At 40.3% G+C, this 57671-nt stretch carries 58 protein-coding genes and 2 riboswitches (1 of these 60 running past the window's edge); of the genes, 38 read left to right on the top strand and 20 right to left on the bottom strand.

What is annotated here, in order from left to right; all coding sequences use genetic code 11:
- The 6 genes from H2672_RS14210 to H2672_RS14185 form a co-directional block, all read left to right on the top strand.
- Nucleotides 1-1063, top strand: partial view of a CamS family sex pheromone protein gene (locus H2672_RS14210; RefSeq protein ID WP_370569659.1) — the 3' portion only. 68 nt of this gene lie to the left of the window's left edge; 1063 of the gene's 1131 nt are visible here — the last part of the coding sequence; the start codon falls outside the window, past its left edge; the stop codon is at nt 1061-1063.
- A 73-nt stretch (nt 1064-1136) separates the two neighbouring features.
- The gene (gene gatC / locus H2672_RS14205; protein ID WP_186672451.1) at nt 1137-1424 is read left to right on the top strand and encodes an Asp-tRNA(Asn)/Glu-tRNA(Gln) amidotransferase subunit GatC; all 288 of its coding nucleotides are present in this window, start codon (nt 1137-1139) and stop codon (nt 1422-1424) included.
- A 25-nt stretch (nt 1425-1449) separates the two neighbouring features.
- On the top strand, nt 1450-2913 hold the full coding sequence (gatA, locus tag H2672_RS14200) for an Asp-tRNA(Asn)/Glu-tRNA(Gln) amidotransferase subunit GatA (protein WP_186672449.1): 1464 nt from the start codon (nt 1450-1452) through the stop codon (nt 2911-2913).
- A gap of 2 nt (nt 2914-2915) precedes the next feature.
- Nucleotides 2916-4346 (top strand): Asp-tRNA(Asn)/Glu-tRNA(Gln) amidotransferase subunit GatB, encoded by a 1431-nt coding sequence (gene gatB / locus H2672_RS14195; RefSeq protein WP_186672447.1) that lies wholly within the window; start codon nt 2916-2918, stop codon nt 4344-4346.
- A 357-nt stretch (nt 4347-4703) separates the two neighbouring features.
- On the top strand, nt 4704-5273 hold the full coding sequence (locus H2672_RS14190) for a thioredoxin family protein (RefSeq protein ID WP_186672445.1): 570 nt from the start codon (nt 4704-4706) through the stop codon (nt 5271-5273).
- Between the two features lie 79 nt (nt 5274-5352).
- The gene (locus tag H2672_RS14185) at nt 5353-6291 is read left to right on the top strand and encodes a diacylglycerol kinase (protein WP_186672443.1); all 939 of its coding nucleotides are present in this window, start codon (nt 5353-5355) and stop codon (nt 6289-6291) included.
- Nucleotides 6292-6376: 85 nt separating this feature from the next.
- Here the strand turns inward: H2672_RS14185 and H2672_RS14180 are convergent, their stop codons facing one another.
- Nucleotides 6377-6805: an NUDIX hydrolase gene (locus H2672_RS14180; RefSeq protein WP_186672441.1), complete on the bottom strand. Its 429-nt coding sequence runs from the start codon at nt 6803-6805 to the stop codon at nt 6377-6379.
- A 281-nt stretch (nt 6806-7086) separates the two neighbouring features.
- Here H2672_RS14180 and H2672_RS14175 point away from each other — a divergent pair, with 281 nt between their 5' ends.
- The 6 genes from H2672_RS14175 to H2672_RS14155 all read left to right on the top strand — a co-directional run bounded on the left by H2672_RS14175 (nt 7087) and on the right by H2672_RS14155 (nt 13496).
- Nucleotides 7087-8433: a cytochrome ubiquinol oxidase subunit I gene (locus tag H2672_RS14175; RefSeq protein WP_186672438.1), complete on the top strand. Its 1347-nt coding sequence runs from the start codon at nt 7087-7089 to the stop codon at nt 8431-8433.
- Nucleotides 8430-9455, top strand: coding sequence for a cytochrome d ubiquinol oxidase subunit II (locus H2672_RS14170; RefSeq protein WP_186672436.1), 1026 nt, complete (start codon nt 8430-8432; stop codon nt 9453-9455). The genes H2672_RS14175 and H2672_RS14170 overlap by 4 nt, the downstream gene beginning before the upstream one ends.
- A 13-nt stretch (nt 9456-9468) precedes the next feature.
- Nucleotides 9469-9588 carry a cytochrome bd oxidase small subunit CydS family protein gene (cydS, locus tag H2672_RS20090; RefSeq protein ID WP_483315865.1) on the top strand — a complete coding sequence of 40 codons (120 nt, stop codon included), beginning with the start codon at nt 9469-9471 and terminating at the stop codon, nt 9586-9588.
- A 238-nt stretch (nt 9589-9826) separates the two neighbouring features.
- A complete protein-coding gene (gene rlmD / locus H2672_RS14165) occupies nt 9827-11188 on the top strand; it encodes a 23S rRNA (uracil(1939)-C(5))-methyltransferase RlmD (RefSeq protein ID WP_186672434.1) in 1362 nt (453 codons plus the stop codon).
- A 229-nt stretch (nt 11189-11417) separates the two neighbouring features.
- Nucleotides 11418-11984 (top strand): DUF4256 domain-containing protein, encoded by a 567-nt coding sequence (locus tag H2672_RS14160; protein ID WP_186672433.1) that lies wholly within the window; start codon nt 11418-11420, stop codon nt 11982-11984.
- A gap of 168 nt (nt 11985-12152) precedes the next feature.
- Nucleotides 12153-13496 (top strand): cyclic 2,3-diphosphoglycerate synthase, encoded by a 1344-nt coding sequence (locus H2672_RS14155; protein WP_186672432.1) that lies wholly within the window; start codon nt 12153-12155, stop codon nt 13494-13496.
- Between the two features lie 298 nt (nt 13497-13794).
- On the opposite strand, the gene dapA is transcribed toward H2672_RS14155, so the two are convergent.
- A complete protein-coding gene (dapA, locus tag H2672_RS14150) occupies nt 13795-14679 on the bottom strand; it encodes a 4-hydroxy-tetrahydrodipicolinate synthase (RefSeq protein ID WP_186672431.1) in 885 nt (294 codons plus the stop codon).
- Nucleotides 14680-14801: 122 nt separating this feature from the next.
- Nucleotides 14802-14979, bottom strand: a riboswitch (Lysine riboswitch).
- A gap of 819 nt (nt 14980-15798) precedes the next feature.
- Between dapA and H2672_RS14145 the strand changes: the two genes are divergently transcribed.
- Nucleotides 15799-16452 carry a M48 family metallopeptidase gene (locus tag H2672_RS14145; protein WP_186672430.1) on the top strand — a complete coding sequence of 218 codons (654 nt, stop codon included), beginning with the start codon at nt 15799-15801 and terminating at the stop codon, nt 16450-16452.
- Nucleotides 16453-16620: 168 nt separating this feature from the next.
- On the opposite strand, the gene H2672_RS14140 is transcribed toward H2672_RS14145, so the two are convergent.
- The gene (locus H2672_RS14140) at nt 16621-17022 is read right to left on the bottom strand and encodes a DUF3992 domain-containing protein (RefSeq protein WP_186672429.1); all 402 of its coding nucleotides are present in this window, start codon (nt 17020-17022) and stop codon (nt 16621-16623) included.
- Nucleotides 17023-17207: 185 nt separating this feature from the next.
- Here H2672_RS14140 and H2672_RS14135 point away from each other — a divergent pair, with 185 nt between their 5' ends.
- The 8 genes from H2672_RS14135 (at nt 17208) to H2672_RS14100 (ending at nt 23932) form a co-directional block, all read left to right on the top strand.
- Nucleotides 17208-18128: a BMQ_0737 family morphogenetic spore coat protein gene (locus tag H2672_RS14135; RefSeq protein ID WP_186672428.1), complete on the top strand. Its 921-nt coding sequence runs from the start codon at nt 17208-17210 to the stop codon at nt 18126-18128.
- Between the two features lie 354 nt (nt 18129-18482).
- Nucleotides 18483-19019, top strand: a complete 537-nt coding sequence (locus H2672_RS14130; protein WP_370569658.1) for a sigma-70 family RNA polymerase sigma factor — start codon at nt 18483-18485, stop codon at nt 19017-19019.
- The gene (locus H2672_RS14125) at nt 19006-19686 is read left to right on the top strand and encodes a hypothetical protein (RefSeq protein ID WP_186672426.1); all 681 of its coding nucleotides are present in this window, start codon (nt 19006-19008) and stop codon (nt 19684-19686) included. The genes H2672_RS14130 and H2672_RS14125 overlap by 14 nt, the downstream gene beginning before the upstream one ends.
- A gap of 473 nt (nt 19687-20159) precedes the next feature.
- A complete protein-coding gene (locus H2672_RS14120) occupies nt 20160-21152 on the top strand; it encodes an ABC transporter substrate-binding protein (protein ID WP_186672423.1) in 993 nt (330 codons plus the stop codon).
- An 18-nt stretch (nt 21153-21170) separates the two neighbouring features.
- Complete coding sequence (locus H2672_RS14115; protein ID WP_186672420.1) at nt 21171-22157, top strand: FecCD family ABC transporter permease; 987 nt, start codon at nt 21171-21173, stop codon at nt 22155-22157.
- 1 nt (nt 22158) lies between these two features.
- Nucleotides 22159-22938 (top strand): ABC transporter ATP-binding protein, encoded by a 780-nt coding sequence (locus H2672_RS14110; RefSeq protein WP_186672418.1) that lies wholly within the window; start codon nt 22159-22161, stop codon nt 22936-22938.
- A gap of 23 nt (nt 22939-22961) precedes the next feature.
- Nucleotides 22962-23474 (top strand): HugZ family pyridoxamine 5'-phosphate oxidase, encoded by a 513-nt coding sequence (locus H2672_RS14105; protein ID WP_186672416.1) that lies wholly within the window; start codon nt 22962-22964, stop codon nt 23472-23474.
- 26 nt (nt 23475-23500) lie between these two features.
- Complete coding sequence (locus H2672_RS14100) at nt 23501-23932, top strand: DinB family protein (protein WP_186672413.1); 432 nt, start codon at nt 23501-23503, stop codon at nt 23930-23932.
- A gap of 173 nt (nt 23933-24105) precedes the next feature.
- Here H2672_RS14100 and H2672_RS14095 read toward each other — a convergent pair whose 3' ends face one another.
- The 4 genes from H2672_RS14095 to H2672_RS14080 all read right to left on the bottom strand — a co-directional run bounded on the left by H2672_RS14095 (nt 24106) and on the right by H2672_RS14080 (nt 27816).
- Complete coding sequence (locus H2672_RS14095; protein ID WP_370569657.1) at nt 24106-24393, bottom strand: phospholipase; 288 nt, start codon at nt 24391-24393, stop codon at nt 24106-24108.
- Between the two features lie 382 nt (nt 24394-24775).
- The gene (locus tag H2672_RS14090) at nt 24776-25588 is read right to left on the bottom strand and encodes a MurR/RpiR family transcriptional regulator (RefSeq protein WP_186672411.1); all 813 of its coding nucleotides are present in this window, start codon (nt 25586-25588) and stop codon (nt 24776-24778) included.
- A 3-nt stretch (nt 25589-25591) separates the two neighbouring features.
- Nucleotides 25592-26275, bottom strand: coding sequence for an N-acetylmannosamine-6-phosphate 2-epimerase (locus H2672_RS14085; RefSeq protein ID WP_186672409.1), 684 nt, complete (start codon nt 26273-26275; stop codon nt 25592-25594).
- A 2-nt stretch (nt 26276-26277) separates the two neighbouring features.
- The gene (locus H2672_RS14080) at nt 26278-27816 is read right to left on the bottom strand and encodes a PTS transporter subunit EIIC (RefSeq protein WP_186672408.1); all 1539 of its coding nucleotides are present in this window, start codon (nt 27814-27816) and stop codon (nt 26278-26280) included.
- 516 nt (nt 27817-28332) lie between these two features.
- Between H2672_RS14080 and H2672_RS14075 the strand changes: the two genes are divergently transcribed.
- The gene (locus H2672_RS14075) at nt 28333-29256 is read left to right on the top strand and encodes a DMT family transporter (protein WP_186672407.1); all 924 of its coding nucleotides are present in this window, start codon (nt 28333-28335) and stop codon (nt 29254-29256) included.
- 61 nt (nt 29257-29317) lie between these two features.
- Nucleotides 29318-30076 (top strand): IclR family transcriptional regulator, encoded by a 759-nt coding sequence (locus H2672_RS14070; protein ID WP_186672406.1) that lies wholly within the window; start codon nt 29318-29320, stop codon nt 30074-30076.
- Nucleotides 30077-30200: 124 nt separating this feature from the next.
- On the opposite strand, the gene H2672_RS14065 is transcribed toward H2672_RS14070, so the two are convergent.
- Both H2672_RS14065 and pxpB read right to left on the bottom strand, forming a co-directional pair.
- Complete coding sequence (locus tag H2672_RS14065; protein WP_186672405.1) at nt 30201-31193, bottom strand: 5-oxoprolinase subunit C family protein; 993 nt, start codon at nt 31191-31193, stop codon at nt 30201-30203.
- On the bottom strand, nt 31190-31936 hold the full coding sequence (gene pxpB / locus H2672_RS14060) for a 5-oxoprolinase subunit PxpB (RefSeq protein WP_186672403.1): 747 nt from the start codon (nt 31934-31936) through the stop codon (nt 31190-31192). The genes H2672_RS14065 and pxpB overlap by 4 nt, the downstream gene beginning before the upstream one ends.
- A 273-nt stretch (nt 31937-32209) precedes the next feature.
- Between pxpB and H2672_RS14055 the strand changes: the two genes are divergently transcribed.
- The 3 genes from H2672_RS14055 (at nt 32210) to H2672_RS14045 (ending at nt 35045) form a co-directional block, all read left to right on the top strand.
- Nucleotides 32210-32971, top strand: coding sequence for a LamB/YcsF family protein (locus tag H2672_RS14055; RefSeq protein ID WP_186672395.1), 762 nt, complete (start codon nt 32210-32212; stop codon nt 32969-32971).
- 78 nt (nt 32972-33049) lie between these two features.
- Nucleotides 33050-34222: an NRAMP family divalent metal transporter gene (locus H2672_RS14050; RefSeq protein WP_255485832.1), complete on the top strand. Its 1173-nt coding sequence runs from the start codon at nt 33050-33052 to the stop codon at nt 34220-34222.
- A 49-nt stretch (nt 34223-34271) separates the two neighbouring features.
- Nucleotides 34272-35045: a putative hydro-lyase gene (locus tag H2672_RS14045; protein ID WP_186672495.1), complete on the top strand. Its 774-nt coding sequence runs from the start codon at nt 34272-34274 to the stop codon at nt 35043-35045.
- 541 nt (nt 35046-35586) lie between these two features.
- On the opposite strand, the gene H2672_RS14040 is transcribed toward H2672_RS14045, so the two are convergent.
- Entirely contained in the window at nt 35587-36513 is a 927-nt protein-coding gene (locus tag H2672_RS14040; protein ID WP_186672391.1) for a S66 peptidase family protein, read from the bottom strand.
- A gap of 206 nt (nt 36514-36719) precedes the next feature.
- Between H2672_RS14040 and H2672_RS14035 the strand changes: the two genes are divergently transcribed.
- The 3 genes from H2672_RS14035 (at nt 36720) to H2672_RS14025 (ending at nt 39630) form a co-directional block, all read left to right on the top strand.
- On the top strand, nt 36720-37562 hold the full coding sequence (locus H2672_RS14035; protein ID WP_186672389.1) for a glycerophosphodiester phosphodiesterase: 843 nt from the start codon (nt 36720-36722) through the stop codon (nt 37560-37562).
- A gap of 141 nt (nt 37563-37703) precedes the next feature.
- Nucleotides 37704-38918 carry a carboxylate--amine ligase gene (locus tag H2672_RS14030; protein ID WP_186672387.1) on the top strand — a complete coding sequence of 405 codons (1215 nt, stop codon included), beginning with the start codon at nt 37704-37706 and terminating at the stop codon, nt 38916-38918.
- A 100-nt stretch (nt 38919-39018) separates the two neighbouring features.
- Nucleotides 39019-39630: a sterol desaturase family protein gene (locus tag H2672_RS14025; protein WP_186672385.1), complete on the top strand. Its 612-nt coding sequence runs from the start codon at nt 39019-39021 to the stop codon at nt 39628-39630.
- A 106-nt stretch (nt 39631-39736) separates the two neighbouring features.
- On the opposite strand, the gene H2672_RS14020 is transcribed toward H2672_RS14025, so the two are convergent.
- Entirely contained in the window at nt 39737-40795 is a 1059-nt protein-coding gene (locus H2672_RS14020; protein ID WP_186672377.1) for an SDR family oxidoreductase, read from the bottom strand.
- A 368-nt stretch (nt 40796-41163) separates the two neighbouring features.
- Here H2672_RS14020 and H2672_RS14015 point away from each other — a divergent pair, with 368 nt between their 5' ends.
- A complete protein-coding gene (locus H2672_RS14015; protein ID WP_186672375.1) occupies nt 41164-42615 on the top strand; it encodes an amidase family protein in 1452 nt (483 codons plus the stop codon).
- A 77-nt stretch (nt 42616-42692) separates the two neighbouring features.
- Entirely contained in the window at nt 42693-43835 is a 1143-nt protein-coding gene (locus H2672_RS14010) for a DEAD/DEAH box helicase (protein WP_186672492.1), read from the top strand.
- 61 nt (nt 43836-43896) lie between these two features.
- On the opposite strand, the gene map is transcribed toward H2672_RS14010, so the two are convergent.
- From map to H2672_RS14000, 3 genes are all read right to left on the bottom strand, one after another.
- Nucleotides 43897-44643, bottom strand: coding sequence for a type I methionyl aminopeptidase (map, locus tag H2672_RS14005; RefSeq protein ID WP_186672373.1), 747 nt, complete (start codon nt 44641-44643; stop codon nt 43897-43899).
- Nucleotides 44644-44748: 105 nt separating this feature from the next.
- Nucleotides 44749-44865, bottom strand: coding sequence for a hypothetical protein (locus tag H2672_RS19695; RefSeq protein ID WP_255485827.1), 117 nt, complete (start codon nt 44863-44865; stop codon nt 44749-44751).
- 63 nt (nt 44866-44928) lie between these two features.
- The gene (locus H2672_RS14000) at nt 44929-45270 is read right to left on the bottom strand and encodes a magnetosome magnetite crystal formation protein family (RefSeq protein WP_186672371.1); all 342 of its coding nucleotides are present in this window, start codon (nt 45268-45270) and stop codon (nt 44929-44931) included.
- A gap of 105 nt (nt 45271-45375) precedes the next feature.
- Nucleotides 45376-45477: riboswitch (TPP riboswitch) on the top strand.
- An 80-nt stretch (nt 45478-45557) separates the two neighbouring features.
- On the opposite strand from H2672_RS14000, the gene thiT reads away from it, so the two are divergent.
- Nucleotides 45558-46115 carry an energy-coupled thiamine transporter ThiT gene (thiT, locus tag H2672_RS13995; protein WP_186672369.1) on the top strand — a complete coding sequence of 186 codons (558 nt, stop codon included), beginning with the start codon at nt 45558-45560 and terminating at the stop codon, nt 46113-46115.
- Between the two features lie 231 nt (nt 46116-46346).
- On the opposite strand, the gene H2672_RS13990 is transcribed toward thiT, so the two are convergent.
- Nucleotides 46347-47078 (bottom strand): tryptophan-rich sensory protein, encoded by a 732-nt coding sequence (locus H2672_RS13990; protein WP_186672367.1) that lies wholly within the window; start codon nt 47076-47078, stop codon nt 46347-46349.
- A gap of 160 nt (nt 47079-47238) precedes the next feature.
- Between H2672_RS13990 and H2672_RS13985 the strand changes: the two genes are divergently transcribed.
- Complete coding sequence (locus H2672_RS13985; protein WP_370569656.1) at nt 47239-49041, top strand: M3 family oligoendopeptidase; 1803 nt, start codon at nt 47239-47241, stop codon at nt 49039-49041.
- A 7-nt stretch (nt 49042-49048) separates the two neighbouring features.
- Nucleotides 49049-49594, top strand: coding sequence for a GNAT family N-acetyltransferase (locus H2672_RS13980; RefSeq protein ID WP_186672365.1), 546 nt, complete (start codon nt 49049-49051; stop codon nt 49592-49594).
- A gap of 100 nt (nt 49595-49694) precedes the next feature.
- Here H2672_RS13980 and H2672_RS13975 read toward each other — a convergent pair whose 3' ends face one another.
- The 3 genes from H2672_RS13975 to H2672_RS13965 all read right to left on the bottom strand — a co-directional run bounded on the left by H2672_RS13975 (nt 49695) and on the right by H2672_RS13965 (nt 51833).
- Nucleotides 49695-50270 (bottom strand): beta-class carbonic anhydrase, encoded by a 576-nt coding sequence (locus H2672_RS13975; protein WP_186672364.1) that lies wholly within the window; start codon nt 50268-50270, stop codon nt 49695-49697.
- Between the two features lie 80 nt (nt 50271-50350).
- Nucleotides 50351-50491, bottom strand: coding sequence for a hypothetical protein (locus H2672_RS13970; RefSeq protein WP_186672363.1), 141 nt, complete (start codon nt 50489-50491; stop codon nt 50351-50353).
- A 109-nt stretch (nt 50492-50600) separates the two neighbouring features.
- Nucleotides 50601-51833, bottom strand: a complete 1233-nt coding sequence (locus H2672_RS13965) for an aminopeptidase (RefSeq protein WP_186672361.1) — start codon at nt 51831-51833, stop codon at nt 50601-50603.
- Nucleotides 51834-52018: 185 nt separating this feature from the next.
- On the opposite strand from H2672_RS13965, the gene motA reads away from it, so the two are divergent.
- Nucleotides 52019-52834 (top strand): flagellar motor stator protein MotA, encoded by an 816-nt coding sequence (gene motA, locus H2672_RS13960; RefSeq protein WP_186672359.1) that lies wholly within the window; start codon nt 52019-52021, stop codon nt 52832-52834.
- Nucleotides 52818-53576: a flagellar motor protein MotB gene (gene motB, locus H2672_RS13955; RefSeq protein WP_186672357.1), complete on the top strand. Its 759-nt coding sequence runs from the start codon at nt 52818-52820 to the stop codon at nt 53574-53576. Before motA ends, motB begins: the two co-directional genes overlap by 17 nt.
- 806 nt (nt 53577-54382) lie before the next feature.
- Here the strand turns inward: motB and H2672_RS13950 are convergent.
- Together H2672_RS13950 and H2672_RS13945 are read right to left on the bottom strand one after the other, a co-directional pair.
- Entirely contained in the window at nt 54383-54604 is a 222-nt protein-coding gene (locus H2672_RS13950) for a DUF1128 domain-containing protein (RefSeq protein WP_186672356.1), read from the bottom strand.
- Nucleotides 54605-54679: 75 nt separating this feature from the next.
- Complete coding sequence (locus H2672_RS13945; protein ID WP_186672354.1) at nt 54680-56044, bottom strand: alanine/glycine:cation symporter family protein; 1365 nt, start codon at nt 56042-56044, stop codon at nt 54680-54682.
- Between the two features lie 229 nt (nt 56045-56273).
- Here H2672_RS13945 and H2672_RS13940 point away from each other — a divergent pair, with 229 nt between their 5' ends.
- Together H2672_RS13940 and H2672_RS13935 are read left to right on the top strand one after the other, a co-directional pair.
- Entirely contained in the window at nt 56274-56627 is a 354-nt protein-coding gene (locus H2672_RS13940) for a YtxH domain-containing protein (protein ID WP_186672353.1), read from the top strand.
- Nucleotides 56628-56679: 52 nt separating this feature from the next.
- Nucleotides 56680-57671, top strand: a 992-nt coding sequence (locus tag H2672_RS13935) for a YihY/virulence factor BrkB family protein (protein ID WP_370569655.1), incomplete at its 3' end; no start/stop codon positions are given.

The following is a 57671-nucleotide window of genomic DNA, read 5'->3' as shown; positions in this document are numbered from 1 at the left end:
ATTCGGAACAGAGAAAGAAGAAGTCATCCAGGAGAACGAAGAAAGCGTTGAAGAGACTGTCATGATACCGGATGTCCGATTGAAAGAAGAGTTTTACAAGACGCCTATCCCTTTCAAGAAAAGTGCGAGCCGTGGTCTTATCGTTAGCAATATCTATACAAAATACGATATGCAGGAAGCCGAGGAAGGGCTGTTACGTATTTCCAATCAGCATTTCAATCCGAAAAATCATTACTTCCAGGAAGGGCAACATATTGACAAGGAGACTGCCCGTGCCTGGTTATCAAGAAGCTCTGCGAATGAGGCCGGTTTGAATCCACCCATCGATGAAGGCATGAGCGAAGATACAGCCTCGGAAGTAGCGCCGAATTATCTGGCCCATATCGTCGAACAGAACTACCTCGTTATGACGGATGAAAAGAAAGTTCGTCTTGCCGGTATTTCGGTCGGTCTAGCACTCAACTCAACCAGTTATTCGAGAAGTGGAAAAGCGACCAAAATAACGGATGAGGTACTTGAACAGCAAGGCATGAAAATGGCAGAAGAAGTCGTTCGTCGTCTCCGCACACAGGAAGGGCTATCAGATATCCCGATTGTTGTCGGATTGTTTAAACAAGAAAGTCGCAACTCCATTGTTCCAGGCACATACTTTGCGACAGCCGTCGCTGGAAAAGGGCAATCGGCACCGACAGGCTGGAAAGAAGTAAAAGAGAAGTATGTGGTGTTCCCGGCGTCTTCAGAGACTGGCGCATACCGGGATATGAATACGACATTTGATAAATTCAAACAAGATATCGATGAGTATTTCCCGAGTTTCGTCAACGTCATTGGCACAGGATTTTATAAAGACAGCAACTTAAAATCACTCGAAATAGAAGTGCCAATCCAATTCTTTGGTACAAGTGAAACGATTGGTTTCACGCAATATATGACATTACTCGTCAATAAATATTTCCCGAATGTGCATACAGAAGTAAGTATAACTTCCGTCAATGGACCGGAGGCATTAATCGTAAAAGAGGCTGGTGACGCGAAGCCATTCGTTCATATTTATGGCTATTAATCAACATAACTTTTCATCATAATAGGAAGATGATATGATTAACCGTACAATTCAAAGAGGAGGAGGAAAAACAATGACACAACTGACGATTGATGAAGTGAAACGTCACGCAGGTCTAGCAAGGATTGCTATGACAGACGCTGAGGCTGAAATGTTCGCTGAGCAACTCGAAGACATGATTGGATTTTCCAATAAGCTACAAGAAGTGGACACTGAGCAGGTTGCTACAATGACACATCCACTGCCGCTTTACAATGTATTGCGTAAGGATATTCCGACAGACGCGCTTGACAGGGAAGAGATGTTGAAGAGCGTGAAAGAACACGAAGACGGACAAATCAAAGTGCCGACTATCCTTTGATGAATGGATTTAAGGAGGAAGAAAAATGACGTTATTCAAAAAGACGGCAACAGAGCTTCAGTCGCTATTACATAATCGGGAAGTATCTGTCAAAGAACTGACGGCAGAATCACTAAACCGTATTGAAAAAATGGATGGACAGGTACAAGCTTTCTTGTCGACAAATGAAGACCAAGCACTTTCTAAAGCAGAAGAATTGGACAAGCTGCCAATGGACGGACGTGGACCACTATTCGGTTTACCAATCGGTCTAAAAGATAATATCGTTACAAAAGGCATTGTTACGACTGCTGCAAGTAAGATGCTTGAAGACTTTGTACCTGTTTACGATGCGACAGTGGTTGATAAAATCAATGAAGCAGGCATGGTAACGATCGGGAAACTAAACATGGACGAATTTGCCATGGGATCGACAACAGAACGCTCTGCATTCAAGACGACACATAATCCATGGAATCTTGAATACGTTCCAGGCGGCTCATCAGGTGGTTCTGCGGCAGCAGTAGCAGCTGGCGAAGTTGCGTTTGCACTTGGTTCAGATACAGGCGGATCTGTCCGTCAACCTGCTGCATTTTGTGGCGTTGTCGGTATGAAGCCAACATACGGTCGCGTATCACGCTCTGGTCTTGTTGCGTTCGCATCATCATTAGACCAAATTGGTCCGATTACGCGCAACGTTGAAGACAATGCATTATTGCTAAGTGCAATTGCGGGCTTAGACCCTAAAGATTCATCTACATCTCCACAGGCTGTTCCTGATTTCCGTGCCGCGCTAACTGGCGACATCAAAGGCTTGAAAATCGGTGTTCCTGCAGAGTATTTAGGTGAAGGCGTATCTGCAGAAGCGAAAGATGCAGTGATGGATGCGCTCAAAGTGCTCGAATCACTTGGTGCTGAGTGGGAAGAAGTTTCACTTCCGCATTCGAAGTATGCATCTCCTGTTTACTATGTGATTTCTTCATCTGAAGCATCATCAAATTTGGCTCGTTTTGACGGTATTCGCTATGGCTATCGTGCTGAAGGCGTCCAGAATCTTGAAGAACTATACGCACATTCACGTTCTGAAGCCTTTGGTACCGAAGTGAAAAAACGTATTTTATTCGGTATGTATGCACTAGGTGCGGCTCATCACGAAGATTTATATGTGAAATCACAAAAAGTTCGTACACTCATTGCGCAGGACTTTGCGAATCTATTTGAGAAATACGATGTAATCATCGGTCCTTCTTCTGCGACAACGGCTTATAAGATTGGTGAAAAGCTTGAAGATCCGTTGACGCTGTATGCAAACGACATTTTGACAGTTCCGATTAACCTTGCAGGTGTACCGGCAATTTCGGTTCCATGCGGCTTTTCGAATGGACTTCCACTAGGTCTTCAAATCATCGGGAAACATTACGATGAAGCGACACTCTACAAAGTAGCACATGCTTACGAACAAGCGACTGATTTCCATACACAAACTCCAGTCATATGGGAGGGGAAATAATAATGAACTTTGAAACAGTAGTAGGACTTGAAGTCCACGTAGAACTTAAAACAGATTCGAAAATTATGTCTCCATCTCATGCTCATTTCGGTGCCGAACCAAATATGAACATTCATGTTATTGACTTAGCTTATCCGGGTGTATTACCGGTGATGAACGAACTTGCAGTTGATTTCGGTATGAAAGCTGCAATGGCACTTAACTGTGAAATTGCGCCTATCACTAATTTCGACCGTAAGCATTACTTCTATCCCGATAATCCGAAAGCTTACCAAATCTCTCAAGATGACCGTCCAATCGGTGCAAACGGTTGGGTCGAAATTGAAGTTGACGGTAAAAAGAAAAAGATTCGTATTGAACGCGTTCACCTTGAAGAAGATGCAGGGAAATTGACACATACCGATGAAGGTCACTCACTTGTCGACCTAAACAGACAAGGTGTACCACTAATTGAAATTGTGACAGAAGCTGATGTACGGTCCCCGGAAGAAGCGTATGCTTTCCTTGAAAAATTGAAAGCAATCATTCAATATACAGGTGTTTCCGACGTCCGTATGGAAGAAGGATCACTCCGTTGTGACGCCAACATTTCAATCCGTCCGTTTGGACAAGAGGAATTTGGTACGAAAACGGAATTGAAAAACTTGAACTCATTCAACTTTGTACGCAGAGGAATTGCATATGAAGTGGATCGTCAAGTAGATGTCTTGTTATCTGGCGGTACAATCGAGCAACAAACACGTCGTTACGATGAAGCAACAGGTAAAACACTTCTTATGCGTGTCAAAGGCCCAGCGAATGATTATCGTTTTATCCCTGAACCTGACTTGACAGATATTCATATCGACGAAGCGTGGATTGAGCGTGTTCGTGCTGAAATACCAGAACTTCCGGATGCTCGTAAAGAACGTTATATCAACGATCTTGATTTACCTGCTTACGATGCGATGGTTTTGACATTGACAAAAGATATGTCCGATTTCTTTGAAGCAACTGTTACGGCTGGAGCGGATGCGAAACTTGCTTCTAACTGGCTGATGGGTGAAGTTTCGGCTTACCTAAATGCAGAGGCAAAAGAACTTGATGCGACGGCATTAACGCCTGAAGGTCTTGCGAGTATGATCAAACTGATTACAGATGGTACGATTTCATCCAAAATCGCGAAAAAAGTATTTAAGGAATTGATTGACAACGGCGGAGACGCAGCAGACATCGTCAAAGAAAAAGGACTCGTCCAAATTTCTGATGAAGGCACGCTTCGTACAATCGTCACCGAAATACTAGATGCAAATGAACAATCAATCGAAGACTTTAAAAACGGGAAAGAGCGCGCAGTCGGCTTCCTCGTTGGTCAAATTATGAAGGCGACGAAAGGGCAAGCAAACCCGCCACTCGTCAATAAAATCCTTCTCGAGGAAATCGCGAAAAGGTAATGAGAAAAGCGTAAGGTGCCGTTAAAAATGAACGCAGCCTAAGTGCGCCACTTCCTGTGGCGCCAGCTGCATGACCTACATCCTGTAGGCCTGCGACTGACAATCAAGGAACGTAGCCAAAGTACGCCGCGTCCTGCGGCAATGTCTACGTAGCTCACATCCTGTGAGCCTCCGAGCGTCTGGCGCCTGGAGCCTAGACACCATTTAAGGTAAAAACTTATTATTTCTTATTTTTAAAACGAGACGCTCTGTATAAGACTTTTTCAAGTCACTGTACAGAGCGTCTTTTTCTAATCTCGTAATTTGATTCGCGGGAAGGGACGACGTACAATTGAAGAAAAGGAGTGTGGATAGTTAATGAAAACTGAAAAACAATACTTTGATGAAGCCATTTCACTCGAACTGTATATGAATAAGATGGAAAAACATAAAGAAGAAAGTTTTCGCATTTATGAACAATTCGAAGTGCCTGCAGATGATGAATTCATCGAGCTGTTAAAAGTAAAGAAACCAAATATCCTAGTCATTACGGAAGATTGGTGCGGCGACGCAATGATGAATAATCCGGTTCTTCGAAGAATAGCGGAAGCCGCGGAACTTGACGTACGCACGGCTTACCGTGATGCTGATACAGACTTAATCGACAAACATCTGACAAACGGCGGCAGATCGATACCTGTCTACTTGTTGCTAGGGGAAGATGGGGAAGTCGAGGCGAAATGGGGACCGCGGGCGGCAGCTATCCAAGAATATGTTTTGGAACTGCGTAAAGACTTACCCGCGGCGGATTCACCAACGTATAAAGAAAAGCAGCAGGCGTTCATTGAGCGAATTACTGCTGAATATACATCTAAACCTGAACTTTGGTTAACTGTATACGATGACATCCGTAAAACTTTCTTACCAGTATTGCAGAAACAATCTTAAGCGCCAAAGAGCATGTCTTATAATTGGAGTACTTTTGCTGATCAATAAAAAACATATGTACGAATAGAGGGAATTCCGGATGAAACGAGCAAGAATTATTTATAATCCGACGTCGGGACGCGAAGCATTCCGCAAACACCTGGGTGAGGTACTCGAGAAGCTTGAAAAGGCCGGTTATGAAACCTCTTGTCATGCGACAACGTGTGAAGGAGATGCGACAGAAGCGGCTAAACATGCTGTTAAATCTGGTTTTGACCTTATAATTGCCTCGGGTGGGGATGGTACACTGAACGAAGTCATCGCGGGTGTAAGCCCATTCGACAAGCGTCCTAAGGTCGGTCTTATTCCTACGGGAACGACGAACGACTTTGCACGTGCGCTACGCATTCCTCGTGATATTAACGAAGCGGTAGATATTATCATTCGCGGAGAAACGATTCCTGTTGATGTCGGTTTAATGAACGACCGCCACTTTATTAACATTGCAGGTGGCGGCAGATTGACGGAATTGACATATGACGTTCCAAGCAGATTGAAGACGGTACTTGGGCAGCTTGCGTATTATTTAAAAGGTATTGAGATGTTGCCGTCAATCCACTCTACTCACGTCAAGATTGAATACGATGGAGAAGTGTTTGATGATGAAGCAATGATGTTTCTTGTTGGCTTAACGAATTCAGTCGGCGGCTTTGAAAAACTTGCCCCCGATTCGAGCATTAATGACGGGAAATTCACTTTGCTCATCCTGAAAAAGTGTAATATCGCTGAATTCATACGTGTTGTTTCACTTGCTCTCAGAGGTGAGCATCTTGATGATCCGCTTGTGATTTCAACTAAAGCAGAAAAGATTACAGTGACATCAAATGAAAAGGTTCTTCTAAACCTGGATGGGGAATACGGTGGCGTATTGCCGGCGAGGTTTGAAAATCTTTACAGACATATTGAGATGTTTGTTCCGATGGGTGAAATTCGGAAAGAGGATCGAATAGATCTATTGGACTCTTCTGTAGAGTCGTAAAGAGTAGCCAGGGTTAGGTATTTAGAGGATTGGACAAAATAAGCTGTATGGATGTCGCTAGTGGACATCCATACAGCTTATTTTTCTAAATGAATTCAATTGCCTGGTCTTGATTGGCAGCTAGTTCAGGTAGATTTTGGACGGATACCCAACGGTGGCAGAATGTCATACCGTCGTCTTTTCCGCCTCCGTCTACGCGATGTTCCCATTTAGCATGTTCTTCGCCAATATATGCAAGATGAAAGATATTTCTTTCATAGATGACATGCTTATGTTCAGGGAAATAGTTTGTTTTATTCACTTTTCCTTTTAACTCTAAATCACTACGCTGTATACCAGTTTCTTCTTCAATTTCTCGGTACAATGCATCTAACAATAACTCGTCCTTTTCGATGGTACCACCAGGGACTTGCAAGCCAGCATCAGGATTATCTTTTTGCTCGAACACAAGAATTTGACGTTCGGCACCTTCACCTTTTGTAATATAAGCTAATACTTTTCGTTTCAACCTCATTGTGTTCACCTCATCTTAGTTTATTAATGATACACAATATTCTGCCCATTAACAAGCACATACTTTGCTACTAGTCACAAATAGTTCATGTAAATCGTTTTAAACGTAACTACCGGGTGGTATAGAGGGTATACAATAGAATCAAGATGTATTTGAAAGGACGTGGTGCCGGTGTACAAAATACATGAAAAACGACTTATGTGGCTTGCGTTTATTATTGCAGGAATTATGCTGTTATCAATTGGTAGTAAAATCTTCGGAAGTTAAAGGGGGATAAGCAAATGGGAAATGAAGAAGCAGTCTTTTTTTCAAGGGTCTTAACCGAAACGACTTTATCATTCCATATTATTTATGCAACTATCGGCGTCGGAGTACCGCTGATGATTATGATTGCACAATGGGTTGGCATAAAGAAAAACGATGATCATTATATTTTACTTGCACGACGTTGGGCACGAGGTTTTATCATTACAGTTGCCGTTGGTGTCGTAACAGGAACAGCGATTGGTTTACAATTATCCTTGTTATGGCCTAATTTCATGGAACTTGCAGGGAACGTTATTGCACTGCCGTTATTTATGGAGACATTTGCGTTCTTTTTCGAAGCCATCTTCCTTGGCATTTACTTATATACATGGGATCGATTTGAGAACCAGAAGAAACATTTTCTGTTACTTATTCCGGTTGCCATCGGTGCATCCTTTTCTGCGGTATTCATCACAATCGTTAACGCATTCATGAATGCACCAAGAGGATTTGATATCGTTAACGGTGAATTCGTTAACGTCAATCCGCTTCTTGCGATGTTTAATCCGGCGATGCCTACGAAAGTGGCACACGTTGTTGCTACTTCTTATATGACAGCTGCTTTTGTGCTTGCAGCGATTGCGGCATTCCGTCTGTTGAAAGGTTCGAATCACGAATATCATAAAAAAGCACTATATCTAACGATGAAAGTCGGCCTTGTGTTTGCAATTGCATCAGCAATCATCGGTGACTTCTCAGGGAAATATTTAGCGGAGTATCAGCCTGAAAAACTGGCTGCCGCTGAATGGCATCTTGAAACGAGTGAAAATGCACCGCTGATCATGTACGGCGTTCTCAAAGATGGAGAAGTTAAATACGCCATCAAAATACCGTACGCATTATCATTCCTTGCACACGGTAGCTTTACGCAAGAGGTAGCTGGTTTGGATCAATTCCCTGAGGATGAAGTTCCACCCCTTTATATCCATTATTTATTTGACATAATGGTGTCAATTGGTATTTGGATGACCCTTCTCTCCGGCGTATTTTGGTTAGGTGTTCAACGAGGTTGGAAAATGGTTTCGACGAAATGGTTCCGCTGGCTTATCGTACTTGGCGGTCCGCTATCAATAGTAGCGATTGAAGCAGGTTGGTGGCTCGCTGAAGTGGGGAGACAACCATGGATTCTAAGAGGTATCATGCGAACGCAGGACGCCGCTACAACGAGCGGACATGTTGACTCGATGCTTATTCTGTTCTGCTTGCTCTATCTAGTCCTTGGGGTCGGTAGTGTAGTTGTACTGAGAAGAATGTTCCGCAATAATCCAGTTGAACGTGAAATTGAAGATCGTGATACGGAGAAAGGCGGCGACGTGCTATGACGCTCGAGATACTTGGCATATCCGTTCTATGGACTTTCCTTTTCGGTTATATACTGATTGGTGCTATTGATTTTGGAGCAGGTTTTTTCAATGCTTACAGCACGCTCACTGGCCGTCAGCATATTTTAACGAACATCATCCAGCGTTATTTATCGCCTGTATGGGAAGTAACAAACGTTTTCTTGGTGTTCTTCTTTGTCGGGATCATTGGGTTTTTCCCGAAAACAGCGTTTTATTATGGAACGACGTTACTAATCCCCGTAAGCATCGGAATTATCTTACTGGCCATCCGTGGTTCCTATTATGCATTTGAGACGTATGGCGCGCGTGGACACAAAGGATATTCGTTTATGTACGGTCTTGCTGGAATACTTATTCCAGCATCACTATCCATCGTACTAACCATTTCTGAAGGCGGATTTATCGACCTGGTGAACGGCAATCCGGTTCTTGATTATTGGAAACTGTTCACCAGTCCGTTGACGTGGGCAATTGTTGTGCTGAGCATCGCCGCAACGCTCTATATATCGGCGGTATTCTTGACCTGGTATGCGAATAAAGCACGTGACACGGAAGCGACAAATATGATTCGGAAATATGCGCTTATCTGGGCATTGCCAACGATTATTACCGCAGGTGGTATCATTGTTGAACTCAGAAATCATAATCCCGAACATTACAGCAATATCCAAAACTTTTGGCCGATGTTCCTCATATCGTTCCTTATGTTTATCGGAACGCTGTGGTTAATCTGGAAGCGCCGTAATTACGGACTCGCCTTCCTGTTACTTGTAGGGCAGTTCGCATTTGCCTTCTTTGGCTATGGTGCGTCCCATTATCCATACTTGTTGTACCCGTATTTGACGATTTACGACAGCTTCACGAACCCAGCCATGGCCATCTCGCTTATTGTCGTGTTCATCATGGGACTTGGGCTACTGATTCCGTCGTTGTACTTACTCATGCGCCTATTCCTTTTCGATAAAGACTACGTCCGCGGAAAAGGCGACTACCACGCATAAGGAGGAACAGAACATGAATCACTTTCTAATGTTTTATGCACCCTTCATCGTCCTCATTGGGGGACTCGCCGTTGCGTTCGTAATTGGACCGATGGATGGGGCTGTAAAGAAACAGATTGAAAACGAGAAATAAAAGAAAGCAGACGTCGATTATGGCGTCTGTTTTTTGTTGTACGATTAAAAAGAGGGATGACCGATTATATAAGTATGGCGACCAAGCATATAAGCAAGCTGAGCAATCAAATGTGAGTGCTGATCAACCATTTCCCACCGTAAAGTACACGGATTGTCTAATAGATGCCCTCGCGACATCTGTTTTTTCAGCCTTAGCATGGTAAACTAAAGACATCTGAAATTTGGAGGAAAATATAATGTCATATAGTGTGAATAGAAACGACCGTCTCAACGTCTACGTAGAAGATTTAACACACGATGGTTCGGGTGTAGCCAAAGTGGACGGCTATCCGCTTTTCATCCCTGGCGCGCTGCCAGGTGAAGAAGTTGATATACAAGTAGGTAAAACATTGAAAAGTTACGGCTTTGCCAGACTGTTAAACATTACGAAAGCATCGCCTGACCGTGTAAAACCGCCTTGTAATGTGTTCTCAAAATGCGGAGGATGCCAGATGCAACACTTGTCTTACGAAGGCCAACTGGTGCAAAAACGTAAAACGGTACGCGATGTTATGGATCGCATCGGAAAACTACCGCATGTGCCAGTGCATCCAGTAAAAGGGATGGACGACCCTTGGCGCTACCGCAATAAATCACAGATACCTTTCAGTGAGCGTGACGGGAAAGTTATTTCTGGATTTTACAAATCGCGTACACATGACATCGTTGACACAGACATCTGTCTCATCCAAAGTCACGAGGCAGATGACCTGATGGCTATGTTGAAATATGAGCTACACGCAATTGGTGTAGATGCTTATGATGAAAAAACTCACCTTGGTCTGCTTCGTCACTTAATTGTCCGTACAGGACGTGCTTCAGGTGAAGTGATGGTTATTTTAGTAACACGCAAAAAGAAATTCACACAAAAAGATGCAGCCATAGAACTAATTAAACGAGTTGTTCCAAATGTAACGTCAATTATGCAAAACTTTAACACCGAGAGAACGAACGTTATTTTAGGTGATGAAACTGTTTTACTATACGGAAAACCGGTTATTGTCGATTCAATTGGCAACATCGATTTCGAAATTTCTGCACGCTCTTTCTATCAAGTGAACCCTGAACAGACGGAAGTTCTTTATGGACAGGCACTAGAATACGCACAGCTGACGGGAGAAGAATCGGTCATCGATGCGTATTGTGGTATCGGTACAATCTCATTGTTCATCGCCCAAAAAGCGAAAGAAGTATACGGCGTCGAAATCGTTCCTGAAGCGATCGAAGACGCTAAGCGTAACGCGGAATTGAACGGCATCAGTAATGCTCATTTCGAAGCAGGTCCCGCTGAAGTCATCATTCCGAAATGGTATGCAGACGGCAAACGATTCGACGTGCTAGTTGTCGATCCGCCACGTAAAGGTTGCGACGAAGAGCTATTGAAAACGATTTTGGAATATAAACCGAAGCGTGTTGTCTACGTATCATGTAATCCTGGTACGCTTGCACGGGATTTACGTATACTTGAAGATGGCGGTTATCGCACGCAGGAAATTCAGCCGGTTGATATGTTCCCACATTCAAGTCATGTGGAGTGTGTGGCTTGGTTGGAGATTTGAAATAAAGTATTATGTGACTGGTGAAGAATCAATTTCAACTTGATTCTTCACCTTTTATATTGAATGCTTTAAGCAAATATCATAACCTATCACCGAACATTTACGATGGCACTAATTGGTGAAATTCATGAGAGAATGAGCGCAGATAAGGAATTGAAGTTCAAGTAGGGTTAAGCTAATTGATATGGTACATAATTAGTAGGGATGAAAAAATTAGGAGGAAATCAATATGACCAAGGGAATCAAGCAGTTGTCACTTGAACAACGTGACGAATTACTCACAACATTGAAAGCACGTTTTGAGCAAAACATGAAACGACATACAGGACTAGAATGGGCTAAAGTCCAAGAGAAGCTGGAAGCTAATACTGAAAAACAGTGGTCGCTTAATGAGATGGAAATAACCGGAGGAGAACCGGATGTTGTTGGTCATGACAAAAAGTCGGGCGAATATATTTTTTATGACTGTTCGGCAGAAAGCCCTAAAGGCCGCAGAAGTGTTTGTTACGACCTTGAAGCGCTGGAATCAAGGAAAAAACATAAACCAGAAAATAACGCTATTGATATGGCTGCCGACATGGGCATTGAGCTTTTAACGGAACAACAATACCGGGAGCTGCAGGAATTTGGAAATTTCGATTTGAAAACGTCGAGCTGGGTGCAAACACCAGCTGATATTAGAAAGCTAGGTGGGGCCATCTTTTGTGATTATCGCTACGATACAATCTTTGTGTATCACAATGGAGCGGATTCCTACTATGCCGCCAGGGGTTTCCGTGGCTTGCTAAGGGTCTAAATTTAAAGTTTGGGTAACTGGTACCTTTTAAGAGAAGCCAAAAGAGAGCAGATACATCGGGAATAGTGGTGTATCTTTTTTTATATTTTGCATATTAAAAAAATGTTGTATTAAAATGCACTAAAGGTTATAATTATAAAAACGTTGCAATTATAGGAGTGAATACTGATGAAAAGAAAAAATACAATTATTATAGGCGCTGCAGGAAGAGACTTCCACAATTTTAATACGGTTTATCGTGATAATGAAGCGTATAATGTTGTTGCTTTTACGGCAACGCAAATACCTGATATAGATGGACGTAAATATCCGAGTGAATTAGCCGGTGAACTATATCCAGAAGGAATTCCGATTTATTCACAAGACCAATTACCAAAGCTGATTGAAGAGTTACAAGTGGATGAATGTGTTTTTGCTTATAGCGATATAAGTTACGATGCTGTGATGGGCGTTGGTGCGATTGTGAATGCAGCGGGTGCTGACTTCACACTACTTGGACCAAAAGGCACGCAGTTAAAGAGCAATAAACCGGTTATTTCGGTTTGTGCTGTGCGAACTGGAACAGGGAAAAGCCAAACGTCACGTAAAATTATCGAAACATTATTGGAGCATGGTTTAAAAGTTGTTGCAGTGAGACATCCAATGCCTTACGGCGATTTAAATGCTCAGCGTGTTCAACGTTTTGCGACAGTGGAGGATTTGAAGAAACATAATTGTACAATCGAAGAAATGGAAGAGTATGAACCACATGTTGATCGTGGAAATATTGTTTATGCGGGTGTTGATTATGCAGATATTTTAGCGGCAGCTGAAAATGATCCGGATGGCTGTGATGTTATTTTATGGGACGGAGGAAATAATGATTTCTCTTTCTTCAAGCCTGATTTAGCGGTTACTGTCTTGGATCCACATCGTCCAGGTCATGAGTTGAAATACTACCCTGGTGAAGTTAGTTTACGAACAGCAGATGTTGCCATCATTAACAAAATTGATAGTGCAACAGCAGAAGCCATTCAAATCGTAGAAAATAATATCAAATTTGCAAGCCCTACTAGCACAATTATTAAAGCTGAGTCAAAGATTACTGTAGATAACCCAGAAAGTATTATTGGTAAACGTGTATTAGTCGTTGAAGATGGTCCTACGTTGACACATGGAGAGATGAAAATTGGTGCGGGTACAGTTGCGGCTGAGCGCTTAGGTGCGAAGGAAATGATTGACCCACGTCCATTTGCAGTAGGTTCTTTAATTGAAACGTTTAACAAATATGAACATATTCAAAACGTTCTTCCAGCGATGGGGTATGGCGAACAGCAATTGAAAGATCTTGAAGAAACCATCAATAATGCAGACTGTGATGCCGTGATCATTGGAACACCGATGGATTTATCTCGAATCATTTCTATTAATAAACCATATACGCGTGTACATTATGATTTAGATGAAGTGGGTAGCCCTAATTTAAGCGGAATATTAAAAGGTTTTATCCAAGAACATAAGCTTTCGAAGTAAATATCCGATATGAAAGCTAGCATGCAAAGGGACATTAAATAACAAATGAAGGCGCAGAGATTCTCTATTGAATCTCTGTGCCTTCATTTTTTTTTTGGCAGCCATGGTTACTGATAGATGTGAAAATTTCCCACTTAAACTAGCTGAAATGCCCATTTGTATAAGCAGAAATACAATCAGCAAGTATTAATCCAGTTGACTTTAAAATAAGGGATCCTAGACAAGGAAATAAAGTGATGGGGCCAGGTTCTTATTGATTTGTGAATTGATTTAGAACCTGGAACCTTTCACAACCTTTTTAAATAGTAACTTTTTCATGGATATTTAGTGCTTGTTGTAGTGAACTAAGTTGTTCATCGTTTAAAGGAATCATAGGTAGGCGGACACCACCGACAGGGATTCCTTTTAAAATCAAAGCTGCTTTTACAGGTGAAGGATTTGGGGCAGCAAAAAGTGCTTTCATTATTGGTAGTAGTCTGCGATGATCCCTAGCTGCCTCTTGAACGTTGCCACTTTTGAAATGTCCAATCATCGTTTGCATTTCATTCCCTAAAACATGGGATGCTACAGAAATGACACCAGCTCCGCCGATCGATAACACTGGAATCGTTAAACCATCATCACCGCTATACAATGAAAAATCTTCAGGTGTATGACTAATAATTTCGGCCATCGAATCTAAATTACCGCTTGCTTCTTTAATAGAAACGATATTTGGGATTTTTGAAAGGCGAATGACTGTTTCAACTGATATGTTGACAACACTGCGTCCGGGAACATTATAAAGTATAATCGGTAAAGATGTGACCTCCGCAATTGTCTTAAAGTGTTGATATAATCCTTCTTGGCATGGGTTGTTATAGTATGGGGCAACAAGCATAATACCATCGACACCTACATCTTCTGCAAGTATTGTTAGCTCAATTGATCCTTTCGTGTTGTTCGAGCCTGTACCAGCAATTACTGGAACTCTCCCATTCACAACTTCTACTGTAAACTTGAATAAATTCAACTTTTCATCATCCGTTAACGTCGGAGACTCTCCTGTTGTACCAGATACCACTAAGCCATCTGTTCCATTAGCAATTAAATAATTAATTAAGTTTTTTGTAGCTTGAAAATCAATTTCACCATTTTCATCAAAAGGAGTCACCATTGCAGTTAACACTTGTCCGAAATTCATTATTTCTCCACATCCTATAGTTTATTTTAAAAAAATAGAGGAAGAAGGGCAGTTAGTGAATTAACGCAAAAAAGCAACAACGAGGGCTCGTTGTTGCAGTAGAAATAATAAATTATTTCTTTGCATAAGATAGCCCTCCATATAGTTTCCTATATGACAATCCTGTGTTTATTCAACACAGAACCAGCTTCAAGAAAATGAGATTCTCTCCACTTCGGCAAATTCCCCTTTCCACAATTGTCATAGGATCTCATTATCCTCTGATTGTGTACTGATGGTCTTTGCGCCTCTATCCTTACTTCAAAAATTTTGAAATAAGTGAATTTCTAATTAGACAAACTTTACCCCTATTCTAATGCAATTGCAAGTGAAAGGTGGTGGATTCTGAAAAGGTTCTGAATTTAATGGGGAATTTGTATTCTTTTAAATGTTAAAACGTCTGTTCATTAACTATTTTTCTTACATAACATACTGGTGAGGAGGGCTTGATATCCTCCATTTTCACTGGACCATTTCCTGCTCGCTTGCGGCTAACTATTTATGACATTTTTACTGTGGGGCAGGTATGGCTAGAAGTGACTACGTCACTTCTAGCCATACTCTTTTCAGTATTACTGTTGCGAATAGTTGCCTGTCGCGTTCCTACAATGATCAAGCGAAAAATGAGGTTGTTTTGAAAAAAGGAATAGATGACTTTCTATATAGATTGTTAGTGCCCGAAGATACAATTTCGGGCACTCTAGTACTTTGTACAATGTGTTCCTTACATACTTTTAGCAAAGAGTATGCAGCTAATCATGTGATGCCTTATAGAAAGTGACATTACTTTAAAATAAAAAAGAAAAAACCATAGAGAAAGCATCAGCCGCCAAAATTGCATTTTTGGCGGCTTTTCTTCCAGTAAGAGGCATACTGTTCTTTCGTATTGCTTTGTTGAGGCGTTATCAAGTTGAGCTAAACTATCTTATTCTACGAAGCGTTTGTTGCCAGAATGGTTAATACCCACTAAGATGAATGTATCAGGGAATGAATCGATGAATTGTGGCTAAGAATAGAAAGAAAACAGTGGATAAGTTAAAAACAAGGGTTAGGAATAAATGTATAAAGGTGATGCTAGATATGAAGGTTGAAATTGAAAATAAAATGATTAAAGTTGATGTTCAGTATGGAAATAGGAAGAAGCTATCCATTCATATTGATTCATTTGGTTTTATAACTGTTAAAGCACCCAAAGACACAAGTCAAGAAGTGATTGTCAGTGCAATAGAAAGTAACGGGAAAAGAATACTAGAGAAAATCCATGAAATTGAAGTAGCTCGAGAAATCCCTAAGGCAAGAGAGTATCATGCCCAAGGGAAGTTCTTATACCTTGGGAAAGAGTGTTTTCTTCATGAATTAATAGATAGTAGTGAGTTAAATGAAGAGGTCCTTAAAAGGAATCTCAAAAAGTTCTATATCAATAGCTGTAAAACGATTGTAGAAGAACGGATAAAAGTCTATCAAAAACAACTGAAGGTAAAGCCCAAAATCATTGAAATAGTAGAATCTAAAGCTAAGTGGGGAAGTTGTAGTTCAGATAGAAAGCTGACCTTTAATTATCGTCTAGCCATGGCTCCAATTGAAGTCATCGATTATGTGGTAATCCATGAGCTATGTCATTTATTGCATATGAATCATGATCGGTCATTTTGGAGACGCGTTGGAAGTATTATGCCAGATTATAAAGAGAAGGAAGAGTATTTGGCGAGGTATGGGCATTCGATGTCATTTTAATTAAACGGTTACATTTTGAGGGAAATGTGGCCGTTTTTTTGTGTTCGGAAACTTATTTTCTTGCCTCTTGTAAAGCTATTGTAGTTGGTAAAGCAATTTCAATCTAAAAAAGCCGATTTCCTGTACCTTAAGGAATCGGCTTTTTTAGGTTGTATTTCACTAAACCGATTAACCGATTTCATAACGAGGAGTGATACAGAATTCACCAGCAGCTGGTAGGGCTGCTGTAGCATCAGTGGCGAATACACGAATTGTATCGAATCGTGAAATTGTAAAAGTAAAAGCTCCTCCAATAGGTACAACTGCTTGTCTGACGATTGTACCACCTAGACCTGTAGTGGGGTTAGCCCCCTTTACAAATTGCACGGTAATAGGGAAGTTACCAACATTTTTTACAAATCCAGATGCAAAAATAACATCGTTTGCATTTGTAGCATAAATGATTTCCGCACCTACTTCATCGATTCCCGAAACTGTGAAATCATTACATACTTTATCTTGTACAAAATTTTTAGGCTCGCAGCAACTGAAACTGCCTGCTCCCATGTTTTCACTAGAATTTTGACACATAATATAGATTCACCTCCTTCCTTGCGTAATATAAACTTGCTTTATAGTAAATGCGCGATCGCTAGAAACTGCTTGGACTTAGGTTAATTCATCGGATAGATATGAGACCACAGTAGTTACCTTCTTGTCCTTAGAAACATAAGATATAAGAGGAATATACTTTTGAAGAAGGGGCTACAAAGTACATGCAGTCAAATAAGAATCCAACCATCCATTGTGTAAAGGTACCTAGAGTATTAGATTGGGTAACTAAATCCACTGTTATAAAATTAAAGGAAATTGTTGATATAGGGAAAAATAAATTTGACGATTTAATTTGCTGTGATTTTTGTATACCATCTGGAGAATTTGAACGGACCGTTTTATGGACAACATACGGGATTAGCCAAATCGGAGGCTCAATCTGTATTAAATTTAAAAGAGGATGTGGCAGTAATTTATCTGTGTTTGTAAATGGAGAAAAACAAGCAGATGTAAACGAAGGAAGTTCATTTTCAGCTACCTTTACACATCTTGATTCAATAGAGATCCAATGCAATGAAAGAAATACGAGGGCTGATAGCTGCTATGGAGAATTAAAAATAATGTTGCATTTTCATCCAAATGATGATTGCAATCTAAATTCGATTAAAGATATTAAGAAGACAATCTGTTATTTATCAGATTGTCATGGGAACCCAGTTTCTTTGAATAGTGGTTGCCTATTAACATGTGAAGAATTGACATGTTCAGAAGGTAGAGCGAAAGTTCATGTTAATAATGAACTAGAAAAGACTATTTTGCTACAAAGGATAGATCTCTTAAAACAAGGATTCGTTTGCGTTCAATTCGTAAATCATAAAGGGGAAATCTGCTTAAAATGTATTTTTCCATTTACTGAAGTAGAAACAGTGGTTTTATGCGCTCCCCATGGGACAGAAATCAACTGTGAAATAACCGATGTTGATTGCAGGGCACATGTTATTCCTTCATTTCATAACAATAAGGATTGCATAGAGGTTGTAATAATAATTTCAATTTGTCAAAGCATAGAATCTGTTGATAAGGTGATAATTGAGCTTGAAGGAACTATCTGTAATCCACGTAAAGATTTGAATTTATGTTAATTTAATGCGTTTTTAAGTTACAATTTGGTGTGCCGATGTTTTCTTGTATTGTACTAGCGATGAGTGGTGGGTTATGTTTTGTTAATACAACCATTTACGCTGCTCAAGTTGCTAAGCCTAAAAACCACTACATCTCGTTTTATAGTTAACTACCTTGAGCAAGTTGAATAGTTGGAGTTACCCTAAAGTAAATCTTAATAACCCAGATACCTGATAATAATCCCATTCGGGTTTATTATCAGGTATTTTTCATTATGCCAAAGAAGAGCGCTATAATTGCATCTAACGATTATTGAAAAAAGTAAATAAAGTAAATAATAGTGAATCGGAAAAGGCTTGGAGTCCGTCAGTAAGGTGAAGGTAGGTGAGCTTGTGGAGGGAATTGAAGAAATTATTGCCGAGCATGGTGATTATTTATTGCGTGTCGCCTATTTGTATGTGGAAAATAGTGCAACCGCGGAGGATATCGTGCAGGATGTGTTCATCGCCTTTTATGAAAAACGGAATCAGTACAGGGGGGAGGCATCGCTGAAAACCTATTTGGTAAAAATGACGGTTAATCGGAGCCATGATTATTTACGAAGCTGGAAGAACAAGCGAATCATGCTGTTTGAGAAAATTAAAGGGAGAAGCACAAATCATACACCTGAACGTGCGATGCTCGAGAAAGTAGAGAAACAGGAATTAGTGGATGCTTTGTTTACATTATCAATCAACTATCGTGAAGTGCTCATTCTCTATTACTTTCAGGAAATAACGACGGTGGAAATAGCGAAACTATTGAAGTGTCCGGAAGCTACGGTAAGAACTAGACTACAGCGTGCAAGGAAGCAATTGGAAAAACAAATAATTGGTTATGAATGGGGGGAACTACGCCGTGAATCAATTTAAAGAGGATTTAAATCGTGAGCTACAGTCCGTGTCATTCTCCAAAGAGAAAAAGCAGCTAATTGCAACAAAGGCAAAAGCAAAATTACACAGCCAAAAGAAACGTACCAACCGGCAATATCGATTTGTGCTCACGACTTTCACAATTTTCGCAATCGGCTTCGGTTATTTGCTATGGCAACAAGCAGATTTTTTAAATAGCCCGCAAACCGAACCGTTGGATAAAAATATAGGGGCCATACAAGCTGTATTAGAACATGAGTTTAATGCCCCTAATGAAGAGGTTATTCATATAGTAAATGGCCTGAGTAGTGGGGCGGAATCTGGGCCATTAAGTAGCGAATATTACAGTTATCTAGAGGATACTTACGGACCTTATTTTACGGACAGTGGTTATGAAAAATTCGTTGCTACGGGTCTGGCTTTAATGTTTCACTTAGAGGCAGACCAAAGCAATTATCGGATAAACGTTACCAAGATTGACGTGGAGCAAAACAAGGAAACGCCAACGAATTATCATTTTACGGTTTATATTAATCATGAAAAAATAGACGGGGCCAAAATGAAGTTAGAGATTCCAGGTATAGCAATTTTACGAGAGGGGAAAATCGAGAAAATTACTTATCTTATTGACGGGGAACTGTGGAGGGAAATGAAAGAAAGCGAATGAAAACGGGAATAACGTACGTTCATTATATAGGAAATTCAAAAAAAAATTCAACATAAAAGGGGCGTTTCTACAAGTAGTGGAGACGCTTTTTTCTATCGGAAAACGATTATTTGAGAAGTGTATATGGTGAAATAGTGAGAAAGGATGTTGATCCTAATTAAAACTAAAGTCGACTACCCATTTGTTTATTATTGGAGCCCAATGTCATTTTTTTCTGAGGATAATAAGCAATACCAAATTAAAAAAATCGGGAATTAATGAAGAAAATAAACAGCGGGGATAAGTCGACCGATAGATTCACTGCATTTTTTAAATTTAATAGATCAGACGAAAAGTTAAAAGATGATTTAAAAACTAATTGACAAAGTTTAGTGATAACGGTTATCATTACGTTGAGATTGAAAATCATTATCAATTAAACTCGCGAATATTGGTAGTGACATTATAAATATACATATACGGAGGGGTACATTTTGAGGAAGTTTTACTTTGTTTTACCTATTTTAGCTCTTACTTTACTAACTGCATGCGCGTCTGATTCAACGGATGATGCTGCAAAAAACGAAGGGGTATCGAATACCGAAAATAGTGAAAATAATCAAGCCGACGATATCTATAGCTTGGAGAACGACGGTGTAGATGAAGCAGCGTTTACTGAAGCAGTCAACCAATTTCCTACGGAGGTGCCGGAGCGAGTAATAACGACGTCGGTACCATTAACTGAGATGCTGCACTTGCTAGATGTTACTCCGGTTGGTGTGCCTACCTCTACAAACCCTATTCCAGCAGACTTTGATACAATTCAGCGAATTGGCTCACCTATGCAGCCAGATCTTGAAGTCGTAACCAATCTGGAACCAGATTTAATTCTTGGAGCGGAATCACTTCGAAGCACATTGGACAAAAGTTTAGAAGGCATCGATTTACAAACAGCTTACTTACCAACGGATTCATTTGATGATCTAAAACTAAGCTTTAAAGCGCTCGGTACATATTTCGATAAAAAAGATGAAATGAACAAGGTACTTAGTGGGCTACTAGACAAGGAAAACGAATTGGTAGAACAAGCTAAAGGAAAGGAACTGCCAAGTGTCATGCTAATGATTGGAACTGCGGATTCGTTCATGGTGATGAGTGAGGGTTCTTATCTAGGAAGTTTGGTGCACAAGCTAGGTGCAGATAATATTGCGACTTCCGTATTGAAAGTGTCTGATACGTATTCCCCTATTAATATGGAGGACGTGGTAGCTGCAGACCCGGACATTATTTTTGTATTGGCATCAGGCGATCATGGTGCATCGGAAGACATGTTCGAGAAAGAAGTCCAAAGCAATACAACTTGGACTAAACTATCTGCCTATAAAAACGATAAAATTCAGATTCTGGATTACAATATCTTTGGCGTAACTTCAATCAGTAACGCAGAGCAAGCATTGACGCAAATCGCAACTTATTTTTATGAATAAAAGAGGGGCTAGCTGGTGATGAATAAACCTCAAAGTGGGGCAATTGTACTCTTAACCTTTTCACTAACAATTCTTGCTGCGGTGATTGCTATAGGATTAGGCAGTGTGACAATCGCAGTTCCAGAAATAATAAAAACGCTTTTTAGCGCATCGTCTACCGCGGTTCATGATACCATTATATGGGATATTCGCCTACCGCGTGTATTACTGGCGATGATTATCGGTGCGAACATTGCGATTTCGGGTGCGTTATTGCAAGCTGTTATGGGTAACCCACTTGCAGATCCAGGCTTAACGGGTGTGACGAGCGGGGCAGCCGTTTGTGTGCTCATCATTATGCTCGCAGCACCCGAGTATACGCAATTCATTCCACTAGCTGCTTTTGTGGGCGGACTTTTTGCGGCAACTATTGTCTACGCTTTAGCGTGGAGACGCAATGGTATATCACCGATTACCATTATTTTGTCTGGTGTCGCAGTGAATGCGTTGTGTGGCGGCGGAATTGGGTATTTGTCGATTATCTATAGCGATCGACTTCCATCTGCTGTCCAATGGCTGAACGGCAGTTTGGCTGCTAAAGGTAATAACGCCTTGTTTATGGTTTTCCCGTATGCGATAGTTGGTTGGATTTTGTCAATATTCGCTATCCGTAAGGCAAACATCATTCGAATGGGTGATCAGGTCGCATCGAATCTTGGAGAGAATGTGAACCGAATCCGAATTTCATTGTCCATATTGGCAGTTTTTTTAGCGGCTATTTCCGTTGCAGCTATTGGGATGATTGGATTTGTTGGTCTCGTAGTTCCGCATATGGCTCGATTGCTAGTAGGTTCAAACTATAAGTATTTATTGCCAATGAGTATGGCACTTGGTGCGCTTGTATTATTGCTTGCGGATACAGGTGGACGAACATTATTTTCGCCACTGGAAATACCGGCAGGCATACTGATGGCAGTCGTGGGCGGACCTTATTTTCTATATTTGATGAGAAGGGGGAAATTCTAATATGTTCACTGTGGATTCCATTTCAATTCGGTATGAACAGAAGAATGCAATTAGCAACTTCTCCTTTGCTGTCAAACAGGGTGAGGTCGTGTCTATTATTGGTCCGAACGGTTCAGGGAAATCGACATTGCTCAAAGCAGTCGCGCGGCACATTCCTTATCACGAAGGTTCGGTGGAATTTGAAGGCGTAAATTTGAAGTCAATGAACGCCAAACAAGTAGCACGTAATATGTGCATGCTTAGTCAAAAAAACCAAGCGCCGAGTGATATGACTGTTATTGATCTGGTTTCTTATGGTAGGTATCCCCATAAAAAGTGGTTTGAGAAATTAAATAATGAGGACATGGAAATCGTCCATTGGGCGCTTGAGAGAACGCATATAACAGCCTATAAGGATCGAACGGTCGCTTCTTTGTCAGGCGGTGAATCTCAGCGTGCATGGATAGCTATGGCACTTGCACAACGTCCAAAAGTTTTATTGTTAGATGAACCAACAACCTATTTGGATATCTCACATCAGCATGAGGTACTTGAGCTTGTTCGTGAACTTAACCGTGATATGGGCATGACGGTTGTAATGGTGCTACATGATCTCAATCAAGCTTCTTCTTATAGCGATAGCATCGTTGTTGTGCAGGCTGGTGAGAAGGTGATGAGTGGAACACCGAACCAGGTAATGACGCCAGATATGATTCGGCAAGTTTATCGAATGGATGCGGAAATTGATTATCTTTCTACGGAGAAGAAACCGCGCATTCATTTGTTAAGTACCGCTAGATAGTAGATTAATAAATGGAGGAATGAATGTTGAAAAAGCCTGTTGATTTGGAAATGAATAAGGCAAAGTATTTGCAGTTTGTGGCGAGTAGAAAAAACTTGATTTTGAATTTACTGGATGATGAAGGGAAGCCGTTTGCTAGTTATGCGCCTTTCGTTAAGAAAGATGGCAAGTTGTATATCTATATTAGCCAGATTGCGGAGCATTATAGTTTTATGGAGAAAAATGAATATGTGGATGCGCTTCTTATTGCTGACGAGTCCGCAACGATTAATAAATTTGCAACGCAGCGAGTACGCTGGAGTTGTACGCCGAAAAATATTGGTAATGAAGGGCATGATGAAATCTTTGAACTATTTAATGCCGATCATGGTGCTAAAATGATGGATCTCTTGCGAGGACTGGATTTCTCACTTTTCGAATTGACACCCTTAAAGGGACGTTACGTAGTCGGTTTTGGGATGGCATTCGATCTGGATATTGATGCCAATGTATTTACGCATGTTGTTGTAGACAAGAAGAAGGACGCTGAAGCGTAAAATTAAAGCGAATGAGGTATGCTCAAATGACATATTCTACTGTGTTACCAATCTGGAATGCAATTCGGGAACGATTTCATAAAACAGCAGAGGCATTGCCGGAACAAGATCTAGGTTTGCAGCTGGGAAAATCAACAATAGGGTCTTTGCTTCATCATACCGCGGAAGTGGAGTATATGTTCGCTGAATGGTTTTTCGGCAGAAGTATGCCAGAAGGTGGGGTTACGAAGCCATCCTTAACTGATTCAGAAGCGCTTGTTGACCTGTTGTCAGCTTCGAACACACATCTCATTAAAGCAATGATAGAGTTACCTGAGGAAGAGTGGAATAAGAGTATGGAGTCACCAATCGGGATATCAACACCTTTAGAAGCTGTTGGAAGATTAATGTACCATACAGGTATTCATGCAGGACAGATATCACTCATTCAAAAAAACGGCAGTAGTCAAGTAGAATAATGAATATACAAAAAAAGCGAAGATCTCATCTTCGCTTTTTTTGATGATTAACCATTTATTTTCATAAAAATGCGGTAAGTAGGACTTGGAAAAATCCATTTTCACTGTTTACTTTGGTCAATCAACAGGTGTGATCCTTTCCAAGAAAAATTCAAAGGATCCCATCTCGCCTGCTATCTATAAAAGTTGCAAGTGAATAATGTTTGTAACTTCATATAATTATAGAGCAGACGTGCGTGCCTACCTTTTTTAGTGCATGGATCTATTTTATGACGTAGACAACGAATAAATTCACGGTCACATTCACATGGACATCCGCCCCTGCGGTAACAATCGTCATGTGCTTTACAAGCTGCATCTACCTCATTAATAGGAGCGCCGGGTCCACTACAACCAGGCCCACACCAGTTATAACCTGGAAAAACACAAAAACGAAATCGTCCATTTCCTCTCTGTGGCACAATAAAAACCTCCTTATGGTGGCTTAACCACTACTTACTATAGGTTATTCATTGCCGCGATATAATGTATAAGCTGTTACCTATGGATTTTACAATTAATTTATCAAATGGAAGAGAGGGGGGAGGTCAGGACTTTCATAATCTTCCTATAGTATAATATTTACAATTTATTTCAGTTCTAACAGCATTAGGAGCTTTAAGGCTGGCCATAACTAAGCGACAAAGCGGCGTTGGAAGAACAGCCTATTCGTTAAGTGTCAACTATATAGTTACGAATAAAATTTCACTTAATCTTAATAGAAATAAGGTATCTGGTTCTAAAAACAATGCCGAATTGTTTTAGAGCCAGATACCTTATTAAGTTTAATCTAAAATTATAATCTTATTGATTACTTTCGATATATGCTTCAGAGGAAATGGCAGTTACTGTTTTTTCGTATGTTTCTTTAACTTTTTGGTCCTTTAATAAAAATAAGCTAATAAGGTCAATCAAATAAAGAACACTTAAATCCAAACCAGTAGATATATATCCGGTACGTAAAGGATGTATCGTCCATAATACGGCTTCAGATAATTTGGTTAGCGGAGTATCGCCATAAGCGGTGAACGAGACGATTTTTGCGCCATTATTTTTAGCTTCTTTAATGGAGTGTAATAAATCTCTAGTCTGTCCTGAGCGAGAGAATGCTAGAAGTAAATCACGGTCTTGGACTAGTGTACTCCTAATGATCATTAAGTGTGGGTCAGTTACAGCTTCTGATGCAAAGCCCATTCTACTTAAACGATAATTTAACTCTTGCGCAGCAAGTCCTGAACTGCCTAATCCATAAATATACAATTTATTTGCTTCTTGCATGAGTTGCATAACCTCATTTAACGAATCTTTTCCACTTAGTCCTTGAATATCATTTAGAATATCCTCATATTGCCGCTTTAATTTTGAGTCAACTTTATCATTACCTACCTGATATGCTTCTCGCGCTAATTTTATTTTCAACTCGACAAAGTTTCTACAAGCAACCTTTTTGCAAAAACGTGTAATCGTCGCAACAGAAATATCAGTCTTGACAGCAATATCTTTAATATTGCTTTGTGAAGCCTCAATTGGCGAGGAAAGAAAATAATCGGCTAGACCTCTCTCTTTTTCCGAGAAAGAAGAATATCTAGATTGAATTTCCTTCAATAGTGTAACCATTCATTACACTCCTTTGATCTCGTCTACAAACCGCCTAGTAATTTGCTGGGGTCTTGAAATAGCCCCTCCCACGACAACGGAATAAGCGCCGAGAGATATTACTATTTTTGCCATTTCAGGTGTAAGAATATTACCTTCAGCTATAACCGGAATCCGAATGTTATTTAGTACGATCTTAATGAACTCAAAATCATTTTCATAAAGTTTACATCCGCTGGTTTCTTTTGTATAGCCATAAAGAGTGGTAGAAACACAATCAAATCCTAAACGTTCCGCTTCGAGTGCATCTTCTAAAGTTGAAATATCAGCCATTAATTGGATATGTGGGTGATTCGTTTTTACATAATCAACAATATCCTTTAACTGCTCACCATTTGGACGTGGACGTAATGTAGCATCCATAGCAATCATTTCGCAGCCAGATTCAATTAATTCATCGACTTCTTTTTTTGTCGCAGTAATGAAAACATCACTATCAGGATAATCACGTTTAACAATTCCTACAACAGGCAAAGAAACTTCTTTTTTTATAGCCTGAATATCGCGCAAAGAATTTGCGCGAATACCAGCAGCTCCGCCAAGGTCGGCAGCAAGCGCTAATTTTGCCATAATAAACGAACTATGAAGAGGCTCATCCTCAAGGGCCTGGCATGAAGCAACAAGCCCATTTTTAATTTTATTCAACATAATTACTCACCAACTATTTCTGTGATTTCATTTTTAATAATGGTAACATGCGGTCCATAAACGACTTGGACACCCTTACCTTTCATAATAACACCTTTTGCTCCTGTTTCTTTCAATAGTGCTTCATCAACTTTTCCTGGATCATTGACGCTAATACGCAAGCGAGTAGCACAGCAATCAACATCTGTTAAATTATCTGCGCCGCCTAATGCCGTAATAATTGTTTGTGCTCTTTCGCTTGTGTTTTCCATTGTTGGCGTATTTTTTAGGTCTTCATCTTCACGGCCTGGGGTTTTGAAATTGAACTTCTTAATAAAGAATGTAAATAAGAAGTAATAAACAAAGAACCATGGAATGCCGATTAGAGGAACAATGATCCAATTTGTTTTCGCGTCACCTTGTAAAATTCCAAATAAGACAAAGTCGATAAATCCGCCCGAAAATGTTTGCCCGATTGTAATTTGGAAAATATCAGCCATCATAAAGGCTAATCCGTCCAAAAAGGCATGTAAAACATAAAGTAAAGGAGCAATGAACAAGAATGAGAATTCAATGGGTTCTGTAATTCCTGTTAAGAAGGATGTTAATGCAGCAGATCCCATTAATCCTGCAACTATTTTTTTGTTTTTAGGTTTTGCTGTGCGATAAATTGCATAAGCTGCCCCAAGAAGGCCAAACATCATCGTAATAAAGCGTCCGGACATGAAGCGGGATGTTCCGCTATAAAACTTTTCAACGGTAGGATCAGCAAGCTGTGCAAAGAAAATTCGCTGTGTTCCTTCAATAAGTTGTCCATCAATAACGAGTGATCCGCCTAGACTAGTCGTCCAAAAAGGCATATAGAATATGTGGTGAAGACCGAATGGACCTAATAAACGTAACACAAATCCAAAAATAAATGTTCCAATGTAACCAGTTGCCTCTACTAATCCACCCATTTTAAAAATACCAGCTTGAATAAATGGCCAAATTAGGAACATAAGCACCCCAAGAAAAATAGATGCAAATGCAGAAATGATAGGAATAAATCGTGATCCGCTAAAGAAACCTAAAAATGGAGGAAGTTGCTTCTTATTATAACGATTATGAAGAAAAGCGACTAAAATACCAACCATTACACCGCCAAAGACACCTGTTTCTAACGTGTGAATACCAAGTACTAATCCTTGTCCAACAGATGCGGGATTTTCAGTATTGAGAATTCCCATGATTGATAATAATGCTGAGATAGTTGCATTCATGACTAGGAAACCGAGCATTCCTGCAAGTCCAGCGGTTCCTTTATCACTTTTGGCTAAACCAACCGCTACACCTATCGCAAATAAAAGTGCAAGGTTTGCGAATATGACGCTTCCTGCACTTGCCATAATGGTGAAAATGGATTGCAACCAAGTTACGTCTAAAAATGGATAAGCTTTTATTGTATTGGGGTTGGATAAAGCACCGCCAATCCCTAAAAGTAAACCTGCTGCGGGCAATACAGCTATAGGCAGCATAAATGATTTACCAAATTGTTGTGCTTTCTCGAAGAAACTACTCATCATTAATGCCTCCTGGATGTAAATGATTATCATGTTTATTATAAAAAAAGTAATCTGTAAATGCAAGATTAATTTAAACCGCTTACAATTATATTATGTGTGTATTGAGAATCCAGGACTTGAAAAAGTACTTGGTTTTAAACAACTATGAATAGTTTTAGTACTAGGTAACCTAATTCAAGCAGTTGAAGACCCGCTGATAAACCAAAATGTTACGCATTGAAAAAACAATTTCAGTAGGACCACGATCCTAGAGAAATCCTGTTTCGTTTTGTTTTCCTTCTGCTATCCGTCCTTTGGGGATAGGGAGTCGATAAAAGATGTCGGATACATATTATTGGATTGGAGCTTTGATTTGTATTTCTGTTATGCTATAGACTTCCCATATTTAATATATTTTAACTATTCATAACCGATAATTATTAGTTAGTGGTATTACAATTTTAGGTGTATAGTTAGATAGATTAACACTTATTGTTGGGCGAACCGTTCAGCTTTTGAGAGGAAGATAAACAATTGGGGAAGTTATTTACAAAGTCAACGGCCGCACTTTTGTTATTAGTCTTTGTTTGGGGTGGTAGTTGGCCGATCTATAAACTGGCCGTGCCATATACACCACCATTATTGTTTGCAGGTATGCGTGCAATGATAGGAGGTCTTCTATTAGCGGCTTTGATATATAAAATGCGGAGCAAGATCAACTGGCGAGAAAATTGGTCGAAATATTGTATTTCTGCATTCTTCAATACGATTCTCTTTTTTGGGTTACAGACAGTCGGGCTGATCTATTTACCGGGAGGACTATTTTCGGTGCTTGTTTATTTTCAGCCAGTATTACTAGGATTGTTTGCTTGGATATGGCTTGGAGAACATATGTCACCGATTAAAATAATTGGTTTGATTGTCGGATTTATTGGAATTGTAATTGTCAGTGTGGATGGGTTAAGCACTCATATATCGGTCGTTGGTGTAGTTTTAGGGTTGGTTACAGCATTTAGCTGGGCACTTGGAGTGGTTTATGTGAAGAAAGTAAGCAACGAAGTAAACGCTTACTGGATGGTGTCTTTGCAGTGTATTATTGGTGGGGGTATTTTAATAGGCACTGGGTCAATCTTTGAAAATTGGTCCGCTATCGAATGGAACGGCGCATATCTTTTTGGTCTCGGATACGGTTCTACTTTTGGTATTCCACTCTCCTATATCATTTATTATAAACTTATAAATGCAGGAGAGGCGAGTAAAGTTGGTACCTTTACATTTCTAGTACCGATCATATCAGTCTTTATAGGCACAATTTTTTTAGATGAACCGGTAACGTACCCTTTAATCATGGGGCTGTTGTTCGTGGGTATAAGTATATGCTTCGTTAACTATCGCGGGAAGAATGCGATTGCTTCATTGTCCAATAGGGCACAGATAAAAGTTAATATGGAAAAATAAAAAAGGAAGTTCGAGTATAGCTAAAACTATTATAGAAATGGGCATCACATAAGGAGATCATATGAATAATAAAAATAAAACAGTTGTCCGTTCGATGGATATTGTAAACTTATTTATGGACCATACAGAGTTATCGTTCCAAGAAATCATTGATTTATCGGGTATACCAAAGACTTCCGTCTATCGAATGTTAATGTCTTTAGAAGAAATGGGGTTTCTCGAGAAGGGGATTGATTTGAAATATCGGTTAGGGCTCCTATTTCTCAAATTCGGCCATCTTGTTTCTTCAAGACTTGATATTCGGCAAATTGCATACCCCGTTATGGAGAACTTACATAATGATGTAAAAGAAGCAATTAATTTAATCATTAAACAGGGCGATGAAGCGATTTATATTGAAAAAATTGATAGAAACCAAAAAGTTCGCTTATATACCGCAATCGGTAGAAGAAGTCCCTTATACGCTGGGGCTTGTTCTCGAATTATTTTATCTTATTTACCGCAACCAGAAATTACTGCTTATATGGAATCGATTGAACTAAAACCATTTGCGTCGGGGACAATCACCGATAAAGAGCGTCTCCATGATACGATTCGGCAAGCTAAAAAAGACGGTTATACGATTAGTAATTCTGAATTAGAGAATCATACCTCGGCCATCGCCGCGCCAATTTTCGATTATAAAGGAAACGTAGTTGCCGGACTAAGTGTTGCAGGGATTGAAGCGAATTATCAAGATGAAAACATTCCTATATTTGCAGCGAGAGTAAAAGAAGCTGCTGAAGAAATATCGCAACGGTTAGGCTATATGAAAAGATAAAAAACATCTTCTGCTTAGCTGTTAATCAGGCATAAGTAGAAGATGTTTTTATTCAAATAAATTTGCATTAAAGTGGCCGATTTTCAGTCAATCACCTTTATTTTAATATGATCATTTCCCCATGTTAGTATGTTCTTTTAAAGTGAATGGCCATTTTTATTTCATCTATAATGTGTTCTTTTTTTAATAACTCCATAAATGCTTCTTCATGTGTTACTTCCTTGAATTGAATTATTGAAGTTGGTTGTAACTGGGCTAAACTTGGTAAATCGGCGGAAATAATTTGACCGATTTTTGGATAACCGCCTGTTGTTTGACGGTCTGCCATTAAAATAATGGGCTGTCCATTTGGCGGAACTTGAATAGTTCCGTATGTGACACTTTCGGACAGTAATTCAAATGGCTCAGCTAATGAAAGAGCAGGACCTTCCAATCGATACCCCATACGGTCGGCTTGTGTTGTTATTGAATATGCTCCATTAAAAAGCGTTAGCTGACTTTTACTTTCGAATCGATTGAATTCAGTACCCTTTAGAACGCGTATCGTTTGAGATGATTTTAAATTGATGAGAGCACTGTAGTTGACAGCCCATGTAAAATGTCCATTCAACTTTTCTAATTGTTGGACGAGGGAATGATTGAGTTCATTCAATTCTCCACATTCGAATGTATCCTCTTTTTGCAAGGCCCTACCTTTGAAGCCGCCAATTCCTGCACGAAGATATGTACTTTTACTATCCATAACCTTTGGAATAGCAATACCTCCCGCAAAAGCTAAGTAGGCTCTACATCCTTTTATTGCGGATTTAAATTTTAATACAGAGCCCTTTCGCATGAGTATGGGACGCCACATCGGTGCATTTTCACCATCGATGGTAGTAAGTAGGTCCCCACCAGTGATGGCGATTAACGAATCCTTTTCAAAATATAGGGTTGTTCCGAATAACGTGATTTCGAGGGCTCCTTCGCCTTCATCATTACCTACTAGCAGATTAGCGACTCTCAGTGAAAAGCTATCCATCGCACCGCTAACAATTACACCATATTTTTGAGAACCATATCTTCCTAAGTCTTGTATCGTGGTCAAAAGACCTGGATGAAGTACTTTGACGGTCATAGTTTCATCTCCTTATAGTGGTCATATTCTTTAGGGCAAATTGGTGCAAAACGAATTTTATCTCCAGCTTGTAATAATGTTGGTGGAGAGATAGCGGGAAGAAATAAATCGAGTGGGGTACGGCCAATAATTTGCCATCCTCCGGGTGTTTCCAATGGGTAAACGCCCGTCTGCTTTCCAGCAATCCCAACGGATCCAGAGGGAATGACTAAACGAGGCGTTTCTTTTCGTGGCGTTGCGATTTGTTCACTTAGTCCTCCCATAAATGGAAATCCAGGAGCAAATCCAATCATATAAACTAAATAATCACCTTCGGAATGTATTTGAATAACTTCATCAACGGATAGGGAATGGCACTGCGCTACATACTCTAAGTCGGGACCATACTCCCCCCCATATAAGACTGGAATTGTAACAACCCTTTTATCATGAAATTTATTTTTTCTAGTTTGTTGAACCAATTCTTCCATGAAAGCGCTAACCTTTTGGAAAGGAGTTAATCGTGCATGGTGTACTTCCTTATTTATTTGTGAATGGTGTACGGCGACGGGGTTGTAATAGATAGTTAGATTATTGTAGGCAGGTACCGACTCAATAAATCCTTCAAAAGGATGATTATTTAATAACACTGACAGATTGTTTACCAATTCATGAATAGATGGACTAATACCTTCCCCAAGTTGGACAATTAGTGCTGAATCACCTAAAGGCTTCATGCTGGCTCCTAAGTTACGATTGCTCATTCCAACAGCTCCTATTGTTTCGATTTACGGTACTCCAGTTCTTAAAAATGGATTATAGAACAATTATAGTTGTCGAAATACAAAAAACAAGCCCAGAAAACTAAAAAGACGTATTATTTTTTATTATTGCAACATTTGAAGATAACATCTATTCAGTTAAATTAATTTGTGATAGAATTAATTTAGTTTCAAAACTTAAGTTCCTTAATTCGGAACCAAGTCAATGTGTAAGCGCTTACGCGTGCTGATTTTTACCACTTGGAGGGGAAGACAATGTTTAGAGTCGATTTGAATTGTGATCTAGGGGAAAGTTTTGGACGATATAAGCTTGGTGAACAGCAAGAAATATTGAAATATGTAACATCAGCAAATATCGCGTGCGGTTTTCATGCGGGTGATCCAAGCGTGATGAGGGAAACGGTTAAGCTTGCAATTGAAAATGGAGTAAAAATTGGTGCACATCCTGGCTTACCTGATTTGAATGGATTTGGACGACGCGAAATGAAGATTACTCCACAGGAAGGGTACGATATGGTTGTTTATCAAATCGGTGCTCTGCAAGGATTTTTAGCGACATTCAACGAGACCATGCAACACGTAAAACCGCATGGCGCTTTATACAATATGTCCGCTAAAGACACGAAGCTCGCGGAAGCAATTGCCCAAGCTGTGTATGATGTTTCACCTTCGTTAGTATTATTTGGACTTGCTGGTAGTGAATTGACGAAAGCAGGAGAGAAGATTGGCTTGCGTACAGCACATGAAGTGTTTGCTGACCGAACCTATCAATCGGATGGGACGTTAACTTCGCGTTCACAATCTGACGCTTTACTAACAAATCAAGAACAGGCAGTTGCCCAAATAGTTAAAATGGTGACGGAAGGAAAAGTCATTTCTCAGCAAAATACGGAAGTTTCTTTAAAGGCAGATACGATTTGCATCCATGGAGATGGAGAACACGCCCTTGATTTTGCAAAATATAGTAAAGAATCGTTAGAAAAAAACAACATCATAGTTTCAGCAGTTTGTAAGTAGGGGGCAATTTAAATGAGCGAGAAAAAAATAGAGAACTTAGAAATAGCGGGAACAGCAAAAACTAAAAAGAAAGTTAGTATGAGTATTTTATTAGGTGCAGCATTCCTAATGGCAACATCATCAATTGGTCCTGGATTTTTAACACAAACGACCGTATTTACGCAGCAACTGGCGGCAAGCTTTGGTTTTGTTATATTAATTTCGTTAATATTAGATATATTTACTCAAATGAACGTTTGGAGAATAATTGCTGTATCAGGGTTACGTGGGCAAGAAATTGCAAACAAAGTATTACCAGGACTCGGTGTAGTTTTAGCCATCCTCATTGTAATGGGAGGCCTTGCATTTAATATCGGTAACGTTGCCGGAGCAGGTCTTGGATTAAATGCGATGCTTGGGCTTGATCCGATAATGGGTGCTGTTATAAGTGCCACATTCGCGATCTTTATATTCCTTGTAAAAGAAGCAGGAAAAGCAATGGATAAAGTTGCCCAAGTTGCTGGTATTGTGATGATTCTTCTCATGTTGTATGTAGCCTTCACTACATCACCGCCTGTTGGTGAAGCGATTATTCGTACATTTAATCCGGAACAAATCAGTATATTTGCCATCGTGACATTGGTTGGAGGAACAGTTGGGGGATACATAACTTTTGCTGGTGGGCATCGTCTGTTAGATGCAGGGGTAAAAGGGATAGAATCATTACCCGAAGTTACGAAAAGCTCTGTAATCGGTATTGTAGTTACGGGTGTTATGCGTGTGGCATTATTCTTAGCGGTACTTGGGGTAGTTTCCAAAGGACTTGCAATTGACCCATCAAATCCTCCAGCATCCGTATTCCAACTTGCTGCAGGGAATATAGGGTATAGAATGTTTGGTGTTATTATGTGGGCGGCGGCCATTACCTCAGTAGTCGGTGCGGCTTATACTTCAGTTTCTTTCATTCGATCATTCCACCCGGCAATAGAAAAGTATCATAACTGGGTTATTATTCTATTCATTTTAGTCTCAACAATTACATTTACATTGATCGGACGTCCTGTTAATGTGCTCTTACTTGTTGGAGCTCTAAATGCACTTATTTTACCACTTGCTTTAGGAACGCTATTAGTAGCTGCTTACAAGAAAGATATAGTCGGAAATTATAAACATCCACTGTGGTTAACAATAGGAGGCGGATTTGTCGTAATCAGCATGGGTGTTTTAGGGATTGTGACACTTATTGAACAAATTCCATTGCTTTTTAAGTAAGTAGAGTTTATATGTGAAGGAGTGATATGGGGTGAGAAATTATGAAACGATGGCATCAAATGAAATAAGGGAACTCATCCGTAAACAAGAAATAACAGGTCCAACAGCCGGTATGTCTAAAGGTTTCACACAAGCAAATTTAGTTATTTTAAAGAAAGAACATGCCTTTGATTTTTTGCTATTTTGCCAACGAAATCCGAAGTCATGTCCTTTATTAGATGTGACTGAACCTGGCTCTTTCATTCCAAGCAAAATTGCAAAAGAAGCCGATATTCGTAAGGATGTCCCAAGCTATCGTATTTACAGGGATGGTGTGAATACGGAAGAAGTTCTGGATGTAACAGAGTATTGGGAAGATGATATGGTTGGCTTTCTTTTAGGTTGCAGCTTTACATTTGAAACGCCGCTACTCGAAAGTGGAATTCCGATTCGTCATATCGAAGAAAAATGTAATGTTCCAATGTACAAGACGAATATTCAATGTGAAAAAGCAGGTGTATTTGAAGGTCCAACCGTTGTCAGTATGCGTCCGATGTCGCATGAAGATGCCATTCGCGCGATTCAAATAACAACTCGCTTTCCTGCTGTACATGGGTCGCCCATCCATATCGGGGATCCAAGTCAAATTGGTATTGCTGATATTTCAAAGCCGGATTTCGGCGATCCGGTAACAATCAAAGAAGGTGAAATTCCGGTTTTTTGGGCTTGTGGTGTGACACCTCAAGCGGTAGCTATGCAAAGTAAACCTTCGATAATGATTACGCACGCTCCGGGCTGTATGTTCATTAGTGATATAAGGGACGAAAAGTATAGTATTTTATAACAAACACAAACTCCAAACGAAGAACCTTGGAGCTTTTAGGAGAATAGATAACTATCAACAAAATGATAACGACCCCCTCCTATACAGAGATTATAGGAGGGGGTCGTTGAATTCTAATCCAATTTCAGATGGAGTGGCAGGCATCTATTTTTAACATAGTAAGTCATTAAGCTTTTGTGACACAAGATGTTCAACGAATACATCAATAATTTGAAGGGAATGTTACTTTCTATATGGCATTACGCTGTTACTTGTATGGTCTTTGTTAAAGTTGCAAGGAAGGCTTTATTAAAAGCGATAGAGTGTCCGGAATTTCATCTTCGGACACTTGCAACATCTATAAAAAGGTAGTTGTTCTTTCATTATCCAAAGTCATTTCCAGCCACCTTTAACCCGCGGTAAAGGTGTTGTGATCATTTCGTCTAAAGCGAGCAGGAAATGAAAAAGTGCAAATAGTTATTCTCCAGCAATTATTATAAGTTTCCCATGTAATAAAATGGTTAATAAACAAACATATTATGTTCAAGAATTCAGACATATGTTATTGCTGGCGGACAGCCGGCTCCATCACAGTCAATGTACGGTTAAAAGTGTTCATATTCAAGGTAGCACCGATAGGTATCGCTGCTTTATATAGGCCATGTCCAGTTGCCAGATTGGACATAAGTGGTTTACCTAAAGGAACTAGAAATTCGTTAATAAGTTCTTGATAGGACTTTCCGTATGCATCCTGACAATTCGTACATTCCCCCATTATTATCCCTACACAATCATCGAACTTCTTGGCTAAGAATAGATGATTCAAATACCTGTAAACTTTGTTAATTGGTTCATGCGTTTCTTCAAGTACGATAATTTTACCTTCCGTATTGATTTCATAAGAAGTTCCTAATGTGCCTATGAAAGAAGTAAGATTGCCTCCGATTACGGGGCCAGTTACATTTCCTGGAACTAGGCTTTCGAGTAACATACCAGGCGGATTTATGATTCCCCAAGGTGCGGTTAATGTTGTGGTTGCTGAGAAGAACTGATTAAAATTATATGCTGGAGTATTTGAATTGAAGTCTAGCAGGAGAAGGCTATGAAATGAAATTAAGTTCGCATATTCGTACAGTACATTCAGGAGTACTGTGATGTCACTGTAGCCTGAGACGATTTTGGGATTTTGAGAAATGATAGAAAAGTCGAGGAAGGGGAGAATACTTGCTACACCAACGCCGCCCCTCGAAGGCAATATCCATTTCACTTCTTTATTCTGAAACATCTTCATCAAATCTGACGCCATTTGTTGGGGTGTGGCTGCAATGAATCCATTCGCTGAATAGACATGCTCGCCTACAAGTACTTTAAATCCCATATTTCGCAAAGTCGATATCCCTTCATCTATTCTACTTGCTGCCAATGGACTACCTAACGTAACAATCCCAACAGTATCTCCCGGCTGCAATCGAGGTGGTTTTGTAGCCATATTTCACAGCTCCTTTTCCTTTTTAAATAAAATAGGATTATACAAATGGGTGTATTTATATAAAAAGACGTTTATTTCTATTGGAACTTTTTGTATCTTTAAGCCTAGTAGGAATTAACAGTTACAGGACCTTGCACATATGCTATAATAAATAAAAAGAATGATTAGAATAGTTTGTATTCATCATTTGGTGTGAGGTTTTAATTATGGGGGAGATACGGAAAAAGAAGCTATTATTCGTCTTTGTAAGTATATGTATGTTACTTCTAGTTGGTTACGAGGCACGACCTTTTAATCATATTGAAATGAACGGAATGATTAGCGTTGCGCACCGTGGGGCTTCCAATTTTGCTCCAGAAAATACGCAGTCCGCTTTTCGAAAAGCGCTAGAACTTGGGGCAGACTTTTTAGAATGTGATGTGCATTTGTCGAAAGATGGGGAGCTAATTATTATCCATGATGACAAAGTGGACAGGACAACAAACGGTTCTGGCTATGTGAAAAATTTCTCGCTTGCCGAATTAAAAGAGCTAGATGCAGGAGGGAAATTTCATACTGCATTTGCCGGTGAAAAAATCATTACGTTAAATGAGTTGCTCGATGAATTTTACGGGGAAGTTGGTTTATTAATAGAGATTAAGAAACCATCCAAGTATCCGGGCATCGAAGAGAAGGTAGTAGATTTGTTAAGTGAATATAAGGATTTGAACGGCATTATAGTTCAATCTTTCGATATCGAATCGATGAGGAAAATGAACACGTTGCTTCCTGAATTAGAAGTGGCACTACTCATGAGACCATCCATTCAATCTCTGTCATCCCAAAAGATAAGTGATCTGACATCCTTTGCGACGTACATTAACTTTAACGTATCATATGTCAATAAACGTGTGGTCAATCAAATACATAATCAAGGTGGAAAAGTATTAGTTTGGTCTACGAAAAATCAGGGATGGGTGGACAAAGCTTATCAATACGATGTTGACGGCATCATTACTGATTATTCAATATGGCCGGTCGAGGCACCCATTCAACTGGTACTGGAGTAATCCATAGTGTGAATAGCAGTCCAGTACTAGCCTTTCGGGGAAGTACTGGACTTTGTTATGGTCCAACCCATAATGCGCTTTCTTGACAATGAAAAACAGGAGCCATACACTTATGAGTAGAAAAGATAGTTGGAGGACAAAATGACAAATAATAAATTCATACCAATCATTATCGGAACAGACATGAATGCTTACAACATGGCGATTTCATTCCATGAAGAGTATGGGATCAACCCAATTCTAGTAGGAAAAGAACCTTTATCATTCACCAGTTTAAGCTCAATTATAAAGACGATAGAACTCAATCCGAAACTGCCTGAAAAACAAGTATTCGTGAGCTTCTTGCAAGAGGTTGCGGAGAAGTATGCGGAACCAGGGAAAAAAATGTTACTCATTGGAACGAATGATCTTTACGTCCGAATGATTATTGAAAATGCGGACGAGCTGAAAAGTCATTTTGTATTTAATTATATCTCGGAACCACTTATGAACGATGTGCTTGTTAAATCGAATTTCTATAAGTTATGCGCCGAACATGGTATCGAAGCACCAGCAACATATTACTATTCTTGCCGGGATGAAAAGCCATTTACAGAAAAGGTCATGTTCCCAATCATTATCAAACCAAGCAACGGTGTCGAGTACTATAAGAATCCGTTTGCGGGCATGGAAAAAGTGTATAAGGTCGATTCATATGATGAAATCCACAACGTTATCAAAACGATTAAAGCGGGCGGCTATAGAGAGGATCTCATTATCCAGGACTATATCCCAGGGGACGATACATACATGTGGGATTCTGTATTCTATATGAACAGTCATGGAAAGGCTGAGCTGATCACTTTCGCACAAGTCGTGTTGCAAGAGCATACCGTTACTGCAATAGGGAATTATACAGCCCTTATCACCCGCTATAATGAAGAGATGATGATGAAACTAAAAGGCTTCCTTGAGGCATTGAATTACGTCGGTTACGCGAACTTTGATTTGAAGTATGACGAGCGGGACGGTAAGTTCAAAGTGTTCGAGGTGAATATACGACAAGGACGATCAAGCTACTATATTACGGCTTGCGGACATAATATGGCGAAGTATCTAGTCGATGACGTCATTCATGGCCAACAAAAAGAGCTAACGCTACTGAATGAGAAATTCCTGTTTACTGTCGTACCTAAAATCGTGCTGAAGAAATTTGTGTCAAACCAAGAAGTACTCAAAGATGTGAAAGCATTGCTTAGAGCAGGGAAATACGGCAATCCTTTGTTTTATAAAAAAGACCGCCATTTCAAGCGTAAGCTGTATTTATTCGCTAGACAAATTAATTATTATCGAAAATATAAAAATAGTACTTGGTAATAAAACAATCCCCTATACGAAATGTATAAGGGATTGTTTTATGGTGTCAAATTGTCTGAATTATTTATATATAATTATAAGAAAAGGGGGATGATTGTAAATGAGAAAATACTTAAAGGAATTTGGAACCTTCCCTGACGTCACTGTTATGTTGCTTATTTTGTTAATTTGTGTTTCTTTAACCATGCCACATGTACTCGATATTTGGACGTGGGTTGCTTTAGGCGTGGGAATTATGACGTATGCAACAAGTGAATATATTATTCATCGGTTTTTATTTCATATTAAAACCCCGGAAAATCCGTTCATGCTGAAGATGATCAAGCGATTACATTATGATCATCATGTAGATCCGGATGATTTGAAATTATTATTTTTGCCGTTATGGTTCAGCATTCCAGGTTTTATCATTTATGGACTTATTGTATTCCTTGTAACGGGGAGTGCGAGCTTAGCGGTGGCATTCGCGACGGGTTTGGTGGCTTACTTCCTCTATTATGAATGGAAACATTATGTCGCCCATAAGCCAATACAACCGCGTACTAATATGGGGAAAAATATTAAGAAGCACCATCTTCTGCATCACTTTAAAAACGAAAATTACTGGTTTGGCGTCACCCATACTTCATTCGATAAAACGTTAGGAACCTTTAAAGAAAACAAGGATGTTGAAAAGAGTACGACTGCTCGTAATTTAGAAAATAGGATCTAAGTGACATAGTATATAGGTTGAAGTATTGAAATTGAGTAACTGGTTGCACAATAAAAAATGGACTAAACCTGTTACGGTTTTAGTCCATTTTTGTTTTCATGAAATCTCACTCTGAAACGGCGAAATAAGCTTCAATGATTAATCGCGTTGTTTGTTCATCCATATCCAAATGCCTGATATTAGTACCTTCGATAAGCCGCTGTGTGTTGCTGTCATCGAAATCGAATGAACGAGATAAGTAGGCATTGAATACGCTAATCATGCCGTTCAGCCTCTCTTCGTCAGCTGTCAGCATTCCTGGTTCTGCGTTCTCGATGATTTCTAATTGCTGAAAATCGAGTGCGTTTTTGATGAGTGATAGAAGATTGTAATTTGTCGCAGGCGAGGGATTTGTGATGTTGTAAATCTTGCCGGCTTCCGCTTTACTTGCAGCCAATGCTAAAATATCAGCGACGTAATTGACTGGAACAAAGTTCGATGTTGCATTTTTACTACCGACGACACGGTAAATAACGTCAGCCTTGTCAACAGATCTAGCAATACGACGCTTGAACACATCAAGTGCCCGCATAAAACCGTAAAGGGTGAACTCGGAATCGGCTTCGCCTGTTTCTGAATCACCAACAATAATTGAAGGACGGAATATGGATACATCCATACAATCCGAATAGGAAAGGGCAAGGTGTTCGGATTTTACTTTGCTCTCCTCATAAGGATTATGAACGTTCGCATCGATTGGGTAAAGTGATTCCACACCATGCGCACGTTTCCCCACTGTGTAAGCAGTGCTGATATAAATGAATTGTTTCACTCTGAATAACTTAGCTAATTCCAGTGCGTTTTCTGTGCCACCGTAATTGACCGCAAAGAGCTCTTCACGTAATTCCTCATCGAATTTTACAAGAGCAGCGATGTGATAAAAAAGGTCGACTTTGCCTTTCAAATCTTGAATGACATCGTCAGAAAGTCCGAATAGTGGTTGTGTAATATCGCCATTAAAAAGCTTGATTCTGTTAGCGGCATTCCCAGAAAGATCCGCCACAAGTCGTTCAGCCTTTTCCATATCCCGAACAAGTACGAATAATGTATGATCAGTTGTTTCGAGTAAGTTATTTAGTAATTTACCACCAAGAAAACCAGTAGAACCTGTTAAGAAAATCGTCAACCTAAATCCCTCCATGAATAGGACAGAAATTATCTCCATCCAATTGCTATTCTAATTATCGCATATATGGTTGCTGATGTGAAAAATTAACGGTTATTATGTTTGAAATGGGACGATTGAAGGAATACAAATAATGGTTTAAACGCCACTACATAATACCGTGTCGGCTTAAACAACTCCATCTAGCCGGCGTATTTGCATGTCACTGTTTTATGTATATCCCGCATTAACGGGCAGTGAGGTCCCCGCTTCAAGTCTTCGAGGATACAAGAAGAACCAGTGGGGGATAAAGCTCCCCTGATCGAAGGTTAACTTTACCCAATTGAGGTAAACTAGTACCATAAGATTCAGATTGGTGGGGGAATCCGATGCTAGATGACAAATTGAAAAAACTTCAAAGCGAGTGGCTAGATGAAGCAACAATTTCTGCAATGCAGGAGAAAATGAGTAGCGGAGAGTTAACGGCTGAAGAGCTTACGTTTATGTATATTGACACAATCTCACATAGGAATAAAAATATAAATGCAGTGCTTGAGTTGAACCCACAAGCTGTGCAGATTGCCAGAGCACTTGACGTGGAACGACGCGAAAAAGGGATACGTTCACTTCTTCATGGTATTCCTATTCTATTGAAAGATAATATGGGGACTCGTGACATGATGCATACGAGCTGCGGGTCACTTGCGCTTAAGGATTTCTATGCGGTTGAAGATTCTTTTCTCGTTAAGAAATTACGTGATGCGGGAGCCATAATTCTCGGCAAGACGAATATGACAGAGTGGGCAAATTTTATGTCAGATCGGATGACCAATGGCTGGAGTTCACGTGGAGGCCAAGTGAATAATCCATATGGTTTATTTGAAGTTGGAGGATCGAGTTCGGGAGCTGGTGCAGGTATTGCCGCAAATATGGCAGCTGTGGCAATCGGTACGGAGACGACGGGGTCTATCCTTAATCCGTCAGCGCAGAATTCGCTTGTCGGTATTAAGCCGACTGTGGGAACAATCAGTCGTACAGGAGTGATTCCTCTTTCGAGCACACAGGACACTCCGGGACCTATGGCAAGGACTGTACACGATGCAGCAATTACATTCAGTCTACTGATTGGCAAGGATCCAGAAGACCCTGTAACAGCAGGGGCATCCTGTTTAGAAGGAATTGACTGGACGTCTGTTCTTGATACAAGAGCGCTCGAAGGTGTCCGTCTCGGCGTTGCACGAACTATTTTTGAACGAGAAGCATCTACGGAACGTTTGAACCTTTTTGATGCCGCGCTGAAAGAACTTGAAGCGGCGGGTGCCGTAATTATAGATGATTTAGACTTAAGAACAATGGAAAATGACCTTGGCTATAACGTGCTTCTCTACGAATTCAAAGCGTGCTTGAATGCGTATTTGGGGAAGACACCGGTAACAAATCCGATTCGAACATTATACGATATTATCGATTTCAACAATAAACATGCAGAAGAAACATTAAAATTCGGTCAAGTAATGCTGGAAAAAGTGGAGCGAACAAGCGGAACATTGACGGAACGTGCTTATATTGAGGCGCTTCTTCGTAATCGTCATTTGGCTGGAGATATTGCACTTGGCAAAGCATTTGATGAGCATACTATTCAAGCACTAGTATTTCCACAAGATCATGGATGCAGTTTCGGAGCGGCAGCCGGTTATCCATCTGTTACCGTTCCAGCAGCCTATTCCAAGGCAGGTGAACCGTTTGGTATTACATTTTCAGGGAAAGCATTTACTGAACCTAAATTAATTGGTTATGCATACGCGTTCGAACAGCGTGTCAACGCACGGAGAAAACCTTAATCAGTTTTGTCAGAAATAGAGTGTAGCAGAGCCTATTATGATAAACTGAAAGGAATAGAGTGAAAGTGGGGATAATGATGTCCTTCTTAGAAAATATGGACGAAATGTTTAAAGAAAAATGGAAGTTTGAGTACGAGATGCCAATCCAGGAGAAAATGATCCCTGAAATGCTGGCGGGTAAAGATATCGTTGCAGAGTCGCCGACGGGATCAGGTAAGACTCTTGCATTTGTCTTACCACTTATGCAGTTGGTTGATGGCGATAAAAAACAGACGCAGGCGCTGATTATTACGCCGTCACAGGAGCTGTCGATGCAAATCGTCAACGTTATCAGAGAATGGGTAACAGGAACGGGTATCACGGTTACACAATTAATTGGCGGTGCCAATATGCAACGTCAAATTGAGCAATTGAAGAAAAAACCAACGATTGTTGTAGGGACACCTGGTCGCTTAGCTGAACTTATCAAGGTTAGAAAGTTGAAAATGCACGATATTCGTCACATCGTTCTTGATGAAGGCGATCAACTTTTAGCGCGCGATCATCGCGTCACTGTAAAAAATATGATTGAAGCCGCAAATCCGGAAAGACAAGTTGTTGCCGTATCTGCAACAATTACGGATGAAATTGAAATTGTCGCTAGCAAATTTATGAATGACCCAATTCGTATCCAAGTTGGCGCTGAAGAAATGCCGAAATCGGGTAAGGTTGTCCATTCGTTTGTGAAGACAGATGCAAGGGATAAAACGGATGTACTGCGCGGGATTTCTTATTTGAAGGGAATTCGTGCTCTTGCATTTATTAATAATGTGGATCAGCTTCGCATGAAAGAAATGAAGCTCAAATATAACGAAGCACCGATTGCGGTTCTTCATTCAGAAATGACGAAATTTGAGAGACAGCAAACACTGGATAGTTTCCGTAAAGGCGAGTTGAAAATTTTGATAGCAACAGATCTTGCGGCACGGGGGCTAGACATTGATGGGTTAACGCATGTGATTCACATCGACGTGCCACATACGGTTGAACAATATTTACACCGTTCAGGCAGAACAGGACGGGCAGGCGGAGACGGGGAAGTATTGACATTGTTGTCATACCCAGAAGAGCGGGATTACCGTAAGTTGACTAAGGGAATTAAAACGGTTCAAAAAGTGTGGTATAAAGGACACTTAGCAGAAGGAAATTCAAAAACAATTGCTGCTCCTAAAAAGAAATAAGAAAAGGTCTGTTTGGAAATCCGAGTACTTTGGATTTCTAGAAACAGACCTTTTCTAATTATTATAGTTGTGTCAAAATGATTGGTTCGCCTTTTGTGACGATAATTGTATGCTCGATTTGAGCTACAAGTGATTTGTCAGGTGTGATGAACGTCCAGCCATCTCCTGATTCGATAATATGATCTGCTTTTTCAGATATAAACGGTTCAACTGCAAGAACCATACCTTCTTGAAGAAGTGTCTTATCCCAAGCGTCATAATAATTGAGTACATGCGAAGGTTCTTCGTGCAACGCTTTGCCGATGCCGTGGCCAGTTAAGTTTTTGATCACTTTTAAGCCATGGTCTTTTGCTTCACGTTCAACTGCTTTACCGATTTGATTTAAGCTAGAACCTGCTTTAACTTTCGTCATTGCACGTTCAAATGCACTTTTAGCCACATCACATAATTGTTGTTTCTTTTCATCGGGTGTACCAACAACAAATGAAATGCCAGTGTCAGCAAAATAACCATTGCAAGAACCTGAGACATCGATGTTAACAAGATCCCCATCTTCTATGACACGGGAACCAGGCATGCCGTGTGCAACTTCACTGTTAACGCTGATGCAAGTAAAACCGGGGAAATCATATTCTGCGATAGGACCTGAAATGGCACCTTTTTCTTCGAACAGGCGGCCACCGATTTCATCAATTTCTTTCGTCGTTTTACCAGGGACAGTTGCTTCTTTCATCGCTTCCCTAATTTCAGCAACAATCTTACCGATTTTTTTTAACGCTTCAATTTCCTGTTCAGTTTTTGCAATCATTAAGTTCAAATCCTTTCTTCCGTTCATCTTTTCTATATCATACTATATCATAATGAGCTGAACAAAAAAGCCTGCAAACTTAAAAAACGTTTGCAGGCCGTCGAATTATTTTCTTGGAATTGTGTTGCTGGTTGCTTTTTTTTCTTTCATTACTTTTCGGACAATCGGATAAACGATAGGTGCCAACTTAATGGCGGTTTTTACTAACTTTCCAATATTCATTACTGCTCACCCCTAAACAAAGCATATTTTACTTTCTTCCCGAAGGAACGACTTTGTAAACATTCACTTCAATACTTTAACACCTTGAAACACATTCCAAATTAGAATAGCTATGAGCAGTAGGCCGTAAACTAGCATGAATAAGACAGGTGTTAATTGCCAAAAGCCAAAGTTTCCACTCGGCATTCCATCCATGCTATAGGTAAAGGAAAACATTGAAAAAGAAAAAATGATAAATCCTGCAATTAGAAGTACCACAGGGACAAGGTGTGAAACGAGGGAGCGTTTGGCATGGTGTTTTACTTCACGGTCATCGGAAACAAAATAAACAATGACAGGTACAAGTAAAGGGGTGAAGAAGACACTGAAATAGCATAGGGCAGCTAATAGTTTATTGTTCGACACAGGAATCCCTCCATTTACTTTAACTATATAGGATAGTAGCATCCCTATTAATCATCTTGCTTAAAGGATCCCCATCTTATACAATGAACTAGACAACTAAATTACTGGAACCACAGGGGGAGCCTATTTGGCTGAGATTGGACAAGACGTCCTGACCCTTAGAACCTGTAAGATTATTCTTGCGTAGGAATGTGGATGGAAAATGACATATTCGATGTCCCATCTATTTCGGGGTGTCTTTTTTTATGCCCACATCTTTCGCTGAGCTAGGAAAGGGAGGAATTAATTTGGATCGGAAAAGACTTCAACTTTTACTTGAAATAGCTATTTTAGGTGCAATTTCATTTGTTCTCGATAAAATCGGATTTTCAATGCCGCAAGGTGGCTCCGTTACGCTGTCGATGTTGCCAATTGTTGTCATGGCATTTAGATGGGGGATTGTAGGCGGCATGCTGACAGGCCTTGTCAGCGGTCTACTGCAACTGATGATGGGTGGATATGTTCTAAACGTGATACAAGCAGCGCTCGATTACTTCGTGGCTTACGCGCTCGTAGGGGTGGCAGGCGTTACACTCGCGTGGCTGTTAAGTGGTAGAGCAAAAGGCGACAAAGGATCAATGGTAGTAGCTATCGTAATAGGTACTGTGATTGGTGGACTCTTACGCTTTCTGATTCACTTTATTGGTGGAATTGTATTCTTTGCATCATACGCGCCTGTTGGGCAACCAGTATGGCTTTATTCACTCGTTTACAATGCTAGTTACATGATTCCTGCAATAATCTTATCAGCAATTGTTGCGTCAATATTATTCACTACAGCACCGCGTCTATTAGAGCGGAAATAGAAAATCGCCGTTCTGCCCAATGTGGGAGGACGGCGATTTTTTTAGTGTCTAGACTCCAGTGCCTAGCCCCTAGGCCCACACGATGTGGGTCATGCAGCTATTGCGACAGGATGTCGCGATCCTAAGCTGCCTTCCTCTGTCGCTTCTGTCCTGTAAGTAAAGGCAAAAGGAGCGCCTTTATTTACAGGCCTTTCAGCGCTTGTCGGGGCTGAACAGGCCCTTGCGCTTTTGTTAGTTAAATGTGAGTGCTTTTCTTCTGAAGAACATGAATCCTACTATTGTAGCAGCAAGAAATAGGGCTGCGGCGGAAACGAATAGTTCATCTGCACCGTTTTTCACAGTGATACCTATAAATGCCCATATAAAGACTGTGCTAAATGCAACATCCGCATAATGGTATAAAAAATGAAGTGCGATAGCTGTAGCGATCGTTAAATAGATAACGGTCCATAGCGGGTTACTTAGTCCCCAACCAGACCACTCGTGTAACGTAAGGACATAACTGATATTCGCAATGGTCGCGACAAAAGACCATCCTAGATAGAAAGCAATCGGAACTCTACCCTGAAAATGATTATCCTTTATAGAATAAGTAAAATAAATGGTTAACAGTGTTAGAAGAAGCGCTAGGTTGGTAACAATTGACCATCCGAAAAAGCCGAAATGCCAGAGAAAAACCCAAGTGATATTTAATAGACTGCTGAGCACAAACAAAACGACCCGCCGATTGAATAAAGCATGGTCAACATTTACTTTGTTGCGCATGAAGCCGTATAGCCAGATAGCGAGAAGCAGGTAAATAACTGCCCAAATTGAAAAGGTATACCCGGCAGGTGTAAATAACACCGGTAAACTAGTTGAGATTTCCCCGGTCGTTTTTCCATTGATAGGCATTATATTTGCAGCTGCATTGACTAAAACGACTGCAATGAGCGAAAAGGTCATAATTATAATTCTAAACATATTAAAATCCTCCTACTGAATAGTATACATAGGAAACGTGGAACCTGCGAAAGAAAGTATGAACCTTCCGTCACAATTGCATAATTTCGTACACCGAAGATTCATGTTATAATCAAGGAGTGTTTTTAGAAAATTTAGAATGGACCAAGGGGGAATAATAGTGAAGCAAAAAACGTATTCTGAAGTATGGGATCTTGATGTGTTCTTTAAAGGTGGAAGTGGATCAATGGAACTACGGACACATTTGGATAGCGTAAAAGAAAAGCTTGGATCATTAGAAGAAACGGCTTCTGCATTTGAAGTTCCTCGTTCGGCTGGTGCGTCAAAAGAGGTTGTGGACCTTATTGAATCATTAAAAGAGGTTGCACTAAACCTTTCGCAGGCGGGTGCCGTTATCGGGTGTTTCCTTGCGGCAGATACAACTGATAAAAAAGCATTGCAACTGCAGGGCGAAACAGGCTCTCTTGGGGCACGCTTCTCTACAATCGGGCTTAAAATCCGACAAACACTTGCAAAAGCAGATGAAGATACATGGAATGGGTTAATGGAATCGGATGAACTAAAGGTATTTGCATTCGTACTGAATGAATGGCGTGAAGAGGTCAACTTAAAACTATCTGAAGAAGAAGAGAGCTTGATCACGTCACTTAGCGTTGATGGCTATCATGGCTGGGGGCAGCTATACGATTTGCTCGTAGGTGAGATTAAAATTAAAATCGAATTGGATGGGGAAGAAAAAGAGCTTTCCGTTGGGCAGGCAAATAACCTAAGTTCTCATGAGAATGCAGATGTGCGAAAACGCTCATTTGAAGCATTGGAAGAAGCATGGGCAGGAAAAGAAGACTTCTTCGCATCCGCATTAAATCATATTGCCGGCTTTAGGCTTGAAGTATACAAAAAACGGGGCTGGGATTCAGTATTGAAAGAGCCGCTTCTCCGAAATAGAATGAGTGAAGATACACTCGATGCAATGTGGGGAGCAATTGGTGTAAATAAAGCACCGTTTGTAGAATACTTGAACGTCAAAGCGAGAATGCTAGGTACTGACAAGATGAATTGGTATGACATGGATGCACCGGTTACAGCATCAACAAAAAAGATGACGTATCAAGAAGGTGCAGAATTCATCCTAAAACATTTCAGAGAATTTGGTCCGGAATTGGAAGGGTTTTCTCGTCAGGCGTTTGAAGATAGCTGGATTGAGGCGGAAGATCGCCCGAACAAACGTCCAGGTGGTTTTTGTACGGGTATGCCAGCATCCGAGCAATCCCGTATATTTATGACTTACAGCGGAACGATGTCGAACGTTGCAACACTTGCTCATGAACTCGGTCACGCATTCCATTCATATGCACTGCGTCCAGTCCATTGGATGAATCGCCAATATGCGATGGGAGTGGCTGAAACGGCATCGACATTTGCAGAGATGATTGTCGCGGATGCTGCCGTTAAAGCTGCGGAAACGAAGGATGAAAAGATTGCACTACTGGAAGACAAAATTCAACGCAGTGTTGCATTCTTTATGAATATTCATGCGAGATTCCTTTTTGAGACGAGATTTTATGATGAACGCAAAAATGGCATCGTATCAGCTGAAAGATTGAACGAGTTAATGGCGGAAGCGCAGCAAGAGGCTTACGGGGACGCTCTTAATACGGTCCATCCACACTTTTGGGCGTCGAAACTTCATTTCTACATTACGGGTGTGCAATTCTATAACTTCCCGTACACGTTCGGCTATTTGTTCTCCCTAAGTATCTATGCAAAAGCATTGGAAAATGGCGAAGGATTTGAGCAGAAATATATGGCGCTTTTACGAGACACTGCGGTTATGAGTGTCGAAGACCTTGCGATGAAGCATCTAGGTGAGGATATTACGAAACAAGAGTTTTGGGCAAAAGGTGTAGCGCTATGCGTTAAAGATGTTGAGGAGTTCTTGGAACTTACTTCGGTAAAAGGGTGAATATGAATTGATTTTGCTTGAAGGTCGAACTTGTTACTTACGAATATTGACAGAGGAAGACGCTTTTATCTTCACGGAATTGATTAGTGCTAATAAAGAATACTGGTCTATTTTCGAACCACGGCACGAAAGTAGTTATTTTACTGTAGCAGTCCAAAGAGAGAAAATCAGGGAGTCGATTTATCAGATGAGGGACCGAAGGGAGTACAACTTCGGTATCTTCGAAATGGCTACAAATAGGCTAATCGGACATATCTCGCTATACAGTATTAAAAGACTTCCGTTTTCCAGCGGTTTCGTCGGCTATTCAATCGATGAGCGTGAAACGGGTAGGGGAATCGGCACGGAAGCGGTCCGTCTTGTGACTAAGTTTTCTTTCGACAAAGTTGCTTTACACCGGGTTGAGGCATATGTTTCACCTCGTAATAGTGGTTCGTTAAAAGTGTTGGAGAAGTCCGGGTACTTCCAAGAGGGACTGATGCGCAAACTTCTTTACATTAACGGTGTCTGGGAAGACCATTACATCTACGCTATAGTGGAGAACGATTTTTGAAAGGGTAAGACCGCTTTGCGGAGATTAGTAGCTAATATAAAAAGCCGATTCCTGTAAAATGGAATCGGCTTTTGTTTATTTCCCGGGAAATGAATCGAAATCACACCCGGGAGTTATATTTATATCCATCTACTATAATATCGAGCTTTCCAGTATCAGGATGGACGACGAGCCCGTGGACGGATACTTTTGTATCCATAAGTGGATGATTCCGAACTGCATCAACACTCATCTTAACGCTTTCAGTTACTTCGCCAAATCCGTGCAGCCAATCTTCCATGTCGACCCCAGAGTATTTTAGCGTCTTAAAAATAGTTTCATCAATCCCACGGTCAGACATCTTTTTAATAATACGACCAGTATTGACTGCACTCATGCCACAATCGTGATGTCCAACAATATAAACTTCATCTGCATGTAGCTCATAAACAGCTACAATTAGGCTTCTCATTATACCGCCAAATGGATGTGTGACGACTGCGCCGGCGCTTTTAATGATTTTAGCATCGCCGTTTTTTAAGTTCATCGCTTTAGGCAACAATTCAGTCAGTCTTGTATCCATACATGTCAATATTACAATTCGCTTATCCGGAAACTTTGTTGTTGCGTATTGTTCATATTGTTTTTCAGTTACAAATGTATCGTTATAATCAAGTATTTCTGAAAGAATTGTCATTGTATACTCCCATTCTGTAGGTTTTTTAATTATCATACTTGAAAATATGTAAAAAGAAAAGAGCTGCCTTTAGGCAACTCTTAGAAATTCGTGTCTGGTTTTGGATCAATTCTTGAAGAATCGGCAGAAATCATAGCCGAAGAAAGATAGTGCATTGTGAACATAGCTGTTAAACCGAGGCAAACCATAAAACCGATAACTGTAGCGAACATCAAGCCCATATATATGACCCCTCTCAAAGTTGTTAGTTTAGGTACTATCATTAGTATACAGTAAAAACCCAAATTATTTAAGGGTTTCATGAAATGTTTTACCTAATTGTGACGATTATTAGAAAGCCCAATTACCCCCGCGGAATACTGGTTCTGAAGAGCCGTCATCATGGATTCCATCAATATCCATTACTTCTGATCCGACCATGAAGTCGACGTGAGTGATACTCTGGTTTAAACCACGTTTAACAAGCTCTTCACGTGCCATCGTTTTGCCACCCTCGATACAAAATGAATAGGCACTGCCAAGCGCGAAATGATTCGATGCATTTTCATCGAACAATGTATTGTAGAAAAGAAGCCCCGATTGTGAAATCGGTGAAGCATGTGGAACAAGTGCGACTTCACCAAGATGTTTTGCGCCTTCATCTGTATCAATTAGACGTTGCAAGACTTCTTCACCTTGTTCGGCTGAAACCTCGGTTACGCGTCCATCTTTAAATGTTAATTTGAAATTATCGATGATATTGCCGCCATAGCTTAATGGTTTTGTGCTAGAGATATAGCCGTTGACGCCCGTTTTTAGGGGAACAGTGAATACTTCTTCTGTAGGCATATTGGCCATAAAAGTATGACCCTTTTCATTGACGCTGCCAGCTCCGCACCACAAGTGACCTTCAGGCAATTCAACAATTAGGTCAGTGCCGGGCGCAGTATAATGAAGTTTGTGGTATCTTTTGTCATTTAGGTAATCGACTTTGGCATGCAAATGGTTATCATGATTGATCCATTCTTGTACAGGGTCTTGTTTGTCTGTGCGAACTGCTTTGAAAATAGCAGTCCAAAGCGCCGAAAGCTGTTCTTCTTCTGAAAGTTCAGGGAATACTTTTGCAGCCCAAGCTTTCGAAGGAGTGGCGATTACAGTCCAACTGATTTTATCAGATTGTACATACTGCCGATATTTGTCAAGTGCCTGTCCAGCGGCTTTTTGTGTGTCGGCAATTCGTGACGGCTCAATTCCTTTTAATAGGTCAGGACTTTGGGACACGATGCTCATGAATGCAGCACCTTTTTCCGCAAGTTGTTCACGTTCCATTACTTTCCATTCGGGGAATTCTGCAAAAGAATCAGAGGGTGCCTTTTCATAACGTAGTCGGGAAATCGTATCGTCGGACCAATCAACAAATACTTGACGTGCACCCGCATCATAAGCTTTTTCAGTTACAAGACGAACAAATTCAGTTGTTTCTGTTGAAGCACTGATATAAAGGTATTGATTAGGTTGAATATTGACTCCCACTTTTACTGCGAGTTCAGCATAGCGGGATAATTTTTTTTCAAAAGTAGACATAAATAATTACTCCTTCCTCTATCTTCTATAATAGTACCAATTTGTAGGCTCGGTCTGCAACGTCAAACTGAATGATGAATTTTGATCGTATGAAAGATTGCATATATTTATTAATTCTGTTCACCTAAAGAATAGGCCAAAGATGCCGAAATAAGAAGAAGAATGGAATACTTGGAGGGTCAACTATGGATTTATCAACAGTAATTGGTCTAGTGTTAGGATTTGTCGCGCTTCTTGTCGGGATGTCGATGAAAGGTGTCCCGGTAGATAGCTTATTTAATATGGCAGCTATACTAATAATACTTGTAGGAACGCTTGCAGCTGTTATCATTGCATTTCCAATGAATGAGTTAAAACGTGTACCAAAGTTATTTGGCGTGCTTTTTAAAGAACAGAAACTTGCGTCCGATTCTGACATTATCCGTATGTTTTCAAGTTGGGCTGACATAGCGCGACGTGAAGGATTATTATCGCTCGAGGCAAAAACTGACGAAATCACTGATCCATTTTTGAAAAATGGATTGGGTCTTGCTATTGATGGACAAAATGCAGATTATATCCGTGATGTGTTAAGTGAAGAAGTGGAAGCTATGGAAGATCGGCATTCCGCTGGAGCACAAATATTCTCACAGGCGGGGACGTATGCGCCGACACTGGGTGTTCTTGGAGCGGTAGTTGGTCTGATTGCTGCACTTGGGAATTTGAATGATATCGATGCCCTGGGTCATGCGATTTCAGCAGCCTTTATTGCGACATTGCTAGGTATTTTTACTGGATATGTGCTTTGGCATCCATTTGCGAATAAATTGAAACGTAAATCTCACGAAGAGGTAAGGCAGAAGAAAATGATGATTGAAGGAGTCCTCTCAGTTCTTGAAGGGGAAGCACCGCGCGTTATTGAGCAGAAGCTTTCTTCTTATCTGTCTGCGGAGGAGCGCCGAAAGCTTGCTGTTACAAACGATAGCGATAAGGGGGCGGGGGAGTTTGTCGAAGAGACGTAAGAGAAAAAAGGCTGATAACCATATAGATGAGTCCTGGCTTTTGCCATACTCTGATCTTATGACTCTTCTTCTCGCGTTATTCATCGTGCTATTTGCCTCAAGCTCGGTAGATGAGGTCAAACTTAAACAGATGTCAGCGGTGTTCAGTGAAATATTTGATAGTGGACAAGGTGTGATGGATAATGCTGCGCCTACACCTGTGCCAATACCGAAGGATTCAGTTGGTTCAAAGGACGAAAATACATCCTATATAGAAGATCAGAAGTCCCTTTTTGAAATCCAGGATAGAGTAGATGAGTATATAGCGGTAAATGAACTGGAGAATCAGTTCGAAACGAAAATGACGGATGAAGGATTGATGGTGACAATTAGGGATAGTATCCTCTTTAGTCCAGGTATGGCAGATATTAAGCCTGCGTATATAGGGATTGCAGATGAAATTGCGGAACTTCTTGTTTTTGATCCCCCACGTCAAATCGTGATCACTGGTCATACAGATAATGTTCCAATCGGAAATGCCCAATTCCAATCAAATTGGGAACTCAGTGTTATGAGAGCTGTGACCTTCCTGAAAAGTATTGTTAGGAATGAAGAAATCAATCCACTTTTATTTAGTGCAAAAGGGTATGGAGAATTCCAACCAATCGAGTCAAATGAAACACCTGAGGGACGAAGTAAAAATCGTCGGGTTGAAGTGCTTATCCAGCCACTTGTTCTAAAGGATGGAACTGCATTTGAATGAATTGTTCCAAGATCCCGTCTGTTTATTAACTAAAAGTATCCAGCAAGTAACTTGATCATACATTGGGTGCTAGGTGTATAGGTGCATTTTGATCGCTTTGGATTAGAATGGCTTCTATACAATTACCTGGATGTCTGGATGTGTAGGGATGCGACTTTGTCGCATCCCTACACATTATTTTCGGTAATCGTATGGTGGTCCTTCATCCGTCGCTCTCCAAAAACAAAGATACACGTAATGCTGAAGATTTTTGGGACGAGAGAATAGCGGGTTTCTTACCTGGAGAAGAGCCGCCAAAGATGCAATTTTGGCGGCTGATTGCTTTCTTTAGGGTTTTTTCTTTCTTAATTAAAGAAGTGTCACTATCTATAAGGCATCACATAATTTGAAGCATAAACTTTACTAAAAGTAAGCAATGAACACATTATACAATGTGCAAGAGTGCCCGAAATTTCATCTTCCGGCACTTGCGACCTCTATAGATAATCATCTACTCTTTACTTCCAAAACAACTGCATTTTTCACTTGAATAGTGTAGGTACGCGACAGGCAACTATTCGCAATAGTATTACTGAAAAGAGAGCGGCTAGAAGTGACGGAGTCACTTCTAGCCGCTCTAGGATCCCTCAGTAAATCTGTCACGAATAGGTAGCCGTAAGCGGACCGGAAATAGTCCAGTGAAAATGAAGGTCATCAAGCCCTTCAAGCCAGTATTTTATACGAATAAATGGTTAATCAAAAGACGTGTTCCAAGATAAAAAAAGATTCACCGGTAAATTCATACCGTCGAATCTTTTTTTGATTGATTAACTTCTGAGCGTACCAAGTTCAGCTGCAATTGCCTGCATTTCATTTGGTGTAATAGTAGTACGTTTCATGACCATTTTGTACATATAGTGCAAATCATCATATTTAGATGTGCTGAAATTCTCCGGATTCATAGCGGCTGAATTAACCATACGAAGTTTTTCTGTAATTTTGTCAATCATATAAGAAACATTTTCTGGCGTCGGGTTAGATAAATCCATAGTATTGACCACCTTTCAATAAGCTTTGGACCTATCATTTCATTATTCTCCCGGACTGTCAAATCGCATTGGAGATTAGCCTCGTTTTGCGGCTTCTTTTTCTTCTTTGATTTTGGCTTGAACACGTTTTGTTTCGAAAATGATTACGCCAGATAATCCAAGAAGACCGATTAAGTTTGGTATTGCCATTAGTCCATTCATTACGTCAGCGAATAACCAGACTACGTCAAGCGTAGCAGTTGCCCCAACGAAAATTACGCCAATAAATACAAGGCGGTAATAAATGAGGATTTTCGGATTTGGGAACAGGTATTGGAAGCACTTCTCTCCATAATATGCCCAACCAAAGATTGTTGATGTAGCAAAGAATAATAGTCCAATTGAAACGACGATTGGACCGGCGCTACCTAGAAATTGTCCAAAAGCGGCAGATGTTAAAGCACCACCTGTAAGACCGTCAGGATTATCTTTCCAAATGCCAGACATAATGATTGTAACGCCCGTAATGGAACAAATAATTAATGTATCAAAGAGTACTTGTGTCATTGAAACAAGTGCTTGACGTCCAGGCATATCTGTTCTTGCAGCTGCTGCAGCAATTGGAGCGGATCCAAGACCAGCTTCGTTCGAGAATACTCCACGAGCAACTCCGAAACGGATAACTGTACCAATTGCACCACCTGCAACCGCTTCACCACTAAATGCATACTTGAAAATCGTAGCAAAAGCTTCGGGAATCAGCCCGACGTTTAAGACCAGTACAATTACTCCGGCAAGAACATAAAACACTGCCATGATTGGTACGAAGAATGATGTAACTTTACCAATCGTTTTAATACCACCAAGGATAACCATTCCTGCTAATACAACAAGAACGAGACCGGAGATCCAATGTGGCACACTAAAAGTTTGATTCATAACGTCTGCCACTGCTTTTGCTTGCGTTCCATTTCCGATTCCAAATGCTGCTATGGCACCGAAAATAGCAAACAATACGCCGAGCCATTTCATTTTCAGTCCATGTTCAAGGTAATACATCGGTCCGCCGGCCATTTGACCGTTAGCATCTTTAACGCGGTATTTAACAGCTAGAATTGCTTCGCCGTATTTTGTAGCCATTCCGAAGAATGCTGATACCCACATCCAGAACAATGCTCCAGGACCGCCGAGGAAAATAGCGGTAGCAACACCCACAATATTTCCTACACCTACGGTTGCAGCCATTGCTGTCATAAGAGCCTGGAAGTGGGAAATATCACCTTCAGATTTTTTATCCTGATTTTTCGTAAATACTAACTTTAACGCATATGGTAATAAACGTAACTGAATAAGTCCTAGTCTAAATGTTAAATAAATACCTGTACCAACAAGTAAAATTAGTAAAGGTGGACCCCAGATAATACCCCCAAGTTTATCCAAAAAAGCTGTTAATCCATCCATTCAATTACCCCCAATTGTACTATTTTACTTTAAGAACGTTCCACCCCAATTTGCTAATTTGACACCTCACATCCTCTCAGTCACCTAATCTCGTCATCCTTATTGTTAATATTCCGAAATTTTGCAGCATTCGTCAAGCTTTATTTTTAGAACTCAGTCATATTGTTTGTTAATCTTCTTCCTGGGGTATAATTGTATATGCGAAAGAGTTTGAATTGGAGGGCTTATTATGGGAAATAGCAAATTTGGTACATTTATTATTGCGGGTGCACTTACAGGTGCGGTTGTAAGTATGTTCGATCCGAGTACTCGAAAACATATCGTCAAGAAATCAACTAATTGTATAATGGAAATGAGGTATTATGCGAAAAATCCCGATGTGCTCAAATGGAAACTGGGGGAGAAGAAAGACAAGTATAAGTCTTTCATTGAGCAACTATCAGGTGATGCATCATACATTAAAGCCCAGGTTGAGGAGTTAAAAACACTCACGCCGCAAGTGAAAAGTTTAGTCATGGATACGAAGGATGCATTTGTTGAGTCGAAAGTTGAATATAAATCAATTGTTAATGAAACGCCTTAGGAAAATGGCGTTGATTTAAAAAGTGAACAATATTGAAGGGGGGGACGAAAATTTGAAGAATGATGACCGTTCAACACCTACGCCAATCAAAGAAGAGAAACCTACGAAGTATAAGAAGAGACTGGACAGCTTTCTGGCAGACTCTGCAGCCAGAAAGTTTTTAGATGATGTAAGAGAAGGCGGACTTGAGGAATTTGACGTCACAACCACAAATGGATTTTTGAAAGAACTTCTTGTCCGGATAAAAAAAGTAGACGTAACGGGCCTTGGCTCGCAGCTTGCCTTCTTTTTTCTCTTGTCTCTTTTTCCACTATTAATCTTTATAATGACATTGCTACCTTATTTAAACTTTAACCAAGCCGAAGTTTTCTTATTGATCAGAGACTATGCGCCAGCGAGTGTCGCTATGCTAATTGAGGACACATTAAACGAGATCTTGAAAAATCGCAATGGTGGCTTACTATCAATTGGGGCACTTGCAACGGTGTGGTCAGCATCAAAAGGTATGAACGCACTGACGAAAGCTTTGAACCGGTCTTATTTCACGGAAGAATCACGCTCGTTCATTATGGCCCGCGTTATGTCGGTGGTCTTTACTATCATGCTAATCGCTGTATTACTAGTGGCACTTATATTGCCGGTATTCGGACAACAGATTGGGGTTCTTGCATTCTCTTACATGGGACTTGAGAAGGGTTTCCTTTACTTTTGGGCTGGTTTACGCTGGCTAGTACCGCCTGTGCTTATTTTCTTTGTATTTTCACTTATTTATTGGCTGGTGCCTAATTTGAAGATTCAATTTAAAAGTATATTACCTGGAGCGCTATTTGCGACTGTTGGCTGGATTCTGACATCTTTTGCATTCTCATTTTATGTTGGTAGTTATGCTAACTATTCGAGTACATACGGAAGTATTGGAGCAATTATTGTGTTAATGATTTGGTTATATTTCTCGGCGATTATTCTAATGCTTGGTGGCCAGCTTAATGCTGTAATGTTAGAAAGAACTCAATTGATAAAAGCAAAAGTAAAAAGCAATGCAGT

Origin of the sequence: Sporosarcina sp. BP05 (assembly GCF_014282005.1) — a bacterium.
Taxonomy (GTDB): Bacteria; Bacillota; Bacilli; order Bacillales_A; family Planococcaceae; genus Sporosarcina.
The sequence above is the reverse complement of the archived record's forward strand: the minus strand, read 5'-3'. Positions and strand labels throughout refer to the sequence as shown.

Excerpts from the sequence above, each read along its gene's own strand:
- gatC (WP_186672451.1), top strand. The coding sequence starts at position 1,137 with ATGACACAACTGACGATTGATGAAGTGAAACGTCACGCAGGTCTAGCA.
- gatA (WP_186672449.1), top strand. The coding sequence starts at position 1,450 with ATGACGTTATTCAAAAAGACGGCAACAGAGCTTCAGTCGCTATTACAT.
- gatB (WP_186672447.1), top strand. The coding sequence starts at position 2,916 with ATGAACTTTGAAACAGTAGTAGGACTTGAAGTCCACGTAGAACTTAAA.
- H2672_RS14190 (WP_186672445.1), top strand. The coding sequence starts at position 4,704 with ATGAAAACTGAAAAACAATACTTTGATGAAGCCATTTCACTCGAACTG.
- H2672_RS14185 (WP_186672443.1), top strand. The coding sequence starts at position 5,353 with ATGAAACGAGCAAGAATTATTTATAATCCGACGTCGGGACGCGAAGCA.
- H2672_RS14180 (WP_186672441.1), bottom strand. The coding sequence starts at position 6,805 with ATGAGGTTGAAACGAAAAGTATTAGCTTATATTACAAAAGGTGAAGGT.
- H2672_RS14175 (WP_186672438.1), top strand. The coding sequence starts at position 7,087 with ATGGGAAATGAAGAAGCAGTCTTTTTTTCAAGGGTCTTAACCGAAACG.
- H2672_RS14170 (WP_186672436.1), top strand. The coding sequence starts at position 8,430 with ATGACGCTCGAGATACTTGGCATATCCGTTCTATGGACTTTCCTTTTC.
- cydS (WP_483315865.1), top strand. The coding sequence starts at position 9,469 with ATGAATCACTTTCTAATGTTTTATGCACCCTTCATCGTCCTCATTGGG.
- rlmD (WP_186672434.1), top strand. The coding sequence starts at position 9,827 with ATGTCATATAGTGTGAATAGAAACGACCGTCTCAACGTCTACGTAGAA.
- H2672_RS14160 (WP_186672433.1), top strand. The coding sequence starts at position 11,418 with ATGACCAAGGGAATCAAGCAGTTGTCACTTGAACAACGTGACGAATTA.
- H2672_RS14155 (WP_186672432.1), top strand. The coding sequence starts at position 12,153 with ATGAAAAGAAAAAATACAATTATTATAGGCGCTGCAGGAAGAGACTTC.
- dapA (WP_186672431.1), bottom strand. The coding sequence starts at position 14,679 with ATGAATTTCGGACAAGTGTTAACTGCAATGGTGACTCCTTTTGATGAA.
- H2672_RS14145 (WP_186672430.1), top strand. The coding sequence starts at position 15,799 with ATGAAGGTTGAAATTGAAAATAAAATGATTAAAGTTGATGTTCAGTAT.
- H2672_RS14140 (WP_186672429.1), bottom strand. The coding sequence starts at position 17,022 with ATGTGTCAAAATTCTAGTGAAAACATGGGAGCAGGCAGTTTCAGTTGC.
- H2672_RS14135 (WP_186672428.1), top strand. The coding sequence starts at position 17,208 with ATGCAGTCAAATAAGAATCCAACCATCCATTGTGTAAAGGTACCTAGA.
- H2672_RS14115 (WP_186672420.1), top strand. The coding sequence starts at position 21,171 with ATGAATAAACCTCAAAGTGGGGCAATTGTACTCTTAACCTTTTCACTA.
- H2672_RS14110 (WP_186672418.1), top strand. The coding sequence starts at position 22,159 with ATGTTCACTGTGGATTCCATTTCAATTCGGTATGAACAGAAGAATGCA.
- H2672_RS14105 (WP_186672416.1), top strand. The coding sequence starts at position 22,962 with ATGTTGAAAAAGCCTGTTGATTTGGAAATGAATAAGGCAAAGTATTTG.
- H2672_RS14100 (WP_186672413.1), top strand. The coding sequence starts at position 23,501 with ATGACATATTCTACTGTGTTACCAATCTGGAATGCAATTCGGGAACGA.
- H2672_RS14090 (WP_186672411.1), bottom strand. The coding sequence starts at position 25,588 with ATGGTTACACTATTGAAGGAAATTCAATCTAGATATTCTTCTTTCTCG.
- H2672_RS14085 (WP_186672409.1), bottom strand. The coding sequence starts at position 26,275 with ATGTTGAATAAAATTAAAAATGGGCTTGTTGCTTCATGCCAGGCCCTT.
- H2672_RS14080 (WP_186672408.1), bottom strand. The coding sequence starts at position 27,816 with ATGAGTAGTTTCTTCGAGAAAGCACAACAATTTGGTAAATCATTTATG.
- H2672_RS14070 (WP_186672406.1), top strand. The coding sequence starts at position 29,318 with ATGAATAATAAAAATAAAACAGTTGTCCGTTCGATGGATATTGTAAAC.
- H2672_RS14065 (WP_186672405.1), bottom strand. The coding sequence starts at position 31,193 with ATGACCGTCAAAGTACTTCATCCAGGTCTTTTGACCACGATACAAGAC.
- pxpB (WP_186672403.1), bottom strand. The coding sequence starts at position 31,936 with ATGAGCAATCGTAACTTAGGAGCCAGCATGAAGCCTTTAGGTGATTCA.
- H2672_RS14055 (WP_186672395.1), top strand. The coding sequence starts at position 32,210 with ATGTTTAGAGTCGATTTGAATTGTGATCTAGGGGAAAGTTTTGGACGA.
- H2672_RS14050 (WP_255485832.1), top strand. The coding sequence starts at position 33,050 with ATGAGTATTTTATTAGGTGCAGCATTCCTAATGGCAACATCATCAATT.
- H2672_RS14045 (WP_186672495.1), top strand. The coding sequence starts at position 34,272 with ATGGCATCAAATGAAATAAGGGAACTCATCCGTAAACAAGAAATAACA.
- H2672_RS14040 (WP_186672391.1), bottom strand. The coding sequence starts at position 36,513 with ATGGCTACAAAACCACCTCGATTGCAGCCGGGAGATACTGTTGGGATT.
- H2672_RS14035 (WP_186672389.1), top strand. The coding sequence starts at position 36,720 with ATGGGGGAGATACGGAAAAAGAAGCTATTATTCGTCTTTGTAAGTATA.
- H2672_RS14030 (WP_186672387.1), top strand. The coding sequence starts at position 37,704 with ATGACAAATAATAAATTCATACCAATCATTATCGGAACAGACATGAAT.
- H2672_RS14025 (WP_186672385.1), top strand. The coding sequence starts at position 39,019 with ATGAGAAAATACTTAAAGGAATTTGGAACCTTCCCTGACGTCACTGTT.
- H2672_RS14015 (WP_186672375.1), top strand. The coding sequence starts at position 41,164 with ATGCTAGATGACAAATTGAAAAAACTTCAAAGCGAGTGGCTAGATGAA.
- H2672_RS14010 (WP_186672492.1), top strand. The coding sequence starts at position 42,693 with ATGTCCTTCTTAGAAAATATGGACGAAATGTTTAAAGAAAAATGGAAG.
- map (WP_186672373.1), bottom strand. The coding sequence starts at position 44,643 with ATGATTGCAAAAACTGAACAGGAAATTGAAGCGTTAAAAAAAATCGGT.
- H2672_RS19695 (WP_255485827.1), bottom strand. The coding sequence starts at position 44,865 with ATGAATATTGGAAAGTTAGTAAAAACCGCCATTAAGTTGGCACCTATC.
- H2672_RS13990 (WP_186672367.1), bottom strand. The coding sequence starts at position 47,078 with ATGTTTAGAATTATAATTATGACCTTTTCGCTCATTGCAGTCGTTTTA.
- H2672_RS13975 (WP_186672364.1), bottom strand. The coding sequence starts at position 50,270 with ATGACAATTCTTTCAGAAATACTTGATTATAACGATACATTTGTAACT.
- H2672_RS13970 (WP_186672363.1), bottom strand. The coding sequence starts at position 50,491 with ATGGGCTTGATGTTCGCTACAGTTATCGGTTTTATGGTTTGCCTCGGT.
- H2672_RS13965 (WP_186672361.1), bottom strand. The coding sequence starts at position 51,833 with ATGTCTACTTTTGAAAAAAAATTATCCCGCTATGCTGAACTCGCAGTA.
- motA (WP_186672359.1), top strand. The coding sequence starts at position 52,019 with ATGGATTTATCAACAGTAATTGGTCTAGTGTTAGGATTTGTCGCGCTT.
- H2672_RS13950 (WP_186672356.1), bottom strand. The coding sequence starts at position 54,604 with ATGGATTTATCTAACCCGACGCCAGAAAATGTTTCTTATATGATTGAC.
- H2672_RS13945 (WP_186672354.1), bottom strand. The coding sequence starts at position 56,044 with ATGGATGGATTAACAGCTTTTTTGGATAAACTTGGGGGTATTATCTGG.
- H2672_RS13940 (WP_186672353.1), top strand. The coding sequence starts at position 56,274 with ATGGGAAATAGCAAATTTGGTACATTTATTATTGCGGGTGCACTTACA.